Below are 57,671 nucleotides of genomic sequence, written 5' to 3' on the forward strand. Positions count from 1 at the left end.
GGCTTCGAAGACCAGCCGCTCAAAGTTTGACGGCGCCTGCACGTCCATCGAGACGGAGGCGGTTTCAACCGCCTGACGGCGCACATAGCGACCATTATTGATGGCCTGATTGAGGGCGTCGTTGCGGTTCACGGCGGCGTGCAGATGGCCGACATTACCGCCGATCTGGCGCGCCACCCAGCCGGCAAAGGCGTCGCCGAAATTACCGGTCGGCACCACAAATTCCGGCTTGGCCAGGCCCGAATGGGCCGCAGCGGCCAGATAGTAGGGGACCTGCCCCAACAGGCGGCCCCAGTTGATCGAATTGACCGAAGAGATCAGGCCCTGTGCCTTCAAAGACGGCTCAGACAGCAGCGCCTTGACGATCTTCTGGCAGTCGTCGAAATCACCCTTCACGCCAACATTCAGCACGTTATCGGCCTGAACCGTTGTCATCTGAAGGCGCTGCACCGGTGAGACGCGGCCCAGCGGATGGAATACGATCAGTTTGACGTGCTCAGACCCCGCAAAGGCACGCACGGCGGCGGCACCCGTATCACCTGAGGTGGCGGTCACCAGGGTGAGCTTTTCGCCACGTTGCGACAGGGCCGCATCGGTCAGCGGGGCCATCATCTGCATGGCCATGTCTTTGAAAGCGTGGGTCGGGCCGTGGTACAGTTCGAGCAGATAAAGATCGTCTTCCAGTCGCGTGAGCGGCACGGCCCCATCGCGCAGAAAGGCGGCTTCAGTGCGGTGGGCCGCCGCCATGACCGCCTCCGGACCAAGTACACCAACACCGAAGGTTAGTAAAAGTTGGGCAGTTAGATCGCCGTACCCCCCCATCGCTGCGGCATGCAGATCAAAGCCTGTTTCATCGTGGGGCCAAGTTTCCGGTACATAGAGTCCGCCATCGGGTGCCAGACCGTCGAGCAGGGCGCCCGCAAAGCTGCGTTGATCTTTGAAACCGCGCGTGCCGATATAGTTCATTTTGTTACCATTTCTTAAAAGCATTCAAACCCTTCTTGCTTCGCGAAGGGATTGTCCGCTAATAGGCGCAAGGGTATCGCCCGCGATAAAACACTCGCGGCGGGCCTATCATTTTCAGACGCCTGAGAAAAGACTTTCCATGACGGTCGCGGCCATAAAATCGGACTTTCCGGCGCATATTGCGCAGGCGAAGCGCGTGACGCTGAAGGTCGGCTCGGCCCTGATCGTCAATCCGCAAACAGGGGCCGCTAATACGCTGTGGATGCGCGGTCTGGCCGAAGACGTGGCGCGGCTGCGTAAGGCCGGTGTGGAGGTAATGATCGTCTCTTCCGGGGCAGGCGCCTTGGGGCGGCGTTATCTGGGGCTCACCACGCGCCAATTACCGCTCGATCGTAAGCAGGCGGCGGCGGCCGCCGGGCAGCCGATCCTGATGCGCGCCTGGGACGAGGTCTTTTCGGAACACGGCATCAAGGTCGCACAGGTCCTGCTGACGCGCGAGGACACTGAACGCCGCCGGCGGTGGCTCAATGCCCGCGAAACGGCGGACACCCTGCTCAAGCTGGGCGTCGTGCCGATCGTCAATGAGAACGACACCGTGGCGACCGAAGAAATACGCTATGGCGACAATGACCGGCTGGCGGCGCGGGCGGCCATGCTGGTGCGGTCTGAAGCGCTGGTGCTGTTGTCGGATATTGACGGGCTTTACACCGCCGATCCGCGCAATAATCCCTCAGCGGAACATATTGCTGTAGTCGAAACCATCACGCCGGACATCGAAGCCATGGCCGGGGGAGCCAATGCCGCTGCCGGTGTTGGCACGGGCGGCATGGCGACCAAGATCGCCGCCGCGCGCATCGCCGGGGCGGCGGGCTGTTCGACCACCATCATGAATGGTCAGGCCCTGCGGCCGCTGTCGGCGCTGAGTCAGGGCGCACGCTACACCCTGTTTGCCGCGCAAGGCTCATCGGTGGCGGCTTATAAGGCGTGGATCGCCGGGACCGTGGTGCCGGCAGGTCAAATCCATATCGACGCCGGAGCCGCCAAAGCGCTATCGTCCGGCAAATCGCTACTGCCGTCGGGCATCAGTTCGGTCGCAGGCCTGTTTGACAAGGGCGATAGCGTGTCCGTCCTGCACGATGGGCGCGAACTGGCGCGCGGTATCGCGGCCTATAGCTCGGACGACATTGCTGCCATCAAGGGCCGGGTGAGCCGCGACATCGAAGGCGTTTTAGGCTATACGTCGGGGGATGAGGTCATACATCGTGACGATCTGGTGATGGTGTGATGGGGGTGGGGATGTCAGAAGTTCATGTCCTAGGATTGATAGTCGTTATTCTTTTGCTGTCTCTGCAAAGCCTTTTCTGGTGGCGAAAGTCTTCCACGCGTCCACATCCAATCTCGGTTACGGTGACAGCCGATGGCTTTGAGACGTCCATGCTGGGTGAAAAGGAAGACGGCGTATTGGGGCTGGCTTTCAAATGGGCGGACGTTGAAAAGGTAACACTTGAAGCAAGCGTTAAGGCTAAGGGCCCTTGGAAGGATAAGCGGTTCTATCATGTGTATTGCAGGCAGGGGGCACTGATTAAACGCTCCGGGCTGCATCCTGTGAACGCTCCGCAAAAGATAACCCTGCCATCGGGTGCAAGGGGAGTGACCTACTGGCTTGATGCTTTAATGCAACTGCCCGCTTTTGATGCGCAGTCACATGAACGAATTTTGACGGCGGCGGATGATGCGACCGCGGTAATCTACAGCGTGACCCAGTAAGTTCACACAGGATAAAGCAATGGACACTTCCGCCAATGTCGCCCTCTCGCAACTGATGACCGATCTGGCCGCCAAGGCCAAGGCGGGGGCTGAGGCGCTGCGTCTGGCGGGGCCGCAGGCGCGCACGCAACTGATCCTCAGCGCAGCCAAGCACATACGCGCGCAGCGGGACGCCATTCTGAGCGCCAATGCGGCCGATGTCGAAGCGGCCTCACAGAAGGGTCTGTCCAGCGCCATGGTCGAGCGTCTGGTGCTCAACCCGGATCGCGTCGAAGCCATGGCCAAAGGCCTTGAGGAAGTAGCGGCCCTGCCCGACCCCGTGGGTAAGGAACTGGCGCGCTGGGAGCGCCCGAACGGGCTCGATATTGCCCGCGTCTCCACCCCCATCGGCGTTATCGGCATCATCTATGAATCGCGTCCGAACGTGACTGCCGATGCGGCGGCCCTGTGTATTCGCTCATCCAACGGGGCCATTTTGCGCACCGGGTCCGAAGCGCTGAACTCGGCCAAAGCTATCTTCGTCGCCTTTGAACAGGCATTCGCCGAGGCCGATCTGCCCGCCGCTGTGCAACTGGTGCCAACCGCTGACCGGGACGCTGTGGGCCTGTTGCTGGGCGGTCTGAATGAGGCGGTCAATCTGATCATCCCGCGCGGTGGTAAGTCACTGGTGGCGCGCGTGCAGGCCGAAGCGCGCGTACCGGTTCTGGCCCACCTCGAAGGGCTGAACCACACCTATGTCCACTCTGCTGCAGATGCGGACAAGGCTGTCTCTATCGTGCTGAATGCCAAGATGCGCCGCGTTTCGGTGTGCGGCGCGACCGAAACCCTGCTGATCGACAAGGCGGTGGCCGAAACCCTGTTGCCGCGTATCGCTCTGGCTCTGATCGAAAAAGGCTGCGAACTGCGCGGTGACGAAGCGGCGCGCGCTGTTCAGCCGATGACGGCGGCGACCGAGGACGACTGGCGCACCGAATATCTCGACAAGATACTGGCCGTGCGCGTGGTCAATGGTCTTGGTGAAGCGGTCGCGCATATCCGCACCTATGGCACCGAGCACACCGAGGCCATCATCACCGAAGACCCGGAAGCCGCCGAAGCTTTCCTCAACGAAGTCGATTCCGCCATCGTCATCTGGAACGCTTCGACGCAGTTTGCCGATGGGGGGGAATTCGGACTGGGGGCGGAAATCGGCATCGCTACCGGCCGGATGCACGCGCGCGGACCCGTCGGGGCCGAGCAACTGACCACCTTCAAATACGTGGTGCGCGGCAGCGGCCAGACCCGGCCCTAAAAAACCATCCGGCTTTTTAACCAGCCTGTCACGCCTCTGTCTTCAAATCAGCTTAGGTCCTGCCCATAAAAACCGGGGTGGAGACCTTTGATGGATAACAGGTTGTTAACGCACGCCGGGGTCTTATGGTCGCCACAATATCAGGAGCCGACATATATGGCGGCGCAACCCCGCAAGCGCATCTTTCTACCTCTGGTTCTGGGCCTTCTGGTCCTGATCGCGCTTGCCCTGATGGCGCCGGGCGCGCAGTGGCTGGTGTGGGTGGCGGTGGGCATCCTGGCCGTCAGCCTGCTGGTCACCTATAGCGAGTTACAACGCCACAAAAACACCGTCGTGCCCGATGTGGTGCCGGTTCCGGAGCGCGTGCGCGTGCAACCGGAAGGGCCGAGCTTTCAGGAGGTGCTGCGCGCCATTCCCGATCCGGTGATGATCGTGTCGGGCATTGAGCCCAATGACATTGCTGGCCGCTGGATCGTCTTTGCCAATACGGCGGCCGTCGAAGCCTTCGGTATCGCCAAGGAGGGTGGTCTGCTCGTCTCCTCGCTGCGTTATCCCGAAGTGCTGGAGGCCGTCGATGAGGCTCTGTTCGGCAATATCGAGCGCGACACGGTTTTTGAGACCTCCGGCGCTCAGGACAAGTTCTGGCGTGCCTGGACCTCGCCCCTGCCGGTGACCGAAGGCGGGCTGCGCCGTCTGGCCCTCCTGGTTATCCGCGACGAGACCGATATCCGCCGCATCGAGCGGATGCGCGCCGATTTCCTCGCCAATGCTTCGCACGAACTGCGCACGCCTCTGGCGTCGCTGACCGGATTTATCGAAACCCTGCGCGGTCACGCCAAGGATGATCTGAAGGCGCGGGACAAGTTCCTGAATATCATGGCGTCGCAGGCCGACCGCATGGGGCGTCTGATACAGGACCTTCTGTCTCTTAGCCGCATCGAGATGAACGAACACGTACCGCCGTCCGGGGAAGCGGACATTTCGTTGTGCGCTCGTGACGTGATGGATAGCCTCAGCATTCTGGCGCAGGAAAAGGGCGTCTCTCTTTCCCTCAGCGGGCCGCCACCGGGCCAGTACTTCCTGACCGCCGACCGCGATCAGGTGTTGCAGGTCGTGCAAAACCTTTCGGATAATGCGTTGAAATACGCTCCGGCCGGTTCGACCATAGACATCGAAATTTTCAATGACTGCACCCTCGAAGAGGCCTTTGGCGCGCGTGATCCGGCGGCGGCCAAGCTGGTGCTGCTCAGACCCGATCAGCGCGGGGCCTGGTACACGGTGGTGCGCGTCACCGACCGCGGGCCGGGGATTCGTCGCGAGTTTTTGCCGCGACTGGCTGAGCGCTTCTATCGCGTTGAGGGCCAGAAGTCGGGCGACCGTCTGGGCACAGGGCTGGGTCTGGCCATCGTCAAGCACATTATCAATCGCCACCGCGGGGCCCTTGGGGTCGAATCCGTCGCCAAACCCTCGGCTCTGGCGGACAAAGACCTTCTGCCCTATGGCGGGCTGGATGTCGCCCCGACAGGACCGGTTGAGACCTATACCAGCTTCACCGCCTGCTTCCCTCAGCCCGGTCGCTATAAGGAAAGCCCGACGGTTGGGTTTGTGAACGCGCGCTAAGCGAAAAATGACAGTTTTGCCGCTGTGGGCGGCATGGTGTAATAAGCTTGTCACAAATTCAACATATGGGCTTTCGGTAAGGAACCTTGCGTCATGAACAATCACATCGTCAGAACCTACGGCGAAGAACTCGACCAGCTCAGCGCGGAAGTGATGCTGATGGGCGGGCTTGCCGAAGCGCAGGTCGCCGACGCGGTCGAAGCCGTGGCGCGCCGTGATGTGGCCTTGGCGCAAAGCGTTATTGAACGGGACCGTAAGCTCGATGAGCTGGAGCGTGACGTCGAACGCAAGTGCATCCGTCTGATCGCCCTGCGTCAGCCGATGGCGGCAGACCTGCGCAAGACGGTGGCGGCGATGAAGATTGCCACCTCGCTGGAGCGCACGGGTGATCTGGCCAAAAACATCGCCAAGCGCTCGCTGGTGATTGCCGAGGCCGAACCGATGTCGCCGCTGACGCGCTCGATTGAACGTATGGGCAAGCTGGTGTCGTCGCGCCTGCGCGATGTGCTGGATGCCTATAAGTCCGGCAAGCTCGACATGGCCATGGCTGTGTGGTCGTCGGACACTGAGGTGGATGAGCACTATAACGCGCTGTTCCGCGAGCTTCTGACCTACATGATGGGTGATCCGCGCACCATTTCGGCCTGCACCCACATCCTGTTTATGGCCAAGAATCTGGAGCGGATCGGCGATCACGCGACCAATATGGCCGAACACATCCATTACGAAATCACGGGCGAAGACTATGTCGATGATCGCCCGAAAATGTCCACCCTATAGGGGCCATCAGGAACTGTCATGAGCGTAAAACCCTACATCATTATCGCCGAAGACGAAGACGCCCTGTCCACGCTTCTGCAATATAACCTCGAAAAAGAGGGCTATGAGGTAGGGGTTGCCATTGATGGTGACGAAGCCCTCATGATGATCAATGAGCGTCAGCCGGACCTTCTGGTCTGCGACTGGATGATGCCGAAGGTGTCGGGCATCGAAGTGACGCGCCGCCTGCGCGCCCAGACCGAGACGCGCAACCTGCCCATCGTCATGCTCACAGCGCGTTCGGAAGAAACCGACCGCATCCGGGGCCTCGATACGGGCGCCGACGACTATGTGATCAAGCCGTTTTCGATGGTCGAACTGGTGGCACGCATCCGCGCTGTCCTGCGTCGTATCCGTCCGGGTCTGTCGGAAGACCGCGTCATCTTCGGCGAAATCGTCATCGACCGCCTGTCGCACCGCGTGCAGCGTTCGGGCCGCGACGTGCATCTGGGGCCGACGGAATATAAGCTGCTCGACTACCTGATGCAGCACCCCAAGCGCGTCTTCAGCCGTGAACAACTGCTTGATGCCGTGTGGGGCAATGACGTCTATGTCGAAGCCCGCACGGTCGATGTGCATATCGGTCGTCTGCGCAAGGCGCTCAATGCCGATACCGACTATGATCCGATCCGCACCGTGCGTTCCGCCGGTTATTCGCTGGATATGCAGGGCTGATTAACCGCCTTTGGTCGCGGTTGCTTCACCGATCCGTGTTATGAAAAGGCATGGATGCACAAAGCCTTGATGATGTGGATGAGGTGATCCGCTTCGGTGGACCCATGCCGGTCTTTATCCGCTGGATACTGACAGGCGTTGGCCTGTTTGCCTGTGTGATGGTGGTGCTTGAGCTGGGGCGGGGTCTTTGGCCTCTGTCGGTGCTCAGTCTGTTCTTCGGTTTCATTATAGCTGGTGGTCTTTCGGTCGGGCTGGCCTTTGTGGTGTTTGGCGCCCTGTCTCCGGATGAACTATGGGAGATCCGTCCGGGGTGTTTCACCCTGACCGTGACGCGCGGGCGGCACCGCTTGCAGCGGCACTTTACCCCCGATGACTTTGAGGACCTGACGGTGGTGCGTGACGACAGCGGGGATGGTCCCGATACCTGGCATCTGCTGGCGCGTGTACGACTCGACAGCCCGAACCTGATCCTGCCTCAGCAGGAGCCTGTCTTTGCCGGGTTACGCTGGCTTGAGCTTTTTTCGGCACCCCTGAAAGGGCCGCACGCCCGGCCTGTCTTTCACGACCGCCTGCGCTCTCCTGCTCTGACCACAGAGGCCGCGGCGCAGAAGGCGCTGGCGTGCTTCCTGAGTGAATCAAAACGATTGCAGTAGCGCGATCGCTATGACTGCCGGTATGGTGTGTGAAACGCACATCTGAGGGCCGTATGGATACGCCGCAAACCTTTACGCCGGCCGAGCGCCGGGTCACGGTCATCGCGCTGATGATCGTCTTTCTGCTGTCGGCGCTGGATCAGACCATCGTCTCCACGGCCATGCCGCGCATTGTGGCGCATCTGTCCGGGCTTGATCTCTACGCCTGGGTGACGACGGCCTATCTTCTGGCCTCGACCGTCATGGTGCCAATCTATGGCAAGCTGTCGGACATCTACGGTCGCAAACCGATCCTGGTCATCGGCGTCGTGATCTTCATTGTCGGCTCAGGCCTGTGCGGTATGGCCGGAGAATTTGGCGACCTGCCCGTACTGGGCGGCGGCATGGTGCAACTGATCGTGTTTCGGGCCATTCAGGGGCTGGGGGGTGCCGCGCTGATGACCTCGGCCTTTGCGGTGATCGCTGACCTCTACCCGCCGCGTGAACGCGCCAAGCTGGGCGGGTTGTTCGGCGCGACCTTCGGTATCGCCAGCGTGGTAGGCCCGCTGATCGGGGGATTCTTTACCGATATGGGCACGGTCCACCTGTTCGGCCTGCCCATAGCGGGCTGGCGCTGGGTCTTCTATATCAACCTGCCGCTGGCCGGGTTGGCCCTGTTCATGATTCTGGTCAAGACGCCCAAGTTGCTGCATCGCACGGGGGGCAAGATCGACTTTGCCGGTGCCATTCTGTTGCTGGCGACCTTCCTGCCCTTCCTGTTGGGCCTAAGTCTGGGCGGTACAGACGGCTGGACCTCGCCGCTGGTGCTGGGCCTGTTTATCGGTGCGGCCATTGCCCTGATCGCCTTTCTGGCCGTTGAGGCCAGGGTTGAAAACCCGATCCTGTCCCTGTCCTTGTTCCGTAACCGCACCTTCGCCAGCGCCAATCTGGCTTCGGTTCTGATCTTCATGGCCTTTATGGGTCTGGTTTCCTTCCTGCCGCTGCTGATGCAACTGGCGCTGGGGCTGTCGGCCACGACTTCGGGACTGGCGCTTATGCCGCTGACCGTAGGCCTGATTGCCTCGGCCACCCTGTCCGGTCTTCTGGTGCACCGGTTCGGCAAGTACCGTCTGATCATGCTGGGTGGGGCGGCCCTGACGGCCCTTGGGGCCCTGTGCCTGGCGACGCTTCCCAACACCGCCGGGGTGTGGGACGTGGTGTGGCGTGTCGCCCTGATCGGGATTGGTCTGGGGCCGGCGCAAAGCCTGTTCAATCTGGCGGTTCAGAACGCCGTCGAACAGCGCGAGCTGGGTGTAGCGACCAGCGCCGGTCAGTTCTTTCGTCAGATCGGCTCGACCATTGGGGTGGCGGTCTTCGGTGCGGTCCTGACGCACAATCTGATGGTCATGGCCCCTAAGGCCAGCGCGGCGCATGAGCAGGTCCTGTCGCTGGCCGAACTTGAACGCATGGCGCTGGCCAGTCAGACAGAAACGTCTGTTCAAGGGGCGGGCGCACGGGCACCGCTGGATCCGGTGGTGCGTGATACGATCTCGGATGCCATCAAAGGCGTGATGTTTGCAGGGTTTCTGGTGTCGATTCTGGGGCTTTTGGCCACCGCCCTGATCCCCGAACTGCCGCTCAAATCCTTCCGTGACCCGGAGCCTTTGGGGGAAGCCCCCGGTGAGCCACCCAGAGACGCTTCAAGAGAACCGTCACCGGAATAATTCGGGTGCGATGCCTTGCGCCGATTGCCTTCGCTTCCCATCCTGAGTAGGAAGACGATACAGAAAAAAGGTTGAGCAGATCATGGCCTTAAGCCCCCACATTATCGATGGTTCCGACGCCACCTTTGTGACCGAGGTGCTCGAAGCCTCGCAGACCGTGCCGGTCATCGTCGATTTCTGGGCGACATGGTGCGGGCCGTGCCGGCAACTGGGCCCGGCACTGGAAAAGGTCGTCACTGAGGCCAATGGCAAGGTGAAGCTGGTCAAGATCGACGTGGACAAGAACCCGGTCATTGCCGGTCAGTTGCGCGTGCAGTCCATTCCCACCGTCTATGCCTTTGTGGGCGGGCGACCCGTTGATGGCTTTATGGGCGCCAAACCGGAATCGGAGCTGAAGGCCTTCATCGAAAAGTTGGGCGTCGGTGGTGACGATGGTGCGCCGTCGATCGACGACGCGCTGGCGCTGGCGGCGCAATCGCTGGAGCAGGGGGATCTGGGCGGCGCGATGGAGGCCTATTCCTTCGTACTGGATCAGGACCCGCAAAACCTGAAAGCCATCGCCGGTGTGGCGAAGATGTACATGAAGGTCGGACAACCGGAACAGGCTAGGGCTGTGCTCGATCAGGCCCCGGCGGATGCCAAGGATGCCGATATTCAGGGGCTGCGGGCCGCGCTCGAACTGGCGGACGGTGCGCCAACGGAACTGGAGGGGCTGCGCGCGCGTCTGGCCGCCGACCCCGCCGATCACGCGGCGCGCTACGATCTGGCGCGCGGTCTGGCGGGGCAGGGCGAACTGCCTGCGGCAATTGATGAACTTCTGGCCATCATCAAGGCCGAACCCGACTGGGAAAACCAGAAGGCGCGCGAGTACCTGTTCAAGATTTTCGCGGCTGCGGGGCAGATGTCTGACATCACCAAGGCCGGGCGTCGCAAACTGTCGTCGCTGCTGTTCAGCTAGAACCATTCGTCAGCTCAGTTGAGCTGGCGAATGGCTCTAAGTTTTTGTTTGATCGCGCAATTTTTCCGAAAAGTGGTGCCCACTTTATCGGATTGCGCTCTAGAAGGGAAGCGCATGTCTGAGATCGAAATCGAAACCCCGACCAGCGACTCGCCTGTGCCCGATACATCCGAAATCGACCCGCGTCTGCTCGAAGCGCTGGTCTGTCCGGTCACGCGCCGTCCGCTGACCTACGACAAGGCCGCGCAGGAACTGCTGTCGCCAACCGCCGGTCTGGCTTTCCCGATCCGTTCCGGCGTGCCGATTATGCTGGTCGATCAGGCACGGCGTTTCGAGCCCCAAAAGGCTTAAGTTTCTGTTTTTTGACATGAAGGCCTTGTGAGGCAGACGTGTCTGTCTCTGTCAACGGGCGCGCCAGACGCGGTTCCGTAGGCGGTTCGGCATAGTCCAGCAGGGACTGCGATTGCTCCTCGAAGCGGTCTGACATCGACGCCTCCTTTCAATCTCAGACCGACCCTGACAGCGGTGAGCTAAGTTTTCACTATGCCATCAGGTTTATTGCATAAAGCCGATGTCGGAAATTTGCGATTTAAATAAAAATTGCTTATATGGCCGTCATGTTACCGACCCTGCGCCAGCTCCAGTACCTCAGGCTGCTCAATGAGCACAAAAGTTTCGTCGCCGCCGCCGAAGCCGCCTTTGTGTCGCAACCGGCCCTGTCTTCCGGCATTGCCGAGCTTGAAAAAGCGCTGGGGGTGCGCCTGATCGACCGCTCGCGCGGACAGGTCATTATGACCGCCATCGGTGAGGACGTCCTGCGCCGCGCCGAGGACATACTGGCGCGCACCGAAGATCTGGTCGAGGCCGCCAAGGGGGCCAATCGGCCGCTGGCCGGGCGGTTCCGTCTGGGCGTCATTCCGACCATCGCGCCGTTTCTGTTGCCGCAGGCCCTTTTGAAGCTGCGTCAGGAGTTTCCGCAGTTGCGGCTGTTCCTGCGCGAAGATCAGACCTCTCGTCTGATCGCCTCGCTGAAAAGCGGCAGTCTCGATGCGGCGGTCATCGCCCTGCCGTATGATTTGAGCGGGCTCGACCACGCCTTTATCTGCAAAGATGAGATACTGGCGGTCATGCCGAAGGACCATCCCCTGTCGCAGCAAACCGAGGTCGAGCCCGAGGCATTGAAATCGGCCGAGCTGATCCTGCTCGAAGACGGGCACTGTCTGCGCGATCATGCGCTTGCGGCCTGCCAATGGAATGCGCCGGGCGCGAGTGATGTCAATCAGGCGCTCAATGGCGGTTTTGCGGCCACCTCGCTCAATACGCTGGTGCAGATGGTCGATGCGGGGCTCGGCGTCTCGCTCCTGCCCGAAATGGCGGTGGAGTCCGGCCTGGTCGAACGCTCGTCTGTGGCCATCCGCCACCTGCGTTCGGATCACGCCTATCGCGATATTGTGGTGATCTGGCGCGCCGGGTCCTCGCGTTCAGCCGAGGCACGTCTTCTGGCTGGTGTAATCGGTAAAACCTAAACCGGTTCGCCGCGCAACAGCTTCGGCAGGTCGCCGGTCGCGCCGCCGGCATCTTCCATGAAGAAGCGTCGCGCCGGGGCGATATTGTTGACAATGCCCATGCCCAGATCGCGCAGCGTCCGCACCAGCGGATTGTTGTTCGAGAACAGGTGCACGAAGGCGTCCATGATCATCGAGGTCGAGACGTTTTCAAAGCGCCGCCATTGGGCGTAGCGTTCCAGCACCAACTCCGAACCGAGGTCTTCGCCCAGCCGTGCGGCTTCGATGACCACCTCGGCAAAGGCCGCGGCGTCCTTCAGGCCCAGATTGAGCCCCTGACCGGCAATGGGGTGGATGCCATGCGCCGCGTCCCCCAGAAGGGCGATACGCCCGCGATACATGTGCTCAGCCAGCGCCATCGACAGCGGATAGATGAATTTCGGCCCGTTCAGTTCGACCTCACCCAGAAAATCACCGAAGCGCTGCATCAGGTGGGCGTGGAACAGCTCGGGGCGTACCTCCAATAGCGCCTTGGCCTTGGCATGGCTTTCCGACCAGACGAGGCAGGCGCGATTATCGGTCAGCGGCAGTATGGCGAAGGGGCCTGACGACAGGAAATACTCATACGCCACGTGGTTATGCGGGTATTGCATCTTCACCGTCGCCACAACGGCGCTTTGGCCATAGTCGCGGCGGATGGTGCGGATGCCCGCATGTTCGCGCAGGCCTGATTTACGCCCTTCGGCCGCCACCGCGACGGGGGCGGACAGGGTCTCACCCGTGCTGAGGGTCAGGTGGATGCGGGTGGCGGTTTCCTCGATCCCCGTGACACTGGCCGGGCAGATGACGCGGATACCGGCCTTTTGCACGGCTTCATACAAGACCGCGCGGATATGGCGGTTTTCCAGCATATAGCCCAGAGGTTCGTTGCCCGAACGGTCGGAGATTTCGCCTGCGTTGAAATGCAGGAAGAAGGGAGACGGTCGCTGCGTCGAAGCCCCCGGCAGGTGGGCGTCGGTGACCATGATCTCATCCATGCGACAGGCGAGGGGCTCCAGCGATGCACCCACACCCAGGGCCTGCCATTGGCGGAAGCAGGAATAGGCGATGGCCGAGGCCCTACCGTCAAAGCTCGGTTCTACCTGCTCAGACAGGGGTTGCCGCTCGACCAGTACCGGTTTCAGCCCGCCCTTGGCCAGAGCCAGAGCCGCGGTCATACCAGCCATACCGGCCCCAACGATGATAAGATCAGCCTGCGTGTTCATGGTCTCAGTCTAGCCTTTGTCAAAGAGGGCTGCATTACAATTATTTCAGTAGCGACCCCATGCCGCAATTCTTTATGGTTGATACGCACAGGGGAGAATTTCCGATGATGACACGCCGGCAGATGCAATCGCTGATGAGCGCTTTTGGCCTGATGGTGGGAACGCGCGCACTGGCGGCCGACAGCCCGTTCCATGGACGCTGGACAGGCGTGCTGGCGGCAGGGGCGGTACGCCTGACCTTGCGGCTGGAGATCGACGCCAAGGGAGCGACCCTGTTCAGTGTCGATCAGGGCAATGCGCGCATTCCGGCCTCCCGCGTCGCCATTGAGGACGAGCGGATCAAGCTGGCCTTTGCCGCGATCAAGGCGACCTTCGAAGGGGTGCTTACGGACGATCACCATATCGACGGCACCTTTACGCAGGGCGCCCCCCTGCCGCTGCGCTTCACCCGCGGCGAGGTGGCCGAAGCGACACCAGAGCCCGTCTATCCGCCGCTGACGCGCGAACTGCTGAACGACAAGCGACTGGCGGCCTATACGCCCGGTATGGCGGCCGCATGGTCACGTGGCACGCAAACTGAAATCTTCGCCGCCGGAGCCCGCTCCAGCGAAGACGAGATCGCCGTGCAGATGGAAGACCAATGGCATTGGGGCTCGATCACCAAGTCGATGACGGCGACCTTGTGCGCGCGTCTGGTCGATGCCGCTGCGATCAAATGGACCACCAAAGTAGGCGAAGTGCTGGACGAGCGCGGCAGTCCCGTTCCGGCGGCCTATCGCGACGCCACCCTGCTGCATCTGCTGAGCCATCGTGCGGGGCTTCAGCCCAATCTCGACGGCATCAACGCGGTCTTCTACAGCCGTGACCCCCTGCCTGACCCGCGGGCGGAGCGGCGCAAATGGGCGCTGGCGGCATTGAAACAGAAGCCGGTTGGCCCGGTTGGCGCGCAAAACGTCTATGCCAATAATGGCTATATCATCGCGGGGGCCATGCTGGAGCAACTGAGCGGCAAAAGCTGGGAAACCCTCATCCAGACAGAGCTGTTCACGCCGCTTGGCATCACCAGTGCGGGCTTTGGCGCTCCGGGGCGTCCGGGTCAGATGGATCAGCCTCTGGGCCACGCCGTCAATGGCCATAAGCGCAAACCCATGCCGGTCGGGCCGGGCCTGCCCACTGACAATCCCGTGGCTCTGGGCCCGGCGGGACGGGTGCATATGTCGATGGCGGACATGCTGCTCTATCTGCGCGCCCACCGGGATCGTCCGGCCAGCTTGCTTAAGCCTGAGAGCTGGGACGCGCTGCACACACCGCACTTCGGCGATGAGTATGCGCTGGGCTGGGTGGTGCGTCCGGATGGCGCCCTGTGGCACAACGGATCAAACACGATGTGGTACGGCGAGGTGCTGGTCGATGCGAAGGCGGGCACGGTGGCTGCGGCCTGCGCCAATGACGCCGCGCCGGACACCATGACCGCCGTAGGCTCGGTCCTGATGTCGGCGCGCGCGGCGGCTGGATCATTATGAAGATAATGATCCAGCTTTTGTTTAGCCCCTCGCCGGGCGGTGGCTGCGCCACCTTGGCCGCCGCCTCAATGGCGGCTTGAGCGGAATGATCCCGAAGAGATCATTCCGCTATAGTGTTTACGGTTGAATGCCGATCAGTTGAATCTTGAAGACCAGCACGCTGTTGGGCGGGATGGGTCCGGCCCCGGTCTCGCCGTAGGCGAGTTGGGCCGGGACATAGAGTTCCCAGGTTTCGCCCGTCTTCATCTGAGGCACGGCGATCTTCCACGCTTCGACCAGACCATCGAGCGGCATGGCCGCGGGGACACCCCGGTCATAGCTGGAATCAAATACGGTGCCGTCGATTAGGCGGCCTTCGTAATGGATTTTCACCGTGTCGCGCACGGTGGGCTTGGGCGCATTGGGATCGGTCGCCGGGGTGATGACCTTATACAGCAGCCCCTTGGGCAGCTTCTGCACGCCAGGTTCCTTGGCCTTTTCCGCCAGGAAGGTTTCGCCCGCCTTGATATTGGCCTCTGCCGCCGCTTCGGCGGCCGGGTCGGTGCGGTTACAGGCCGTAAGCGAGACGGCCGACGCCAGCACCAAAGAAAGACAGACCGGTCTTATCCAATTCGAAACCATTGCGTATCCTCTATTCCATTCTCAGCGCATAGCCCGTGGCGCGCAGGCCATCGGCGATTTCATGGGCGTGGCGGGCGTCCTGCGTTTCCACCAGTATGTCGAACTCAGCCCCCTTGGCGGGCACGTCGAGCACCAGACGATTGTGCGCCACATCGACGATGTTACCGCCCTTGCGCGAAATAACATCGGCCATCAGCGACAACATGCCCGGCCGATCGTCGCCCAGAATACGATAGGTGACCAGCCGCTTTTCGCGCACCAGCTCGCGTTGCAGCACCGAGGCCAGCAGGCGCATGTCGATATTGCCGCCACACAGGATCAGGCCGACCTTTTGCCCTTCGAACTTTTCCGGATAGCGCATGACGGCGGCCAGACCCGCGGCACCGGCCCCTTCGGCCACGGTCTTTTCGACATTGACGAAGGCGGCGATGGCGCGCTCAAAATCGGCCTCATCAATGACCAGCACATCATCGATCAGTGGATTGGCGACGGCAAAGCTCAGTTCGCCCACATCGCGCACAGCAATGCCTTCGGCGATGGTCGAACCGCCCGTCGGCATGTTCAGGCCGCGCCGCTTGGCCGCGAATGAGGGGTACATGGCCGCTTCGACGCCGATGATCTTGATCCAGGGTTTCAGCGCCTTGGCCGCCGTCGCCATACCGGCGATCAGCCCGCCGCCGCCGATCGGCACCAGTAGCACGTCGAGGTCCGGCACAGCCTCCAGCATTTCGATGGCCAGCGTCCCCTGTCCGGCCATCACGTCGTAATCGTTGAACGGGTGCACATAGACGGCGCTGGCGTCCCGGCACAGGGTCTGCGCATGGGCCGAAGCATCGTCATAGGTCGCGCCTTCGATGACCACGCGCGCCCCATAGGCTTGAGTCTTCTGTACTTTCACAAAGGGGGTGCCGTGCGGCATGACGATGGTGGCGGGGATGCCGAGCCGCTGGGCATGGTAGGCGATGCCCTGAGCGTGATTGCCGGCCGAGGCCGCATAGACGCCGCGCGCGCGTTCCTCAGCGCTGAGCGTCGCCAGCTTATTGAGCGCGCCGCGTTCCTTGAAGGCCGAGGTATATTGCTGGTTCTCGTACTTGATCCACAACTGGCTGCGCGTCAGCGCGCTCAGCTTCTGCGAAAAGGCGCAGGGGGTTTCGACGATATGACCCTTTAACCGACCGGCGGCGGCTTGGATCGTTTCTAGATTGAGGCTCATGACGGACACACACGATGACAGGTGTGTTCCCATATCAGACCCATCCCCCGGAACCCAAGTCAAAAAGGGGGTTATGGCTGGGTAAATGCCGTTATAAGTTTCAAATGAGACTATTATTTCAAATCTGAAGATCGTCAGTGTCGCATATTATCAAATTTACGCGCATTTGCTGAAATGAGGTGTGTTGGTTTTTCCAAAAAGCGCCTATATCGGCTCATAGCGTTCATCGCGTGAGGCAAAAATGGCAAATTCCGGCAAAAACTTTTATTCGCCCGCTTCGCATGGTTTTGTGCGGATCGCCTGTGCGACGCCCGATGTGCACATTGCCGACCCCAGGGCGAACCTGTCCGAGCACGTGCAACTGGCGCACAAGGCTGATGCAGCCGGGGCGGATGTCGTCCTGTTTCCCGAATTAAGCCTGACCGGCTACACGCTTGAGGACCTCTTCCTGCAACAGACGCTTCAGGACGCGGCGAAGGCGGCTCTGGAGGCCCTGATTGCCGCCTCGCAAGACTGGCGCGCCATTGTCGTCTGTGGGGTGCCGTTGTGGATCGAAGGCGCGCTGTATAATTGCGCGGCGGTGATTCAGGGAGGCGCGCTGCTGGGGCTGGTGCCCAAGACCTTTCTGCCCAACTATCGTGAGTTTTATGAGAAGCGCTGGTTCGCCAGCGGTCACGCGCTGAATACCCGACTCGAAATCGGCGGTGTGACGGTGCCGGTGACCAGCCATCAGGTGTTTCAGGCGCGCGGTGATGCGGGTTTCACACTGGGCGTCGAAATCTGCGAGGACATGTGGTCACCGGACACGCCTTCGACGCGGTTGGCGTTGGCCGGGGCGACGGTGATCGTCAACCTGTCGGCTTCGCCTGTGACGGTGGGTAAGTCGCGGGTACGCAAGCGTATCTGCGAGGCAACCTCTGAGCGCCTGATGTGCGCCTATGCCTTCAGCGCATCCGGGCCTGGGGAATCGACCACTGACCTCGCCTGGGATGGGCAATCACTGGTTTATGAGTTGGGGACGCTGTTGGCCGAAGGGGAACGCTTCGCCAGCGATACCCTGACTTTCGCCGATGTCGATGTGGAGCGCATTGCACAGGAGCGCCTGCGCACGGCGACCTTCGGTGATGCGCAGCGGATCAGTGCGACGGGATCGGTACAAACCTGTCTGTTCGATCATAAGCCGCATACCCTGACTGACTTTTATCGCACGGTGGATCGCTTTCCTTACGTGCCTAATGACCGCGACCGTCTGGACGAAGACTGTTTCGAGGCCTTCAATATACAGGTGCACGGTCTGATGCGTCGCATTGAGAGCACGCAATCGGAAAGCGTCGTCATCGGCGTGTCGGGCGGGCTCGACTCCACCCATGCCCTGATCGTGGCATGCAAGGCCTTTGACCGTCTGGGGCGGCCGCGCTCGCGAATTCGGGGCTACACTATGCCGGGCTTCGGTACGACGTCGGGCTCGAAATCCGACGCACATAAGCTGATGCGCGCCCTTGGCGTCACGGCCGAAGAAATCGACATTCGACCCGCCTCAAAACGTATGCTGATGGATATTGGTCACCCCTATGGTCAGGGTGAGCTTGTCTATGATGTGGTGTTTGAAAACGTACAGGCCGGCTTGCGTACCGACTTCCTGTTCCGGCTGGCCGGTCAGCATCGCGGGTTTGTTGTGGGCACAGGGGACTTATCCGAGTTGGCGCTCGGCTGGTGCACCTATGGTGTGGGTGACCATATGAGCCACTACAATGTCAATTGTGGTGCGCCTAAGACCCTGATTCAGCACCTGATCCGCTGGGCCGCGCGCACCGAGTTTGATGCAAAGGCCGCGCGTGTGCTGCGCTCGGTCTTGGAGCGTGAGATTTCGCCGGAACTGGTGCCGGTCCAGAATGGTCAGGCTCAGCGCACCGAAGACAAGGTCGGCCCCTATCCGCTACAGGACTTCACCCTCTACTATCTGACGCGCTATGGCCTGAAGCCCTCCAAGATCGCCTTCCTCCAGTATCAGGCGTGGAAGGATGGGGCCGCCGGCGACTGGCCACCCGACTATCCGCAAGCCGACCGCCGCGCCTATGGCATCGCGGAGATACGCACGTGGATGGAGGTCTTCCTGTTCCGCTTTTTCACGATTTCGCAATTCAAGCGCTCGGCCGTGCCCAATGGTCCGAAACTGATCTCCGGCGGGGCTCTGAGCCCGCGGGGTGACTGGCGCGCCCCATCGGATTCCACCGCTACCCTGTGGCTGGAGGAGTTGAGGGCGAACGTGCCCTCCGAATAGTTTGCATCGAACGCACTCTGTATATATAATGCGTATATCCAAGAGGCTGTTATGACCCAGACCACGCTGTTCCAGTCCAACCGCACACAGGCCGTCCGTTTGCCGAAGGATGTCGCCTTTCCGGAGGGCGTTCGCGAAGTCACCATCCTGCGTGAAGGCCAGCGTCGGATTATCGTACCCGCCAATGCCGTCTGGGACGATTTCTTTGCGGCGAAAGGCATAGAGTTGTCGGAACGCGAGCAGCCATCGCTTCAAACGCGCGAAAGCTTTTGATGCTGCGTTATATGCTCGATACCAATCTGTGTATCCGCGTGCTGCGTGATCGACCCGCGGCCTTGCGCGAGCGTTTCAATGCCGAAGCCGCGGGCATGTGTCTCTCGACCATCGTTCTGAACGAGCTTTTGTATGGGGCGGCGAAATCTGCCCGTCCGCTGGACCATCGTCAGGCGGTGGAAAATTTCGCCAGCCGCCTCGACGTTCTGCCGTTTGATGCCGTTGCCGCTGATCATGCCGCAGATATCCGTGCGGTTCTGGAACGGCAGGGGCGCATGATCGGCGGGTATGATGTGCTGATCGCCGGTCACGCCCGCAGTCGCGGCCTGATCGTGGTCACGGGCAATCTGGGTGAGTTTCGCCGGGTTGACGGACTGCGCTGTGAAGACTGGCTCGCGGATTAGATTCCGAACAGGCGCTCGCGTTCGGCCAGATTGCGCACCGAGATATTCATATCGGTGACCAGACCATTGGCGATGGAATAGACCCAGCCGTGGATGGACAGGGGCTGGCCTTCGCGCCAAGCATGGAGGATGATCGGGTTGGTGGCGACATTGCGCACCTGAGCGATCACGTTCAGCTCGCACAGACGATCGACGCGCGATTCCTGATTATCGCAGGCCTCCAGCTCATGCCGGTGCTCGTGAGCGACGTCGCGGATCGGGGACAGCCAGTGGTCGATCAGGCCGTGATCGGTGGATTCAATCGCCGCCCGCACCCCTCCGCAGCCATAATGGCCGACGACCAGTACGTGTTTGATTTTCAGGACATTGACCGCGTATTGCAGGACGCTGAGATAGTTGGCGTCCTGTTGCGGGGCCAGATTGGCGACATTGCGGTGCACGAACAGTTCGCCCGGATCGAGATCGACGATTTCATTGGCCGGCACACGCGAGTCGGAACAGCCGATCCACAGATATTCGGGATGCTGCTGACGCACCAGACGCGAGAAGAAGTCCGGATCGACGCGGGTTTTTTCGCGCGACCAGCGGCGGTTATTCTCGATCAGGTTCTCAACCATGCCAGCCTCTTTCATATGATTTTGGGCGGCTTAAACGGCAGTTGTGCCGTTGGGTCAATACTTTTTATTTTTTCAGCCCTGGCCGACAAATGGGGCAACGAACAGCCAGATGGCTTTCAGCCCGGCATCAAGCTTCTGACCCGCCCCGGCAAAGGAACCGGTGTAGAAATAAAGGATCAGGACCAGAGCCCCCATCAGGCCCAGAACGGTTTCCAGCGCGGCAATCAGCCATTTCAGCGGCTCGATACGTGTCGTTGCCTTATAGGTGTCCTGCATGTCACGCCTCCCCGCCCGAATGGTTAATACCATTAATCAGGGAAAGGAAACTGACAAGTCTTTTTGTGTTGGCTATGGTCGTGCCAATGGAGAGGCAGACATGACGAAAAGCGCATCTTTACGACTGGCTGTGGGGCGGTTTCATCCGCTATCGGATGACCATGTACGGGCGCTTGAAGACTGGCGCGGTGAGGGCAATCTGATCGTCGTTGTCGTTGGTGCCCATATGCCGCGTTCCAGCCGCTATCCGTTTACGGCGGAAGAACAGGTTGTCATGTTGCAATCAGTGGGGTTTGAAGCCGTGGCCATCGAAGACGCGCTGTTGCCGGCAGAGCGGGTGGTGCAATTGACGGCTATCGGCGAAAACGCACCTCTCCTGTCTTTCGATGCGGGTTATGGCGATGAATTGCAGGGTCTTTGGGTGAGTGAGTTAACTCTTGCCGATCCTGAAATATCACAGAAGACAGCGGTCCAGCGTGCCGCATGGCTGAACGGAGACACCTTCATCGATGTCGGTGAGCAGGTTCGTCGGGTGATGGACAGGGTGCTGGATGCCGACACCTACCGCGCCCTGGCGGAGGAACACGCCTATATCGAAGCCTATCACCAAAGCTGGTCCGTCGCCCCCTATCCGCCGGTGCATGTGACGGTCGATGCGCTGATCCGCAAAGATGATCGTGTCCTTCTGATAAAGCGCGGCGGACTGCCGGGGCGCGGACAGTGGGCCTTACCCGGCGGCTTTCTCGACCCACATGAAACCGTGTTTGCCGCGGCCTTGCGCGAGTTACAAGAGGAGACGGGTCTGTCTTTGTCAGAGAGGCAAGCTCTTCAGCGCCTTAAAGGCCAGCGCGTCTTTGATCAACCGGAACGTAGCGCGCGCGGCCGCACCATCAGCCATGTGTTTTATTTTGATCTCAGCGGCATGGATTTGCCCGCACTCGAAGCCGGAGACGATGCGGCAGCACTGAAATGGACCGGCGTAGACTGCGCTTTGAAAATGCGCGCCCACATGTTCGAGGACCATTATCTGATGTTGCATCATTTCCTCTCCACAGACGCCTGAGGTGAAGCGCTGATTTGCGGTGAAGCTTAGACAGCGCGTGTGTACACTATTATTGATTCGTAAGGTGTCAGGAGGCGGTTGAGATGTATGGCCGGTTGACGGTGATTTGCGGCCCGATGTTTGCCGGCAAGACGACCGAGCTTTTGAAGCGCATCCTGTGGGCGCGTAACGGCGAAGGCAAGGATGTGCTGGTCGTCAAGACGGCGTTCGATGTGCGCTATTCGCGCACCGAGGTGATTACACATGATGGTCTGGCGGCTGAAGCTGTGGTCCTTCACGCCTTTTCCGATATCGAGCCACGCTTTCGTGAAGCCCATCTGGTGTGCTTCGATGAAGTGCAGTTCTTTCAGGATATGGACCGTGATGTTGTTGAAGTCGTGAAATGCCTGTTGGAATCGGGCACAGATGTGGTGGCGGCCGGGCTCGATACCAACTGGAAGGGTGAGGCTTTTGCGGTTACCGGGTTGCTGATGGCCATGGCCGATGAGGTCGTGAAACTGCGCTCGCATTGCGCCGTCTGTGGGCAACCGGCTCATAAAACCTTCAAAAAGGTTGAAGACGAGGCAGAGATACAACTGGGGCATAATGATATTTATGAGCCCAGGTGCAATCGGCACTGGTTCTCTGAGTTGCAACAGATAGCCAGACGTGAGGCGCTGATAACGCCGAACAAAGCGGAGGTTTGAGCCCATGAACGATATCCGGCCTGAAGACATTGCTGCGGCTCAGGCGCGGATTACAGGGCAGGTGCACCGAACGCCCCTGATTCAGTCGGATACCTTAAACAAAGCCTTGGGACACCGTGTTGTCTTCAAAGCAGAAAACCTGCAAAAAATTGGGGCTTTCAAGCTACGGGGCGCGACTAACACGCTGTGGACTTTGAAAGAACAGAACGCCCTGTCCGATCAGGTGTGTGCCTTTTCCTCCGGAAACCACGCACAGGCCGTGGCCTATGCCGCCCGCGCCTTGGGGGTCAAGGCCACCATATTTATTCCTAAACAGGCATCGGGTCTCAAAATTGCCGCCACCCGTGCCTGCGGGGCGGAGGTGGTGGTGACCGAAACGCGTCAGGCCGCCGAAGCCGCTGTTGCCGACTATATCGAGCGCGGTGCCACCTTCGTCCATCCCTATGACAATCCGCACGTCATTGCGGGGCAGGGCACGGCCTGTCTGGAAGCCCTCCAGGACGGCGTTGAGGCCGATGCCGTCTTTGCGCCGTGTGGAGGCGGTGGGTTGATGTCGGGGACATGGCTGGCCACCCGACTGGCGCGGCCGCAGGCGAAGGTTTTTGCCTGTGAGCCCTCGATGGCCAATGACGCCCACAGGTCGGTGCAAAGCGGAGAGATTGTACGTTTGACCGAGACGCCCATGACTATAGCGGACGGTGTGCGGACACTGGCCGTGTCGGAGCGTACCCTGTTTTATCTGCGTCAGATTGATGGGTTTTTCGAAGTCGATGAGTCCGACATCATCCGCTGGACACAGTGGTTGACGCACCTGCTAAAGCTGACCATCGAGCCTACCTCAGCCATGTGTATGGCCGGGGTGGCACAGTGGTTAAAAACCCAACCGGCTCCGCGCACGGTTTTGGTCATACTGTCGGGTGGCAATATCGGCGCGGATACACACAGACAAACATGGGCTGAGGATCGGCTTTTGACTCTCCCCTGGTAAGTCTCTACGAAGGACATCACATCCTTATATCCTGATGCCGGTTTTAGCCACATTTGGCCGTAACAGAGTGCCCATCGAAGGAGATGTCATGGCCGCGAATATAGACCCTGTTACCCGACTTGTTGTCATGACGTTTGGGGCGCCGGGCGTCGCCCTTCTGTTCGCCGCAGCCATCCTGCTCTTTGCCATAGGTTTGATCGTCTATTCCGGTTTCAAGGCCTACAGGCCCCTGTTGAATGAAATCCGCGACCGCTGGAATCTGCTGACAGGTCTGGCGGGACCCGGTGCGCGTCAGGCCTTTCTCGATCAGTTTGCCAAAATAGATACACGCTTTTCCGGTACGGCCCGTGATGGGCACGCTTCGGCCGCGCTGGTCTTGGGCTGGGCCAATTATCGCAGCCTGCTGGTCGATAGCGAAGGCGAAGGCTTTGTGACCTCCATTCGAGCGGCGGAAGCCTTTGACCGCCTTGATGAGCCCGCGCGCGCGCTTGAATGGTGGGCGAATATTCTGGTGGCTGTGGGCCTGGTAGTGACCTTTCTCGGCATCGTCGCGGCCCTGTCTGAGGCGACCTCGGCCATGCGTACAGGCAATGGCGGCGGCGCCATGCAATCCGCTCTTATGGGGCTTCTGGCTATTGCTGCGACCAAATTCTGGACCTCGATTGCGGGGGTACTGGCCTCGATCATACTGCGTGTTGTCGCGCGCTTCCGCCGACAGGCGATCGAGACCGCTGAGGCCGGTTTGTTTGTGGCACTGGACGGCTGTGTTGGCTTTATGCCCCCCGAAAAGGTCTCACCGGAACAGCTCAAGAGCCTGAAACGGCTTGAAGCCGCACTTGTGCGTCCGGGGGTCTGAACATGCGGTTTCGGCATCGGCGCGCCCGCGAACTGGAGGAAGGCGAAAGCTATTACGTCTCCATGACCGATCTGATGGTCGGGGTGTTGTTCATCTTCATCATCATGCTGGCCTATTTCGCCCTGCATTTTAGGGATACGACCGAAGAACTGATCAGCGCCAAGGACGCTCAGACGACGGCGCTGATGCAAGTCGCCACCGATCTGCGCGCGCGTCAGGCCGAGATAGAGGTAGATAACAGAAACAGAATTGTCTGTCTGAAAGACACGGACCTACTGGAAGCGGGTGCGACAGGGGATCGACGCTGCTTTGCCTATTCCGCCGTAACGCCTGGCCGCAATACGGATGAGACTACGCAAAGAATCGCCGCCGCTCAGGCTCTGTTCGCCTCATCGCTCAATGGCGATATTGGCTCGGCGGTGCCATCGGCCAGTGTCAATCTGTCGGATGGTTCGACAAGTTTCGACGCGGATCGCCTCTTCACTACGGGCACAGCTACCCTGACCGATGAGGGCCGGACGGCGGTTGCGGAACTGGCGCGCGGTCTGGCCGCCCGGCTCCCGTGCATGGCCTATGGGGTGAGTGTCTCAAATTGTCCGGAAACCCCGAAAATGAACCTTGTGACGATTGTAGCCTACGCCAACATCAATGCCGCGATCACAGAAGGCCGGGCCGCGCAGGCCCTGTCTCTGGAACGGTCAGTCGTGTTTCATCAGGCATTGCTAACAGCGCAGCCTGTCCTGGGTCAGTTAAAAAACCAACCGCAGGGCGGCGAACCTTTGTTGCGTTTGGTGTCGGTGAGCCAGTCTTCGAGCAGCGCACCGTCAGGTGGCTCAGGCAAGACCCTGGCGATCCGTTTCGAAATGGCGGCCCCCGCCCAAAAATAAAAGGAATTGCGCTTGAGCCAGACCCACGGCTTCCGTTATCTGTGTCAGGCCTATTTTGATTATTTTTTTTAAGGATAGAATATGAGCGATACGGCGAAGGCGCTAACCGAAGCGAAGGCGCGGCTGAAAGACTGGCTGTTTAACGCGGCCCTGCCGATCTGGCGCGATACGGGCGTCGATAAGGCCAAGGGCGGTGTCTTTGAAACCCTCGCGCTTGATGGGACTCCGGCCGATGTCAACCGCCGCACGCGCGTGGCCGCCCGTCAGGTCTATTCCTATGCGCTGGCCAGACAGATGAGCTACGCGGGTGACGTCGATACGGTCATTGACGCGGGGCTGAACTGGCTGAGCGGTCCGGCGGCCGCACCCGGTGGTTTGGTCTATGCCGTTCTGACGCCGCAGGGCGAGGTCGTGAAGGCCGAGTTCGACTTCTACGACCACGCCTTTGCGCTGCTGGCCTATGCTTCGGCCTTTAGGGTGCGCCCGCACGACAAGAGCCTTGAACAAAAGGCCATCGCCATCCGCGATACGCTGATGACCACCTACAAGCACCCGGTGCGGGGCTTTGAAGAAGCCAATCCGCGCACCCTGCCGCTGAAAACCAATCCGCATATGCACATGTTCGAGGCCTCACTGGCCTGGATCGAAGCCGGTGGTGACGGCGTTTGGAAAGAGATTGCGGGCGAAATCGCGCAGCTTTGCCTCGACAAGTTCCTGCACCCGGAAAATGGCTCGCTTCGCGAATATTTCGACGGCGACTGGAACCCGCTGGAAGGCGAGATGGGCCGCATCATCGAGCCGGGCCATCAGTTTGAATGGGCGTGGTTGCTGGTGCGCTGGGCGGCTATCAGTGGCGATGATAAGTTTATTGCGCCCGCCAAGCGACTGGTCGAAATCGCGGAAGACTTCGGCACGGATCATGAGCGCAACGCGACGGTGTTCGAGCTGTGGGACGATTTTTCAGTCAAGGACAACAAGGCGCGCTTGTGGGCCCAGACTGAGCGTATGAAGGCCTATGTCGCCTTGCAGTCCATCGCGGCCACACCGGAAGAAAAGGCGGGCTATGTCGAAAAGCTGATCAAGGGCACCGAAGGTCTTGAACTCTATTTCGATGCACCGGTGCGCGGGCTTTATCGCGACAAGATGAACCCGGATGGCAGCTTCGTACAGGAGCCCGCTCCGGCCTCAACCCTTTATCACATCATCTGCGCCATCGACGAAACCTTCCGCGTTGAAATGTGAGACTTAAGAGACGGCTTACGGGCTTGAGTGTGCGCTCACGCCGCTCTAAAAGCTCGTAAGCTTGTCTGGAGTTGTTGCATGTCCGAAACCCCGCTTATCCTGCTCACCTTGATTGCGCTGAAGGCCGGGGCGAAGATTATGGATATCTATAAGGCGGGCTTTTCTGTCGATACCAAGTCGGATGCCTCGCCCGTAACGGAGGCCGATGGAGCGGCCGAAGCGATCATTCTGGCTGAACTGGCAAAGCTTGCGCCGGAGATTCCTGTCGTTGCCGAAGAGGCCGTGTCCAAAGGTGAAGTTCCTGAGACAGACAAGGTCTTCTATCTGGTCGATCCGCTGGATGGCACGCGCGAATTTATCTCCCGCAATGGCGAATTCACGGTCAATATCGCCCTGATCGAAGAAGGCGCGCCGGTGGCCGGCGTCGTCTATGCCCCGGCTCTGGGGGAAATCTTCTGGGGCGCGCAGGGTAAGGGCGCCTTCCGGGCCACTGTCCAGGCTGGCGTCATTGGCACGCAGCAGGCCATTCGTGTGCGCCAGGCCCCAACCGCTGTGACTGCCATCGGCAGCCGTTCGCATGGCAGCGAAGAGACCAGTGCGTGGCTGAGGCAATATGTGGTCAATGATTTTGTGGCGGCGGGATCGTCTCTGAAATTCTGTCGCGTGGCCGAAGGCACGGCCGATCTTTATCCCCGTCATGGTCGCACCATGGAATGGGATACGGCAGCCGGCGATGCCGTCTTGCGCGCGGCCGGTGGTCTGGTCACCACGTTGGATGGGCAGCCACTCACCTACGGCAAACGCGCGCGTGCGGATGCAACCGATTTTGCTAATCCCTACTTCATTGCCTATGGGGATACGGGACTTAAAAAGATTAGTTAGGCTGAATCGTGCCGCCACGCTTTTACGTTTGTCCGCGTAAGTCTTCCTTCGTAAAAGCCGGACAAGAGAACGGACCGCGTGGTCCGCGAAAAGAGTGTGGCAAGGCATGTCGATTACCCCTGACCGGTTGACTCACCTGCGGCGACTGGAAGCCGAGTCGATCCATATCATGCGCGAAGTGGCAGCGGAGTTTAAAAACCCCGTCATGCTCTATTCGATCGGCAAGGATTCGTCGGTCATGCTGCATCTGGCGCTGAAGGCCTTTTATCCCTCAAAGCCACCATTCCCCCTGATGCACATCGACACGACGTGGAAGTTCCGGGAGATGATCAAATTCCGTGACGATACGGCGGCGCGGCTCGGTTTGACCCTGCTCAAGCACACCAATGCCGACGGCGTGCGCGATAACGTCAATCCGTTTGACTACGGCAGCTCGGTCTACACCGGTATCATGAAGACCGATGCGCTCAAGCAGGCCCTGACGGCGCATGGTTTCGATGCGGCCTTCGGCGGCGCGCGGCGCGATGAAGAAAAGTCGCGGGCCAAGGAACGTATCTTCTCCTTCCGCACGCAGAACCACGGCTGGGATCCCAAGAACCAGCGGCCGGAACTGTGGAACCTCTACAATGCCCGCATCAAGCCGGGTGAGTCGATCCGAGTCTTCCCGCTGTCCAACTGGACCGAACTCGACATCTGGCAATATATCCTTGTCGAGAATATCCCGATCGTGCCGTTGTATTTCTCGGCCCCGCGTCCGGTGGTGCGCCGTGGCGGCCAGTGGATCATGGTTGATGATGAGCGCCTGCCGCTCGAACCCGGTGAAACCCCTGAAATCCGCAATGTCCGCTTCCGCACGCTGGGTTGCTATCCGCTGACAGCGGCTATCGAATCCGAAGCCACAACGCTGGAAGAGATCGTGGCGGAAATGTTGGTGGCTCGGACCTCTGAGCGATCGGGGCGCCTGATCGACCACGATGAAGCCGGCTCGATGGAAAAGAAGAAGCGTGAGGGCTATTTCTGATGAACGCTCTGGACAAGATCGACACCGCGGCCTTCACCGACTATCTGGCGGCGCATGAGAAAAAGAGCCTGCTGCGCTTTCTGACCTGCGGCAGCGTTGATGACGGCAAATCGACCCTGATCGGTCGTCTGCTCTACGACACCAAGCTGATCTTTGAGGACCAGTTGGCGGGTCTGGAAAAAGACTCCAAACGCTTCGGCACGGTGGGTGAGGAGATTGATCTGGCGCTGCTGGTCGATGGGCTTCAGGCCGAGCGCGAACAAGGCATCACCATCGACGTGGCCTATCGCTTCTTCACCACCGAAAAGCGCAAGTTCATCGTCGCCGATACGCCGGGTCATGAGCAATATACGCGCAACATGGCCACAGGGGCGTCCAATTCCGACCTCGCCGTGATCCTGATTGATGCGCGCAAGGGTATATTGACCCAGACGCGCCGGCATTCGTTCATCGTCTCGCTTCTGGGCATCAAGCACGTCGTGCTGGCGGTCAACAAGATCGACCTGATGGATTATTCTCAAGCGGTCTATGAGCAGATCACAGCGGACTATCGCGCCTTTGCCGCTGATTTCGGCTTTGAGACGCTGGTGTCGATTCCTCTGTCGGCGCGCTTTGGCGACAATGTGCTGGATCGCAGCGAAAACCTCGGCTGGTATGAGGGCCCGACGCTCGTGGAGCATCTTGAAACCGTTGAGATCAACCGCGACGAGACGCAGAAACCCTTCCGGCTGCCGGTGCAGTGGGTCAACCGCCCAGACCTGAACTTCCGAGGGTTTTCCGGCACCATCGCGTCGGGCATGGTGCGTCCGGGCGATCAGGTCGTGGTGGCCAGTTCCGGCAAGACCTCGCGCGTCAAGGCCATCGTGACCTATGACGGCGAATTGCCAGAGGCCGGGGCCGATGAAGCCGTCACCCTGACGCTCGAAGACGAGATCGACATTTCGCGCGGTGATATCCTGGCCGCCCCGCAAGCCCGCCCGGAGGTGTGCGAGCAGTTTCAGGCCAGCCTGATCTGGATGAACGAAGACGAGCTACTGCCGGGACGCCCCTATTTGCTCAAGATCGGCGCGCGCACGGTCACGGCAACCGTCACCGACATCCGCCACAAGACCGACGTCAATTCGTTTGAAAAGCTGGCGGCGAAGACGCTGAAGCTCAATGAAGTTGCGACCGTCAACATCGCGGCGCAGTCGCCCATCGCCTTCGATCCGTATGCGGACAATCGGGCGACGGGGGCCTTTATCCTGATTGACCGTATCTCGAATCTGACCCTCGGGGCAGGGTTGATCGACCACGCCCTGCGTCGCGCCAGCAATGTGCACTGGCAGGCGCTGGAGGTTTCCAAAGAGGCGCGGGCGGGCATCAAGCGGCAGAAGCCAGCGGTTCTGTGGTTCACCGGCCTGTCGGGCGCGGGCAAATCGACCATCGCCAATCTGGTCGAAAAGAAGCTGCTCAGTCTTGGCTATCACACGACCCTGCTGGATGGCGACAATGTGCGCCACGGGCTGAACAAGGATCTGGGCTTCTCGGACGCCGACCGCGTGGAAAACATCCGCCGCGTGGCCGAGGTTTCCAAACTGATGACCGAGGCCGGTCTGATTACGCTCGTCTCCTTCATCTCGCCTTTCCGCGCTGAGCGTCAGATGGCGCGTGAACTGCTGCAAGAGGGCGAGTTCGTCGAAATCCACGTCGCCACACCGCTGGAGATTGCCGAAGCTCGCGACGTCAAGGGTCTGTATAAAAAGGCACGCGCTGGACAGATCCCTAACTTCACCGGTATCGATAGCCCCTATGAGGCCCCGGAAAATCCGGAAATCGTGGTGGCGAAAAACGGTGAGGCGCCCGAGGTCGAGGCCGAACGCATCTTCCAGTGGCTGTTTGAAAACGGCTATCTGCCGTTGGAGCCGACCTACGTCATCTGATGGCGGCGGCGACTTGTAATCGGCGGCCAATAGCCCCATGTCTGTGCGCCTAAGCGGCGGGTTGAATTGCTGCGCGTTATGCACTAGACCGCAACTGTCTCTGGAGTACAGCCATGTCCGAATTGCGAGCCAATCCCGTCGTCGAACTTGCCTCTGCCAAGTTCGGCAATCACCTGCCGATCTCGGTCATTGCCGGGCCCTGCCAATTGGAAAGCCGCGAGCACGCGCTGGAAGTGGCGTCGGCGCTAAAAGAAATCTCCGAGCGTCTCGGCTTTGGCATCATCTTCAAGACCTCGTTTGATAAGGCCAACCGTACCTCGGCTAAGGCGGCGCGCGGTATCGGCCTTAAGGACGCTCTGCCCATCTTTGCGGAAATCCGTGAGAGCCTTGGTCTTGCCGTCCTCACCGACGTGCACGAGTCGCAACAATGCGCCCCGGTGGCCGAAGCCGTCGATGTGCTGCAAATCCCGGCCTTCCTCTGCCGTCAGACGGACCTGCTGCTGGCGGCCGCTGCCACGGGCCGCGCCATCAATGTCAAGAAGGGGCAGTTCCTCGCCCCCTGGGACATGAAGAATGTGCTCGACAAGATCGTACTGGGTGGCAATCCGAACGTGCTCCTGTGTGATCGCGGCACCAGCTTTGGCTACAACACGCTGGTGTCGGACTTCCGCGGCCTCCCGATCATGGCCTCGACCGGGGCGCCCGTGATCTTTGATGCCACCCACTCGGTGCAGCAGCCCGGCGGTCTGGGCGGCTCCTCTGGCGGTCAGCGCGAATTCGTGCCGGTGCTGGCGCGCGCGGCGGTCGCCGTCGGTGTCGCCGGCCTGTTTATCGAAACCCATCCGGACCCGGATAATGCGCCCTCCGACGGCCCGAATATGGTGCCGTTGGCGTCGTTCGAAGGCCTGATGCGCGACCTGATGGCCATTGATCAGGTGGCTAAGGCCATCACGGCGCGGGACTCCGCCCACTAAGATGAAGCCGGTCATCCTCATCCCGGCGCGCATGGCCTCGACCCGACTGCCGAACAAGCCGTTGGCAGACCTCAATGGCGAACCGATGATCGTGGCCGTGTGGCGACGCGCCATCGAGGCTGATCTGGCCCCCGTCTGGGTCGCCACGGACACGCCGGACATCGCCGAGGCCATCCGCGCCGTTGGCGGCAACGCCGTGATGACGAAGCCTGAGCACCCGTCGGGCTCGGATCGTATCTATGAGGCTATCACCCGCATCGACCCTGATCGTCAGTACGACATCCTGCTCAATGTGCAGGGCGACCTGCCGACCGTGGTCCCGGAGACCATCCGCGCGGTGTTTGAGCCGCTGAAAGACGCTGAAGTGGATATCGCCACGCCCGTAGCCGAAATCCACACGGATCAAGAGCGCAATGCCTCATCCGTGGTCAAGATGGTAGGGACGCCGATTGCGCCGGGACGCTTCCGCGCCCTCTACTTTACCCGTGCCACTGCACCATGGGGCGAGGGGCCCCTCTATCATCATATCGGCCTTTATGGCTGGCGGCGTTCGGCTTTGGAGCGTTTCGTGACATTGGCCCCGTCGCCGCTGGAACAGCGCGAAAAGCTGGAGCAGTTGCGCGCGCTTGAACACGGTATGCGCATAGACGCTGTCGAGGTGGCCGAGGTACCGCTGGGGGTGGATACCCTAGCCGATCTGGAAGAGGCGCGCCGTCGCCTTAGAGAGCAATAAACATGGTTCTTGAAACCGCCCTTGAGGCCACCTCTGCCCTTCAGGCCGCACAGCAGACCGTCGAGATAGAAACCGCCGGCCTGAGCGCTTTGCGTGAGGCGCTGGATGGTGAACTGGGGCAGCGTTTCGAGGCCGCCATCGACACCATACTGAAGGCGCAGGCGCAAGGTGGGCGGATCATCGTCACCGGTATGGGTAAGTCCGGTCATATCGGGCGCAAGATCGCCGCCTCGCTGGCTTCGACAGGGGCCCTGTCGCACTTTGTGCATCCGGCGGAGGCCAGCCACGGCGACCTCGGCATGGTCGGCAATAATGACGTGGTGCTGGCCCTGTCGTGGTCGGGCGAAGCGCCGGAACTGGCCGACATCATCGCCTATACGCGCCGCTTTGAGGTGCCGCTGATCGCGATTACGTCGGGTGCCAAAAGCGCGCTGGGCTCTGCGGCCGATATCGCGCTGGTCTTGCCGAAGATGGCCGAGGCCTGCCCCAATGGTCTCGCGCCGACCACCTCTACCACCATGCAACTGGCTATGGGCGACTGCATTACCGTGGCGCTTCTCTCGATGCGTAAGTTCACAGCGCAGGATTTCCGACAGTATCATCCGGGTGGCAAGCTGGGGTCACGCCTGCTCAAGGTGCGCGACCTGATGCACAGCGGCGAGGCCATGCCACTGGTGGGCGAGGAGACCCCTCTGTCTCAGGCCATTGTCGAGATGTCCTCAAAGCGCTACGGCATGACCGGCGTGGTGGATGCGGAGGGCCACCTGACCGGTATTGTCACCGACGGTGACCTGCGCCGCGCCTTCAGTGAAGGCTTCACTGATCGGGCCGTTTCAGAGATGATGACAAAAGCCCCGCGCGTAACCACGCCGGACACGCTGGCCTCACAGCTTCTGGCGGAAATGAACGCACGCAACATTACCGGAATGTTTGCGGTTGAAAACGACCGCCCTGTCGGCGTCATCCACCTTCACGAAATCCTGCGGGCCGGGGTGGCTTAACAAATGGTACTCAAATTTCTATTTTAAAATAACTTTCCAAGACTATGTAAGCAGCATAAAACCGCGCGCATATCTCTGTTATGTGGGCGGCCAAGAAATACAGTAGCGCGACGACCCGAGCCGCCGACCTCCACAGATAGCACATCGGGTGTGTGAACCGGCGTGCAAAAAGGGCTCTGACGCAATTTTGGTGCAAACGGGTTCAATAAACATCCACCAACCGCGCCTGAAGAAGATCGATCTTGGCGCGGCCGTACATCTGGCGCTTCACGAGCTTCAGTTTAGTGATCTGTCCCTCTGTCTGGCCGTTGGACCATGATGAGGAGATCGCCGCGCTAACTGCCGCCCGGTCCCTGGCTACGCCGTTAGCGAACGAGGTGATCAGGCTGGCTTTTGCTTGCTCGACCCAGGGGTCGAGTTCAGCCATGGCCTTTTTGCGGATCATGGTGTGGAATTTCGCAACAAGGTCGCGTGCTTCGACAAGTGACGGAACGCCGCCTTCGATAGCCGCGACGAGCAAGGTTTCCGCTTTCGACAAGGTATCTCGGCCCACTGTCATTAGCCTGGCAATGGTCCTCGCCGACGGAACACGCTGTAAGCTTTCAGCGTCGGCCTTTTCCGAACGTCGCCGCCTTGTCGCCCACTCGGTAACGACCCGCATTGAACCTTGGAAGCCTAAGGCTTTGAGACGTCGCCAAAGCTCGGCACCATTTCGATGGCCGGCCACCCATTGTTCATCCAGCCATGGCAAGTGTAGTTCAAGGGAGCTTTCACGAACGCGAAAAATGTCCGAACGTTGGCCCCGCAAGATTTTCCTGACCATACCGCGGCTATGACCGGTAACCCGGGAAATCTCTCGGATCGAAGCTCCGCTTTCCGACTGTTTAAGGATCGTGGCGTTGGTATCTTCACGTCGAAGGTAGCCTTCGTATTGGAGCCGTTCTGCGGAGGTGAGCAAGTCCGCATTGATTACAGTTGCGCCTATTGCCGCCCGGACCTGGCGCATAGATTTCCGCACGGCATCCCTGAATGCCTGGCTGGCATTCTCCATCAGATGCCAGCGATCCGCCACTTGTGTCGCTTGGGGTAGCGCCTTGGCCCCGGCCCCGCCGTAACCGCCGCCGCGATCCCTATTGCACTGACTCAAACGGATGGTACAGGTCGGCGCTCGATTTTGGCGAGTATTTCCTTGGCGGGCTTGGTCCAGACGAAGGGCTTTGGGTCTTGGTTATGTTCGGCGAGATATCGGTTGATGGCGGCCTGAAGGTCGATGACAGACTTGAAGACGCCGCGCCGAATGCGACGCCTTGTGAGAACGGAGAAGAAGTTCTCGACAGCATTGAGCCACGAGCCGGAGGTCGGAGTGAAGTGGAATACCCAGCGAGGATGGCGCGCGAGCCAATCCCTGACCTTGGGATGCTTGTGGGTGGCATAGTTGTCGAGGACGGCGTGTATGTTTTTACCGGCGGGGACCTCGCGCTCGACGGTGTTCAGGAAGCGGATGAACTCCTGGTGTGTATGCTTCTGCATGCAGCGGCCGATGACGACCCCGTCCAGCACGTTGAAAGCGGCGAACAGGGTTGTGGTCCCGTGGCGCTTGTAGTCGTGGGTCATGGTCCCGCACTTGCCGGGCTTGAGCGGTAGGCCAGGCTGGGTGCGGTCGAGCGCTTGGATCTGGGACTTCTCGTCGATGGACAGGACCAGAGCGTGGGCGGGGGGATGCATGTAGAGGCCGACGATATCTTCGACCTTCTCGGCGAAGGCAGGGTCCTTGGAACGCTTGAAAGTACGCAGTCGGTGGGGCTGAAGGTCGTGCGCTTCCCAGATGCGCTGAATGGTTCGAAGCGACAGGCCCGAAGCCTTGGCCATGGCTCGGCCGGTCCAGTGGGTGACTTCACCGGGCGGCTCCGAGCAAGTCATCGCCACGATCTTGGCCACGGTCACTAAGGGGACGGCTTGCCGGCCTGGCTTGCGGCTACCTTCGCGCAACAGCCGCTCCACGCCACCTTCGGCGTAATGTCGCTGCCAACGCCACACTGCGGGCCGACTGACTTCTGCCCGCCGCGAGACCTCCAGCGCCGTCAGCCGATCGGCCGAGTAAAGGACGATCTTGGCCCGCAGGATGTGCTTGAGCGGCCGGCTTCTGTCGGCGATAATCGCGGCCAGCCGCGCCTGGTCTTCAGCGGAAACGATAACGGATACGGTTTGGGACATGCAGCCAAACTCGCACACCCGAGCCGTCTTGTGAATCCTATGAATGTGTCAGTACACTAGCGACTATGGTAATTTGCGGTTGGCCACCTAGCCACGCCTAAGCCGTTGCCGGCTCTCTGTCGGGAAGAAGTCGGATTGGTCGCCGTCGTTCCAGGTCACAAATAATCGTCCCGTAGCGCTGATTGCGATGCCAAGCCCAGTCGTCAATGCCGATTACGCTTGGAGGTACAAATGCCTTTAGGCTTCGCCGTCGAACGACGCGCAGCAATGTATCATTGCTCACCGGAACCATCAAGCGCGAGGTAAAACTGGCGGCCGGTCGGCCTCCCAATGCCAAGCCGAGTTGGTGAACGACATAGTCGAGCCGAGCTGTCCGGCGTGCCCATGGGACCAGGACCGCACTATCGTACCGCTCGGTAAAGATGCGTCGCTTGCATGAGACGAAGTCGCACTGAAAGCGACGCGCCGAAACAAAAAGGCGCACCAGCCGCCCAGCCAGTGGTAAATCACCGACACGGCGACAATACCGGCTGCGGACACGTTCGGATAATGAACCGCAGCATGGACAAGCGCTGCCCCTGTTCGTCGCGCACCGTGACAATGGTGGCAGCACCTTCGGTCACCGCGTTAACGACCTCGAAGCCGGCGGGGACGAGGTTGGAAGGTTTGAGGGCGTTTTGCATGACGTTGATTCTCAGGTGAAACCAAAGCCAGCCGACGCCCTAACTGCATCAAATTTGAGTTAGAGCCCTTTTTGCACGCCGATCTACAAGCCTGAAAGCCGTCACCCTGACCGAGGCGCGCCCCGAATTGGGTTGATTTGTGCACCTTACCGGTGCCTGAATAGCGGTAAGGTAGCCAAAAACCGAGGCCTTTGGAAACCCAGACTCTCGACGCAAAGGCGTCAATCGGGCATTCTTATGGATGTTCATTCGGGCGCTCCCTGTAGAGGTTTGAAGTGTGGTAACAGTCATCAACCCTCGCAACCCCATGTGATAATGGGAAAAAGGGCTCAATGCGGCGCATCTGTGCCTCGCTCAACAGAAACAAATCACTCATCGCCACACACCTCCATGCGGCAAGTGAATCAGTCCGCCTCATTTTTTAATAGGTCCTGATACCAACCTGGGCAGACGATGACTCAAACGTGAGTTTGAAAATCCGCAAACAGTGATTCCCTTGTGCCCGGAGGTATCGGGCATGTTGAAGCTTCGAACAGATTATGATGGCGCGTCATTGCGTGCCTTGGCGCGGGGAAGCGGGGATGCGAAGCAAATTCGACGCTTGCTGGCGTTGGCGTCCATATACGACGGTAGCCGGCGCATGGACGCGGCGAAGATGGCTGATGTCACCGTACAGATCATTCGGGATTGGGTTGAGCGGTTCAATGAGCATGGCCCTGACGGGCTTTTGAACCGGAAAGCGAAAGGAGCGAGCCCCAAGCTGAATGCCGAGCAGCGAGAGGCATTGGTTCGGATGGTTGAAAGTGGTCCCATTCCCGCCATCCATGGCGTTGTTCGGTGGCGTCTCATCGATCTGGCCGGTTGGGTTTATGACGAATATGGTATCGCTGTCTGTGAGACAACGCTTGGCCGTCTTTTGAAGGGCCTGGGCTACCGCAAGCTGTCCGCGCGCCCCAAACATCACGGGCAGAATGAATACGCTCTCGAAGATTTTAAAAAAACTCCCGACGCAAATCGCGGAAATCCGATCACACCTACCGAAAGGCACACAAATCGAGTTGTGGTTTCAGGATGAGGCCCGCATCGGGCAGAAGAACAAGATCACTCGAAGGTGGGCCAAGCGGGGCACGCGACCATCGGCTCCAAAAGACCAACGCACGAAATGGGCCTATATCTTCGGTGCGATTTGTCCGCGTAAAGGAAAGGCCGCTGGTATCGTTATGCCCTTCTGCGACAGCTTTGCCATGAAGCAGCATCTCGACGAAATCAGCGCCTGCGTGGACAAGGGATGTCATGCTGTCCTCATCCTTGATCGAGCCGGCTGGCATACCTCTCAGAAGCTCGAAATTCCATCGAACATCACGCTGTTACCATTACCTGCCAAAGCGCCAGAGCTTAACCCACAGGAAAACGTCTGGCAGTTCATGCGCGACAACTGGCTGTCCAACCGCATCTTCACTTCCTATGACGACATCGTCGACCACTGCTGTGCGGCATGGAACAAGCTTGTCGAACAACCTTGGCGCATCATGTCATGTCCCTCGGATTGCGGGAATGGACACAAGAGTACTAATCAATGCAGGTTGGTATGAGCCTGGGAACCATTCAGTTAATGATGACATCCATTTTGTATGGTGTATGAATTGGATATTGTGAAATGCAGAGAAGTAAAAAATGATATTGCCACCCACGTACCTATCTGTACGGAACGGATTGATAACTCCCCTTACACGGCTATCAGATCAGCGCCGTGCGGAACTAAACCTTCAACCTAACGCAGAATGGGAAGGAGGGGTGTACGATGACACAGGGCGTTTTGTAGGCCTGTCGTCGTTAATGCGCGGCGTCACTTTTCCCATCACCTTTGGAGCTGATTACGAAGGAGCGGCTGAAAAGGTGCCTGGAACTGTCTTTTATGCTGGGTTTTTATATCACGATCATTTCGGCCATTTTTTAACCGAGTCGCTATCGCGGTTTTGGTATTTGTTTTATTCTGGCGAAAAAATTAGACCGGTATTTAATACTATTCCAGGAATTCGCGAGTTGTCCGATATGAATAAGTTCTTTCTAAATAAATTAGGTGTAAATTCAGAGGATGTCTTACTTATTGATCGCCCTTTACGTTTTGAAAACGTGATTGTTCCTAGGGCCGGTTTTGAACTTGGGAATCCAAACTATGTTTTAGAACAGTTGAACGTTTTTAAACATATTTCGTCTGCACAATTAAATGCATTTGACGGATTAGATAAAAGTGCACCTGTTTATGTTTCAAGAACAAAATTTAATAACAGAAAAATCCATGGTGAGCAATATTTAGAAGGTGTTTTAAAATATAACGGATGGAATATTGTTCATCCAGAAATGCATTCATTATCAGATCAAATATCTATATTTAACTCATCGAATATATACTGCGGGGTATTGGGGAGTGCTATGCACAATTTACTTTTTTCTAATGAGGGAAAGCGGCCGATATATATAGAGCGTACGCGAGGAACGCCGCACACACTTATGGCCTTTAAATGTGCTGATGAAATGCTGGGGCACAATTCACTTTACATAGACGCAAGTAATAATCTTCTGCCAACGTATGGCCAGCGCGGACCTTTTCTAATTGATCCAGAAAAGGTTTTGCGAGAATTGCGAAATATTGGATTAATTAATTCTTCCTACCCTCCCTTCAATTACAATGAAGTCGAACGTCAATATAGAGAAGATTGGGAAACCTACACCTGAGATATTATTTTTTTGATTTATGGATAGTTGTACAGATGGTTGGCGATTTGGGCTTCAAACCTTATCAGTGTATTGATTTATCTTTCGAGCACTGATTCTGGACACTCGCAAAAACCATTGGCGTTTGGCGGGATAGGATGACTCACTGGGTTTCTAGTGTACTGACACATTCATAGGATTCACAAGACGGCTCGGGTGTGCGAGTTTGGCTGCATGTCCCAAACCGTATCCGTTATCGTTTCCGCTGAAGACCAGGCGCGGCTGGCCGCGATTATCGCCGACAGAAGCCGGCCGCTCAAGCACATCCTGCGGGCCAAGATCGTCCTTTACTCGGCCGATCGGCTGACGGCGCTGGAGGTCTCGCGGCGGGCAGAAGTCAGTCGGCCCGCAGTGTGGCGTTGGCAGCGACATTACGCCGAAGGTGGCGTGGAGCGGCTGTTGCGCGAAGGTAGCCGCAAGCCAGGCCGGCAAGCCGTCCCCTTAGTGACCGTGGCCAAGATCGTGGCGATGACTTGCTCGGAGCCGCCCGGTGAAGTCACCCACTGGACCGGCCGAGCCATGGCCAAGGCTTCGGGCCTGTCGCTTCGAACCATTCAGCGCATCTGGGAAGCGCACGACCTTCAGCCCCACCGACTGCATACTTTCAAGCGTTCCAAGGACCCTGCCTTCGCCGAGAAGGTCGAATGTAGACCGGCGTGCAAAAAGGGCTCTGACGCAATTTTGGTGCAAACGGGTTCAATAAACATCCACCAACCGCGCCTGAAGAAGATCGATCTTGGCGCGGCCGTACATCTGGCGCTTCACGAGCTTCAGTTTAGTGATCTGTCCCTCTGTCTGGCCGTTGGACCATGATGAGGAGATCGCCGCGCTAACTGCCGCCCGGTCCCTGGCTACGCCGTTAGCGAACGAGGTGATCAGGCTGGCTTTTGCTTGCTCGACCCAGGGGTCGAGTTCAGCCATGGCCTTTTTGCGGATCATGGTGTGGAATTTCGCAACAAGGTCGCGTGCTTCGACAAGTGACGGAACGCCGCCTTCGATAGCCGCGACGAGCAAGGTTTCCGCTTTCGACAAGGTATCTCGGCCCACTGTCATTAGCCTGGCAATGGTCCTCGCCGACGGAACACGCTGTAAGCTTTCAGCGTCGGCCTTTTCCGAACGTCGCCGCCTTGTCGCCCACTCGGTAACGACCCGCATTGAACCTTGGAAGCCTAAGGCTTTGAGACGTCGCCAAAGCTCGGCACCATTTCGATGGCCGGCCACCCATTGTTCATCCAGCCATGGCAAGTGTAGTTCAAGGGAGCTTTCACGAACGCGAAAAATGTCCGAACGTTGGCCCCGCAAGATTTTCCTGACCATACCGCGGCTATGACCGGTAACCCGGGAAATCTCCCGGATCGAAGCTCCGCTTTCCGACTGTTTAAGGATCGTGGCGTTGGTATCTTCACGTCGAAGGTAGCCTTCGTATTGGAGCCGTTCAGCCGAGGTGAGCAAGTCCGCATTGATTACAGTTGCGCCTATTGCCGCCCGGACCTGGCGCATAGATTTCCGCACGGCATCCCTGAATGCCTGGCTGGCATTCTCCATCAGATGCCAGCGATCCGCCACTTGTGTCGCTTGGGGTAGCGCCTTGGCCACGGCCCCGCCGTAACCGCCGCCGCGATCCCGGGCGACAATGGTAATTTGCGGTTGGCCACCGAGCCACGCCTCAGCCGTTGCCGGCTCTCTGTCGGGAAGAAGTCGGATTGGTCGCCGTCGTTCCAGGTCACAAATAATCGTCCCGTAGCGCTGATTGCGACGCCAAGCCCAGTCGTCAATGCCGATTACGCTTGGAGGTGCAAATGCCTTTCCGCTTCGCCGTCGAACGACGCGCAGCAATGTATCGTTGCTCACCGGAACCATCAGGCGCGAGGCAAAACTGGCGGCCGGGCGGCCTCCCAATGCCAAGCCGAGTTGGTGAACGACATAGTCGAGCCGAGCTGTCCGGCGTGCCCATGGGACCAGGATCGCACTATCGTACCGCTCGGTAAAGATGCGTCGCTTGCATGAGACGAAGTCGCACTGAAAGCGACGCGCCGAAACAAGAAGGCGCACCGGCCGCCCAGCCAGTGGCAAATCACCGACACGGCGACAATACCGGCTGCGGACACGTTCGGATAATGAACCGCAGCATGGACAAGCGCTGCCCCTGTTCGTCGCGCGCACCGTGACAACGGTGGCAGCACCGTCGGTCACCGCGTTAACGACCTCGAAGCCGGCGGGGACGAGGTTGGAAGGTTTGAGGGCGTTTTGCATGACGTTGATTCTCAGGTGAAACCAAAGCCAGCCGACGCCCTAACTGCATCAAAATTGAGTCAGAGCCCCTTTTCCACGCCGGTTGACACCGCCGAAACACCGCCGCATCCGAACAGCGTGTTATGCCGCCATCAATTCATGAGGTTTTTGCGGGTGTCCAGCTTGCTCTGCAATCAGCGCGTCTTTTTCTTTATCCGAAAGAGGACGAAGCGGAGGACGAATCATGACCCCATGGATTCAGAACCCGATTCATCGCGCAACCCAAAATCCGCCAACCACGTGAGCAATTACAAAAATAGAGGAGATTACATGGAAAAAGTATATGCCATTATTCCAGTAAAGGAAAAATCAAATCGTATAAAAAGGAAAAATTTTATCGATTTTTATAAAGGGCTGTCGTTGTTGGAGATAAAAATTCAACAATGTATTTCTTCGGGTGTATTTTCGGATGTTTTTGTTTCAAGTGATGCCGAAGAAGCTGAATTAATTTCAAAAAAGTACAATATAAAATTTATAAAGCGCGATCCCTACTTTTGCGACCCACTCACACCCTGGGGTGAGGTCATAAAAGGTGTTGCCCTCAGCGTTCCTGCGGAAGATGACGCGTTTCTGATGTGGCTGCATGTCACCAATCCACTTTTCAAAAACTTTAACGGATTGATTGAAGCGTTAAAGAATAATCCGGGTTACGACTCTTGCAGTACAGTAACAGAACACCACCACTTCATGCTTAATTCGGACTATTTACCCATAAACCACAAATGGGGGCCGTGGCACACGTACACACAAGGTACCAAGCCTGTCTACCAGTTGAACCTTGCCGCCAGCCTCATACGCAAACGCACCATGGCCGAAAATCGTTATATCCTCGGGGATATGCCATATTTCCACTCGATATCCTTTACCGAAGGACTGGATATAGATACGCACGAAGAGTTTCTAATCGCTCAACTTCTTTACAACCAATTGATGAACCCAAGATCAACCCTAACGAGTTAGCTGTTGATCGTTACGAGGGAGGTCACGGGCTTTTCGTCCAACACATCGCCTCCTCGCTTGCGCAGGTCGATGAGAATGTCCTCGACCGTTGGCACGCGCGGCGGGAAGGCAAACGACATATCTTCCGAGGTCAGGGAAAGGTTCGGACTGAAGGCCGGGCACCGGCGCATCGACTGGCCGTAGCGGGTCTTGATCGTCTGGATTTCACGCTGCTCACGCGCCTTCTTTTCAGGTGAATCCTCCGCACCGCGCGAGGCCGATTCGTGGTGGTACATCTCGGCATAAGGCGTGTAGATATTGCGGTAACCGGCATCCCGGACCCTGAGACAGAAATCCACGTCATTGAAGGCCACGGCAAGCCCCTCATCAAGGCCGCCTACGGCGTTGTAGGTCTCCTTACGAATAAGCAGAACCGCCGCGGTCACCGCGCTCAGGGACTGATGCAGAGACGCGCGATTCGCATAGCCCGTTTCTCCGCGCTTGATATGTTTGTGCATATGGCCAGCGACGTCGAAGAAGCCAATCAACACCCCACCATGCTGCAAGGTGTCGTCGGGATACCATAGGCGCGCCCCCACACAGCCGACATCCGGCTGCTGGGCGAAGGACACCATTTCTTCCAGCCAGTCTGGCGTCAGGATTTCGATATCGTTGTTCATCAGGCAGACATAGCTGCCCTTAGCCTGGGCTACGCCCTTGTTGTTCAACTGTGAGAAATTGAACGGACGCTCATCACGAATGACCCGGACCCTTTTGTCGGCCTTGACCTCTTCAAAATAGGCAAAGGTTTCGGGCTCAACCGATCCGTTATCAATGATGATAACTTCGTAATTGGTGTAGCTTGTCTTTTCCAGCAAAGAGCCCAGACAAAACCGCAGCAATTCGGCCTTGTCGCGTGTGGGTATCAGTATGCTCACCTTGGGCAGACGCTTAGGCAGGGCATAGCGCACGCGATTATAGCCTTCAAGCTCCGGCGCCTTCATAACCTCCGCCGATTTGCGTAAGCGCTTCAGATGCCGGTTGACCGTAGCGACCTGCGCCTCTCGATAGACTGCGCGCCCTCGCACATGGTTGAGAACACGCGGTATATGAACAAAGGCGTCCCCTCCCCTTTGCTCATAAACTCTCAGGGCCAGGTCATAAAGCGCATCGTCGCCCGCCTCCGGATCAATGCCACCCACGGCTTCGATCAGATCGCGGCGATAAACGGTAAACCCACCCAGCATATTATGGGTCAAAAACAGCTCGTAATTGAAGTCCGGCTTGAAATAGGGATCTTTGCGCATGTCTTCTGTGTCCATGCGATCTTCATCCGCATAGAAGACCTGAGCCTGCGGTCTTTCATGCAGACCATAAGCCACCCACACCAAGGCGGCCGGATCGAGTATGTCGCAAGACCGCATGAAGGCGACATGGTCGGTTTTCGCCGCCTCCAGCAATTTGCTGTAACTTTCGGCCTCTGTGCCAGAGGTGTTGATCAGTGTGAAGCGCTTATCGCCTTTCAATTCCCCTTCGACGATGGATCGTGCGGCGGGGGTCACGGCCAGAATGGCTTCAAACGTCTCGTATATCTGGTCTTTGATGGCCTTAACCACACGTCGGATCAATTCCGGCGAGTCGCTGTCACTGATGGCCGCCACAACACTAAACTTTTGACTGAGCCCAAGCGTCAGGCGTAAGCCGTGCAGATTTTGCACCTTGCGGTCATTCAGCGTGTCGAACTGCCAGACCCAATCGCCATAGTTCCGATTGATCGGACGCTCCACACCGCCATGAATGTATAAAAACCTAGCCGCGCGGTTTTCATGGATGCCGAAACGGCAATAGTGGGTCCAGGCATCCATGCGCAACAAACCAGAGTCTTTGTGGTTGCGATAATACCAGTGTGAATCAAAAAAACGCGCTTTACGGCCTTCATCAATGCCATGCAGGAAAAAATGCTGTTCGAATGACCCGTCGTAACCGGCCACATCTGCGTTGTTTTCCAGATACCAAGCTTCATCAAAGACACGCCCGGAAATGTGAATATGTCGGCGACGCGCGTCAAAACCACTAGACAAGTAATCCTGCGCACGCACAAACATATGCTGCACAGCAAACAAAATCCGGCTCCAGAGTGAGCGGGGCACATCCTGTTTGGCAGGTTCGTCTGTGACCGCAACGTCCATAAGAATCTCCGCGCGCGAACGTATTCAGAAAATTGAAAATGGGCGCAAGGCCCAAATAATTTAAATATAATGCAGCTTTTTCAATAAGACAAAAACTACTCTAGGCGAAAACGGCTGACAATTTTAACATTTCTTCTTTTACAGCAGCCACATACTTCTGAATAGACAGCTCCTGTTCGTCATTTCGATTATGACCATGAAAAGCTTCATCATGATACCAGTTGTACTTAAGATCATGCTCGTTTTCACCACAACCTGCCTGCCCGCGGGCTTTTTTGATCTGATATTCTTCGAGTGTTTTGGTGTAGTAGTGATTGACCTGCGCCACAGTGGTATCAATATCTTTGGAAACGCCCCACTGCTCCATTTCCAGCGCCCGTCCCGATGAATAGACCTTGTCGCCGATAACGTCACACAGGTGCATATGCACAACCCCCCGTTGGCGCGCCGTCTTGATAAAGCTCTTCAGGTGCGCATTGACGCCAAAATCTTCGGGCGCAGCCCAGGTAAACCGCTCAATGACCGGACGGCCATCCGAACGCGGCATATGGGAGTCGCCAAAGATGCGCCAGTTGAAACAAATGGCGTCGATATTCCCATTGACCTCAAAAGAGGCCAAGAAGGCGTTCACATTAGGGTGCTGGTGAAGAACCAGAAACTCATCGGCATCGATGAACAGCATCCATTCGGCTTCAGAACGCTTCAGTGCATCCATATAGGCCGCAATCTGCGGGGAGCCATGCGCTCCATGCGGCCAAAAGCGATAGGTAATGATACCCGCCGCAGCCAGCTTTTCGAGCACTTCTGCAGACTGATCCGTAGAATTGTTATTATAAACAATAATCTGATCAAATCCCAACACCCGATGATAAGCGATCCATTCGAGAAGATAGGGGCCTTCATTCTTAGCGATCAGACATACTGCACTTTTGGCCGACAAGGTTGACCTCTTAAACAAACGCATCAGGGCTTCCCGTCAGACCGAGACTGTCCACATTCAGGGTGTATATAGATAGTATGAGTGCGTCTCTCAACCTAGCTTTCGCCCTTCTGCCCGTCCCGCGGTTATATAGTGAAAGAACGGGTTGACCCCCGCATGCCGAACATCCGGATAGGCATCCAGATAAGCCTTGGTATTAAACCATGTGCAGGGATTGCGCCCTTCATCGGCACCATGACGCACATAATGTTCAGCGGGGTCTATGCCGGCGTGGGCAACGTCAGGATAGGCTGATAAATAATAGTCCGCGTCGATTTCACGCCGTACGGTTTCAACGATCGGACCCACAACAATCTCTTGTTCCACGCTAACCGGCTCATCCGGGGATGGCAGGCGCCAGTTGAGTTTCTGACACAGCGCCGCCGCACTCATTGCTTCCGAAGGCCGACGACCTTCACGCGCGCCAATACTGAGAAAATGCCAGGCCATATCCACATAGGCATGGGCCACATCCGGATTTTGATACGCATAATAGACCGGATCAAAATCGCCGTCGTTTTTTAGTCTCTTTAGCGTGTAGCGAATGAAGTGCAATAGGGGATTAGCATCGACCCCCAGACCCTGCTCAGCCTTGTAGGCTGAGGTCGAAAAGCTCTCTGAGGGATCAAAGCCGCGCAAAGCCCCTTTGACGAGGTAATGACCGACCGGATCGAACCTCCCCAGTGTTTCGTCCTTCGCCTTGAGCTGCGCCTTGTAGAAATCGACATCGAACTGGCCGCTGGTCGCAATAAGTGTATGGTTTTGTTCGGTAAGAAGGCCGTGGCCCAACACCTTGCGCTTGATCCTGGAAAGCGCGAGTCTCATATTAGACGACAAGAGATACTCCTTGAGGCGGACAGCGCAGCACGGGCGCACGATCTAAAGACAACTTAAAATTCATTTCGCATTTTGTAAAAAGGTTTCAATATCATCACTGAGCATAAGCGGCAAATTGCGATTTATTTTCTCAACCGGCCAATTCCACCATTTCAGTTTCAACAGGCGCGCTCACGTTTTTTCGTCAAAGCGATAACGGATTAAAGGCGCCGTATTTCCACCGACGATCGCGTAAGGCGGCACATCCTTGGTTACGACACTGCCGGCCGCAATAACAGCCCCATCACCCACTATGACCCCGTAAGCGATAAACACCCCTGAGGCAATCCACACATCCGATCCGATCACCACATCCCCATTGGTCGCGTGATCCGGTTCTTCAGACGCACCGGGCCAGTCCTGCATCCAGTCATTCAGAGTCCAAAAGGGGCGAAGGTGATTCCCTAAGGCAATGGTTACACACGAGGCGCTATAGAGCAAAGCCCCCCTATCTTTAAAGTAAGCGTAAACACGCCCCCGTATTGCGGATCTAATGTTTTCGTGGATCAGTCACCGGTTTGATCTGGCTTAAAATTCCAAGGCATGAGTTCGTCGAGACGAGTGACAGTCCAGCCGTCTGCTATGCGCTGAAGGGTCTGTGTCAGCCAGGCCTGCGGATTGACCCCGTTCATCCTGGCCGTCTGGATAAGCGACGCGATGATAGCCCACGTCCGGCCACCGCCGTCTGAGCCCGCGAACAGGCTGTTCTTCCGCGTTATGGTCTGAGGCCTGATGGCGCGTTCGACGATATTGGAGTCCAGCTCGATACGCCCGTCATAAAGGAACCGCTCCAGCACCTTGCGACGAGGCAGGGCATAGTCGATAGCCTTTGCCAGGGATGATTTCTGAGAGATCTGCGACGAGGTCTTTTCCCAGAGCTGGAAGAGCTCCTCGACTATGGCCTTGGCATGCTTCAGGCGGTAGGCAGTCCGCGCTTCCGGCGACTGGCCACGCACTTTGTCTTCATGGTGCCAGAGTGCAGACATGATCTCAACCGTCTGGGTGGCTACGGCCGAGCTGTTGTTGGCATGCAGGTCATAAAACTTCCTGCGGACATGCGCCCAGCACCCGGCGAGCTGGATGCCCGCATTGGCATCCGGGGCCTTTTCAAGCTGGACACCCGCAAAAACCTCATAATTGGTAATTGCTCCCGTGGTTGGCGGATTTTGGGTTGCGCGATGAATCGGGTTCTGAATCCATGGGGTCATGATTCGTCCTCCGCTTCGTCCTCTTTCGGATAAAGAAAAAGACGCGCTGATTGCAGAGCAAGCTGATCTGCTGCGCCAGCAAGGGGCTATGATCGAGGAATTGGTCCGGCGGCTGAATGACCTTGAGCGGCGCGGCGGCAAGACGCGGAAGGCTTCGAAGAACTCGCATCAGCCGCCTTCAAGCGACGGCCCTGGTAAGCCGAACCGGCCGGGTGGCGGGGCTAAGAAGCCACGCCCATCGCGTCCGGGCGTTTCGCGCCGGCTGGCCGACGATCCTGATCGGATAGAGCGCGTGTATGCTTCTGAGTGTCGCCACTGCCATGCCGATGTGTCACGGCTTTCCCAGCACATTCGGTGTCGCTACGACCATATCGAGCTGCCGCCGATACGCCCCGTAGTTACGCGGGTCGAACTCATGGGCGGGCGTTGCGGATGCGGTCGGCGTTTCCGCGCTGCCCCGCCCGCCTCGATGCCCACCGGCTCACCGTTTGGTCCTGGAATCCGTTCGCTGGTCACCTATTTGCACCATTCTCACCATGTCAGTTTTGAGCGGCTGTCGCGCGTCATGGGAGAACTGTTCGGCCTGAAGATATCCGAAGGCGGTTTGACCAACATCTTCAAGGGCCTTGAAGGCAAGATGGCAACGGCTTGCGAGGCTATTGCCGCTCAACTGCGAACCGCCCGCGTCGTCGCGTCCGACGAAACCACGACGCGCGTCAGCGGTGTCACCCAATGGCAATGGAGCTTCACCTCGGACAAGGCGGTCCTTCATAAGATCGCGCCGAGCCGAGCCAAGTCCGTTCCGCAAGAAGTGATGGCGGGCCATTATCCGGACGTTTGGATCAGCGACCGCTATGCCGGTCAGCAGGAACTCGCCAAAAATCACCAGGTCTGTCTGGCCCACGTTCTTCGCGACGTACAATATGCCATCGACCGCGGCGACATGGTCTTTGCCCCGAAAATACGCGACCATCTGCGATGGTGTATCCGCGTTGGACATCGAAGCGGGGACCTGAAAGATGGAACCCTTCGCGCCTATGCAGCCAAGGCAGACGACAAACTCGATACAATCCTCGCCATTCCAACGGCCCATCCGGCCGGGGCCTCTCTGAAAAAGCAAATTAAGGCGTGGCGGACCAAGTTCTTTGTCTTCATGACCGATCCCAGGGTGCCACCCACCAACAATGTCTCCGAGCGAGAGATCAGACCGTCGGTCATCTTCCGAAAAGTGACAAACGGCTTCCGCTCACAATGGGGCGCCGACATACACGCGGGATATCGCTCAATCACAGGCACTGCACGCCTACGCGGCCTGATGCCTTACGCCGCGATCCGCGTCCTCGTCGACGGAAACTTCACCGTCGCGTAGCCTCGCACGCCAACCACGTGAGCAATTACCGCTCCACGCCACCTTCGGCGTAATGTCGCTGCCAACGCCACACTGCGGGCCGACTGACTTCTGCCCGCCGCGAGACCTCCAGCGCCGTCAGCCGATCGGCCGAGTAAAGGACGATCTTGGCCCGCAGGATGTGCTTGAGCGGCCGGCTTCTGTCGGCGATAATCGCGGCCAGCCGCGCCTGGTCTTCAGCGGAAACGATAACGGATACGGTTTGGGACATGCAGCCAAACTCGCACACCCGAGCCGTCTTGTGAATCCTATGAATGTGTCAGTACACTAGCGACCGCTGAGTTCAATACCATCCGCTTGCGCCTTCTGAAGATCGGGGCACGGATCAAAGAGACCGCACATCGCGTAAGGATTGCCTTCGCCGCGGCTTGCCCGGAGGCTTCGCTCTTGCGCCATATAATGGCGTCCCTCAAACCCGCCCGCATGAACGACGGGGCTATACCCCCGAAACCGCCGCCATCACCATCAACCCCATCGGAGAAAAATCAAACCCAGCGCGTGGCGGAAAACACGACGCGAACAAACGCGTCTGTGAAAAGGCCGACCTGAACGGAAGGGCGAACGCCGTTACGATGAATGATCCGGGTTAGGGCTTGCACGCCACACAGTAGTTTAATATTCTCATAAGACGGGATGGCTGTGTTTTGTCAAACGGGCTAATTATTTTTTACGGAAGCATGATGAAAAAGAATTTGAGTCGAAAGGGCAGGGGGCAATTAGTCCCTAATCTATCTGTCGGAAATGCCCAGTCCGTAACGGATAAAGAGCCCAGAATTGGTCCCGCCAGTGATGAGGCAAAACCCCAGACGGCTGCGCCGTTGGCGAACGCGCCGTCCGTAAATGGGCCTCAAGGTGCGCCAAAAGCGCTCAAGGTTGAGGCTTCTGCCAAGGTCCCCGCGATTGCTAAGCCGCCCCTTTCGGCCAAGGGCCATATAGAGAGGTCCCAAGTGCGCGGTAAAACAGAAGGTGTCCCAATCACATCCAAAACAACTACTGTGCCAGGTCGTGAAAAGCGTGATGGCAGAGTGGAAAATATAGAAAAAGGTGTTGTGAATTTAACAGAATCGACGTTAGTAAAGACAAGTGGTCTGGCTGTGAACTCGGTCGCCACTACGAACGCAAAGCGATCGGCGATCGTTAAGAGCAAGGCAGTGGCCGATGCGCCTGCGGTGGAGGTCAAGGCTGAGGCGTCGCCTAAGCCTGATGTTGCTAAACGCGAACAGCGCTTACCGATTGAGCGGCCTGGCAAGCCTGCAACGAACGGGCCTATTGCAGGCGTGCCTGAAACTGCGGATGTAACGCTCCCGCCTGTGGGCCATGATGCGAGTGTCTCCATTCGTACCATCTGCTATGTTTCAAATACCGGTCAGGTCGAACCATGGAACGATGGATCGACGCGATATCGGTGTTTTTACCCTGTCGAGTATCTTCGCCGTAACGGCTTTTATTCAGGTCTTATTGCACTCAGGGATGTCATAGGGAAAGAAGACATCCCTGAGGCTGACGCATATGTCTTTCATCGCCCTCACTATAGCGAAGGTTTTGTTAAGTTGATCCGAGGATTAAAGGCAAAAGGCGTCAAATTAATAGCGGATTATGATGATTTAATTTTTGGTGTTGATAACATTTTTTACTCCTCGCAATACGAGCAACGCTGGGACTCGGTCAGCTTGACGGGTCTTTTTAATGAAAACACCCGAGCTTTGAGGTTATTTGATGCGTTTACCGTCTCAACGCCTTTTTTGGCGGAGATGGTAAAAAAGTATCATCCTTCTGCCAAAGTTGTCGTTATCCGCAACGGATTTCCGAAAAAAGTCATTGATTTTACATGGCAATTGTTCAAAGCTAAAAACCCTACAGGGCACTCCATGGGGTATTTTCCAGGGACGCCCACCCATGACGCTGATTTCCTAACTTGGCATAGCAATTTTGCTGCTGCTCTTGAGCAGACGGATGTTCCCCTTAAAATTATAGGCCCATTGTCACATGATGTCGGTGCGGATTTGCCAAACGTCATTCGCCGACCTGGTGGTAGCTTCATGACGATGTTTGAAAAAATGACCGATGTTACGATTGCGACCGCGCCACTTAAGATAAATCCATTCAACGCCTCAAAAAGTAATATAAAATCTATAGAAGCTTTTTTGCTGGGATGTTACTCTTTGTCAACAAGCGCGAATGACGCTCAAATACTTGTGGATCAGGGGTTTGATATAAAGTTAACCCATCCTAATGACGACAACTTCGTCACAAAACTTAGAGAAATTTCAGAAAAGCCATATCTTTCGATACACAACGCAACTTTGGTTCGTGATCTGTACAGCCTTGAAAAGGTATGTGCGCCGTTGTTAGAAGTCTTCAAGTCATAAGGGTTTTGCTACGTGAAAAGAGTTGCGCTTGTAATTGATCCGTATTCCACACGCGGTGTCGCTTCGTTTCTGAGCTTGGTGGGATTGTTTTATGTTGATCTCGCAAAGGCCCTCGAAAGGGAAAAATGTGAGGTTTTTATTATAGGCACCTATCCAGCCTTGAACGATCTAAGGGCGCGACGCAGCGATTTCAACAGATACCTATCTGGAAGCCCATCAACATGGGAAACCTTCATTGACACCTTATCGGATTGGGATAACGAGGCCATCGAACGCTGGCGACGCGTTACTTCTGGTGCTGCGGATTGGACACAGACTTATAAGAACTGGTTTACCGACATAAAACTTTTCGAATATGATTTCGACTGCGCCATCTATTGGGGTAACAATGCCTCACTAATCAACGCGCTGACGGAATGTGGTGTGCAAACCCTGGCGCTGGAGTTGGGGCCGATGCGGTCACCTTTCCCCGAGGTTGTGGTTTATAGTCTTAATGCGTCGCCCGCGACCAGCGGGGCCTTTGCGCGTTCGGCCGATGACCTTCGCAACGATTTGTCTTCACCAGCATCAGACACTTATACGCTGCAACAGTCCCTTGAACAGTCGATGCGGAAAGATCTTTTCTTCGAGAATGTGGAGGGGATGTGGAACCAGAAAATTGCTGATCTTTTGGCCAGTCAAAACTGTTCGCGGCGCATTCTCTATGTAGCACAGCTCTGGGACGATACTAATGCGGCACAATGGGCAAGCAAAGAGTCGGAAATCCTTACACGACTTGTTGAACTTACTCGCCTTGCCGGGGCACAGCTGATTGTGAAGCCGCATCCTTCGACATCGGCAGTTTATGCGAACGAAGTTCACTGGGAAGAAACGCGCGCTATCTGGAACGATGCTGCTCACGTTATTGAACTTGATATCGATTTTCCTTGTGAGTTAAACCCGTATCTTCTGGCTTCGGTCCAAGGAGTCGTCGGGGGCAATTCCAGTGTCTTGTTTGAAGCCTTGTTGTTCGATAAGCCGGTCCATAATTTTGGAGGCGTTTACTACGCCCCAAGCGACGGGTTTCTCAGTTTGGAAGAGGTGGTAACCGGTAAGTTTGACGAGGCCGCATATACTCAAAAGGTTCAGGTAGCCCGTGAATGGTGCCTCTGGAACGCGACCGTGCCCAAGTCAGCCGTTGTTTCGGGTGAACTGGCTCGACAGATGCTTAGGCTCAACGACACTATCTCCATAGGTGGTTCGGCGAAGCCATGGTTCCATGCAACGAACAGCGACGCGCCTACATCCCGTATACCAACCTATAAATCCGGTGTGTTTTCAGGCCAAGAAGTTACTGAGCAGGGCACGATTTATTTGAGACTTTCTGATGGCCGATCTTTTAAAATCGTGAGTGACCACATTGTCGGTGTCCTTGATCGCTCGGACCAAGATGATAATGGCATCGTTATCGGCGGTTGGGCCTATCAAAAACGCAATCATTGCCCATCGCCATTTTTCATCGTGAACCTTTCGGCCGGGCGTTATTTTGTCGCGGAAAGCCTTGTTCAACGGCTTGATATAGCAAAAGCGTTTCATTCTGAAAGACTGAGATATTGCGGATTTCAGTTCAGACTGAGTTCTAAAGATATCGACTACACGCTTATCGGCCATAATGTATTCGCATATGTGGGTAACGGCCAGATTCAGCGCTTGTATAACGAGGTGATTTATTAGACCGAATACACCGAGGCCGAGGCCCTGCGCCTCATCGACGCGCTGTTTGCCGGGGTCGAGATGACCGGCTCGCCGCTGCCGACAATCAACAAGCTGGACACCCGCAAAAACCATTGGCGTTTGGCGGGATAGGATGATTCATTGGGTTTCTAGCGTCACTGGAGGAACGTCATGGACCCGAAGTCTCTGTTCAGCCTGAACGATCACCTTGAAGCCCTGAGCAAGGATGGCGACCCGCTTGAGGTTTTGCAGAAGGCGGTGGACTTCGAGTATTTCCGCGGGTGGCTGGTCGAAGGTCTTGGCTACGGTGATGGCAGCAAGGGCGGACGTCCGTCGTTCGATGCCGTTATGATGTTCAAGGCCCTGATCCTTCAGGCCCAACATAACCTCTCGGACGCGCGGATGGAGTTCATGATCCGGGACCGTCTCAGTTGGATGCGGTTCCTCGGCCTGTCGCTGGGTGATCGCACCCCAGATGAGAACACGATCCGGCATTTCCGTAATCGCATGACCGAGACGGGCACACTTCAGCGGGTGATGAAAGCCTTCGATTGGCAACTGCATAAGAAGGGCTACATCCCGATGTCGGGCCAGATTGTCGATGCCTCACTGGTGCCGGCACCGAAGCAGCGCAACAGCGAAAGTGAGCGGGACGCGATCAAATCTGGAAAGAGCGCGCAGGAGATCTGGCCGGATGAGCCAAACAAGGCCGCGCAAAAGGTCGAGCCATTGAGGCGCCACTGGTCTGAGCCCAGTGGCGAGGAGACGCGCGCTGGACGCTCACGGTGGGTGGTAGGTCCGCTACCGGGAGGACGGCACGCCCCTGCCGATGATTGCGGTGCCCGTCTTCGGCTATAAGTCCCGTATCAGCATCGACCGGCGTTTTGGCTTTATCCGGTCAATGGCCGTGACGTCGGCCACAGAGGCGGACGGACGTCTGCTGAAACGTGTGGTCACGACCGACAATACCAGTGGCGACGTCTGGGCCGACAGCGCGTACCGGTCACGCAGCAACGAGAAGTGGCTGTCGGACAAAATGCTGACGAGCCGTATCCACCGGCGCAAACCTAAAGGCAAAGTCATGCCAAAGGCGATAGCACGGGCCAATGCAGCCAAGTCCTCGGTCCGCGCCCACGTCGAGCATGTCTTTACGCATCAGAAGAACCGGTTGGGTCTGTTTATCCGCACCATCGGCCTCAAGCGCGCTGAGGCCAAACTCACCTTGGCCAATCTGGCCTATAACTTCAACCGGCTGATCTTCCATGAACGTAGGCGAGCCATGGGATGAGTCTGCCCGGTTTACGCAACAAATGGCCAAAACACGGCCCGAAACACCAATAAAAGTGCCAGACACGCGCATCCTGACCCGCCGAAACATCGCCGCATCCGAACAGCGTGTTATGCAGCCATCAATTCATGAGGTTTTTGCGGGTGTCCATCTGGGGTGCGATCACCCAGCGACAGGCCGAGGAACCGCATCCAACTGAGACGGTCCCGGATCATGAACTCCATCCGCGCGTCCGAGAGGTTATGTTGGGCCTGAAGGATCAGGGCCTTGAACATCATAACGGCATCGAACGACGGACGTCCGCCCTTGCTGCCATCACCGTAGCCAAGACCTTCGACCAGCCACCCGCGGAAATACTCGAAGTCCACCGCCTTCTGCAAAACCTCAAGCGGGTCGCCATCCTTGCTCAGGGCTTCAAGGTGATCGTTCAGGCTGAACAGAGACTTCGGGTCCATGACGTTCCTCCAGTGACGCTAGAAACCCAATGAATCATCCTATCCCGCCAAACGCCAATGGTTTTTGCGGGTGTCCAGCTGATCTGCTGCGCCAGCAAGGGGCTATGATCGAGGAATTGGTCCGGCGGCTGAATGACCTTGAGCGGCGCGGCGGCAAGACGCGGAAGGCTTCGAAGAACTCGCATCAGCCGCCTTCAAGCGACGGCCCTGGTAAGCCGAACCGGCCGGGTGGCGGGGCTAAGAAGCCACGCCCATCGCGTCCGGGCGTTTCGCGCCGGCTGGCCGACGATCCTGATCGGATAGAGCGCGTGTATGCTTCTGAGTGTCGCCACTGCCATGCCGATGTGTCACGGCTTTCCCAGCACATTCGGTGTCGCTACGACCATATCGAGCTGCCGCCGATACGCCCCGTAGTTACGCGGGTCGAACTCATGGGCGGGCGTTGCGGATGCGGTCGGCGTTTCCGCGCTGCCCCGCCCGCCTCGATGCCCACCGGCTCACCGTTTGGTCCTGGAATCCGTTCGCTGGTCACCTATTTGCACCATTCTCACCATGTCAGTTTTGAGCGGCTGTCGCGCGTCATGGGAGAACTGTTCGGCCTGAAGATATCCGAAGGCGGTTTGACCAACATCTTCAAGGGCCTTGAAGGCAAGATGGCAACGGCTTGCGAGGCTATTGCCGCTCAACTGCGAACCGCCCGCGTCGTCGCGTCCGACGAAACCACGACGCGCGTCAGCGGTGTCACCCAATGGCAATGGAGCTTCACCTCGGACAAGGCGGTCCTTCATAAGATCGCGCCGAGCCGAGCCAAGTCCGTTCCGCAAGAAGTGATGGCGGGCCATTATCCGGACGTTTGGATCAGCGACCGCTATGCCGGTCAGCAGGAACTCGCCAAAAATCACCAGGTCTGTCTGGCCCACGTTCTTCGCGACGTACAATATGCCATCGACCGCGGCGACATGGTCTTTGCCCCGAAAATACGCGACCATCTGCGATGGTGTATCCGCGTTGGACATCGAAGCGGGGACCTGAAAGATGGAACCCTTCGCGCCTATGCAGCCAAGGCAGACGACAAACTCGATACAATCCTCGCCATTCCAACGGCCCATCCGGCCGGGGCCTCTCTGAAAAAGCAAATTAAGGCGTGGCGGACCAAGTTCTTTGTCTTCATGACCGATCCCAGGGTGCCACCCACCAACAATGTCTCCGAGCGAGAGATCAGACCGTCGGTCATCTTCCGAAAAGTGACAAACGGCTTCCGCTCACAATGGGGCGCCGACATACACGCGGGATATCGCTCAATCACAGGCACTGCACGCCTACGCGGCCTGATGCCTTACGCCGCGATCCGCGTCCTCGTCGACGGAAACTTCACCGTCGCGTAGCCTCGCACGCCAACCACGTGAGCAATTACATCAAAAAAGCCCTGCGACGACGGGCCGTGGTCGAACCCGTCATCGGCCATCTCAAAGCCGGCCATCGCATGGGCCGAAACAACTACCTCGCACACCGCAGAGGCGACGCCATCAACGCCGTCCTCGCCGCTGCCGGATACAACTTCACCCTGCTCATCAAGTGGATCAGGCTTTTGTTCGCCTTCGTACTCCCAACCCTCATCTCATCGTTAAGGCGCAAACCAACCCTCCACGCCGCCTAAATCCGGTTCTTCACGGACGACTGCCTACCGCCTGAAGCATGCCAAGGCCATAGTCGAGGAGCTCTTCCAGCTCTGGGAAAAGACCTCGTCGCAGATCTCTCAGAAATCATCCCTGGCAAAGGCTATCGACTATGCCCTGCCTCGTCGCAAGGTGCTGGAGCGGTTCCTTTATGACGGGCGTATCGAGCTGGACTCCAATATCGTCGAACGCGCCATCAGGCCTCAGACCATAACGCGGAAGAACAGCCTGTTCGCGGGCTCAGACGGCGGTGGCCGGACGTGGGCTATCATCGCGTCGCTTATCCAGACGGCCAGGATGAACGGGGTCAATCCGCAGGCCTGGCTGACACAGACCCTTCAGCGCATAGCAGACGGCTGGACTGTCACTCGTCTCGACGAACTCATGCCTTGGAATTTTAAGCCAGATCAAACCGGTGACTGATCCACGAAAACATTAGATCCGCAATACGGGGGCGTGTTTACGCTTACGTTCAATCAGGCTTCAATGAGGTTCGCTCCATGACGCGCTATCGTCTGCGTCGCAAACCTCACAGAACCCTCCAGATTCAGTTAAATTTTATACCGCTCTAAATCCCACTGACGCTTCGCCTTTTAGCGCTTGTTCAAAACCTGTTTTCTTGGCATAGAACCAAAAGTTATGATGTTTGCCTTAACCTTTTCAACAGGTGTATTTTGATTTTTGAAACTTTCGACGTGCCGGGCGTAGCCCTTATCCGTCCCAAAAAAATTGGCGACTCCCGCGGCTTTTTTATGGAAGCTTTCAAGGATGCATGGTTCCGTGAGAACATCGAAGACGTGACATTTGTTCAGGACAATCAGTCCATGTCGGCTCAGGTTGGCACCATTCGTGGTCTTCACTATCAAAAGGACCCGGTACCGCAAGGCAAGCTGGTTCGCTGCCTCAAAGGATCCATCTTCGATGTGGCGGTGGACATTCGCAAGGGGTCGGCGACCTTTGGGAAGTGGGTGGGTGCCACCCTGACGGCTGAGGCCGACGAACAGCTATGGGTGCCAGAAGGCTTCGCGCACGGTTTCTGCACCCTCGAGCCAAACACCGAAGTTTTTTACAAGGTGACTAACCCGTACAGTGCTGCGCATGACGCCGGTGTGGCCTTTGACGATCCGGAAATTGGTATTGTTTGGCCGATTGATCTGTCTAAGGCTGTTTTGTCGGATAAGGACAAGGTTCAGCCCAAGTTGGCGACTCTCGCCTGATTAAATTGTTTTAATTGAGGATTTTAAAAATGCGTATTTTGGTGACCGGCGGTGCTGGTTTTATTGGTTCGGCTCTGGTTCGTTATCTGGTCTCTGAGGTTGGGGCGACGGTTCTCAATCTCGACAAGCTGACCTATGCGGGCAATCTGGCCTCTCTGGCGCCGATTGAAGGTGCCAATAACTATAGCTTCGTGCAGGCTGATATCTGTGATTACGCCAAGGTCGCGCAGACGATTGCCGATTTCAAGCCTGATCACATCATGCATCTGGCCGCCGAAAGCCACGTTGATCGTTCGATCACTGGCTCTAAAGACTTCGTCGAAACCAACGTGATGGGCACCTTCTCTATGTTGGAAGGCGCGCGTCATTACTGGAATTCGCTGACGGGCGAGGCGAAGGCCGCTTTCCGCTTCCTGCATGTTTCGACCGACGAGGTTTACGGTTCGCTGGGCGAAACCGGCCTGTTTGAAGAAACCACCCCTTATGACCCGTCCTCGCCTTATTCGGCGTCGAAGGCGGCTTCGGATCATCTGGCCAAGGCCTGGCACCGCACCTACGGCCTGCCGGTCGTGGTGTCGAACTGCTCGAACAACTATGGCCCGTACCACTTCCCGGAAAAGCTGATCCCGTTGAACATCATCAACGCGATGCAGGGCAAGGCGCTGACGGTGTACGGCGACGGTTCCAATATCCGTGACTGGCTCT

General features: G+C 57.8%; 50 protein-coding genes and 9 pseudogenes (2 of these 59 cut by a window edge). 41 read left to right on the top strand and 18 right to left on the bottom strand.

Going from position 1 to position 57,671, the window contains the following annotated elements:
* Positions 1-966, bottom strand: the 5' portion of a protein-coding gene (gene thrC / locus EM6_RS09740; protein WP_172961175.1) for a threonine synthase. The gene continues 438 nt to the left of window position 1, outside the view; the window shows 966 of its 1,404 coding nt (coding positions 1-966); the start codon lies at positions 964-966; the stop codon falls past the left edge of the window.
* A 139-nt stretch (positions 967-1,105) separates the two neighbouring features.
* Here thrC and proB point away from each other — a divergent pair, with 139 nt between their 5' ends.
* The 11 genes from proB (at position 1,106) to EM6_RS09795 (ending at position 11,978) form a co-directional block, all read left to right on the top strand.
* A complete protein-coding gene (proB, locus tag EM6_RS09745; protein ID WP_126422333.1) occupies positions 1,106-2,251 on the top strand; it encodes a glutamate 5-kinase in 1,146 nt (381 codons plus the stop codon).
* An 11-nt stretch (positions 2,252-2,262) separates the two neighbouring features.
* Complete coding sequence (locus EM6_RS09750; RefSeq protein ID WP_126422335.1) at positions 2,263-2,733, top strand: hypothetical protein; 471 nt, start codon at positions 2,263-2,265, stop codon at positions 2,731-2,733.
* A gap of 19 nt (positions 2,734-2,752) precedes the next feature.
* Positions 2,753-4,024, top strand: coding sequence for a glutamate-5-semialdehyde dehydrogenase (locus tag EM6_RS09755; protein ID WP_126422337.1), 1,272 nt, complete (start codon positions 2,753-2,755; stop codon positions 4,022-4,024).
* A gap of 156 nt (positions 4,025-4,180) precedes the next feature.
* Positions 4,181-5,644: a histidine kinase dimerization/phospho-acceptor domain-containing protein gene (locus EM6_RS09760; protein WP_126422339.1), complete on the top strand. Its 1,464-nt coding sequence runs from the start codon at positions 4,181-4,183 to the stop codon at positions 5,642-5,644.
* Positions 5,645-5,737: 93 nt separating this feature from the next.
* Entirely contained in the window at positions 5,738-6,424 is a 687-nt protein-coding gene (gene phoU / locus EM6_RS09765; RefSeq protein WP_126422341.1) for a phosphate signaling complex protein PhoU, read from the top strand.
* A gap of 18 nt (positions 6,425-6,442) precedes the next feature.
* Positions 6,443-7,138: a phosphate regulon transcriptional regulator PhoB gene (phoB, locus tag EM6_RS09770; RefSeq protein ID WP_126422343.1), complete on the top strand. Its 696-nt coding sequence runs from the start codon at positions 6,443-6,445 to the stop codon at positions 7,136-7,138.
* Between the two features lie 50 nt (positions 7,139-7,188).
* Positions 7,189-7,791, top strand: a complete 603-nt coding sequence (locus tag EM6_RS09775; protein ID WP_126422345.1) for a hypothetical protein — start codon at positions 7,189-7,191, stop codon at positions 7,789-7,791.
* 29 nt (positions 7,792-7,820) lie between these two features.
* Entirely contained in the window at positions 7,821-9,494 is a 1,674-nt protein-coding gene (locus tag EM6_RS09780; RefSeq protein WP_232037045.1) for an MDR family MFS transporter, read from the top strand.
* 82 nt (positions 9,495-9,576) lie between these two features.
* Positions 9,577-10,452, top strand: coding sequence for a thioredoxin (trxA, locus tag EM6_RS09785; protein WP_126422347.1), 876 nt, complete (start codon positions 9,577-9,579; stop codon positions 10,450-10,452).
* 114 nt (positions 10,453-10,566) lie between these two features.
* Positions 10,567-10,803: a Trm112 family protein gene (locus EM6_RS09790; RefSeq protein WP_172961177.1), complete on the top strand. Its 237-nt coding sequence runs from the start codon at positions 10,567-10,569 to the stop codon at positions 10,801-10,803.
* A 266-nt stretch (positions 10,804-11,069) separates the two neighbouring features.
* Positions 11,070-11,978, top strand: a complete 909-nt coding sequence (locus EM6_RS09795; protein ID WP_126423001.1) for a LysR substrate-binding domain-containing protein — start codon at positions 11,070-11,072, stop codon at positions 11,976-11,978.
* Here the strand turns inward: EM6_RS09795 and EM6_RS09800 are convergent.
* Positions 11,975-13,222 (bottom strand): UbiH/UbiF/VisC/COQ6 family ubiquinone biosynthesis hydroxylase, encoded by a 1,248-nt coding sequence (locus tag EM6_RS09800; protein WP_126422349.1) that lies wholly within the window; start codon positions 13,220-13,222, stop codon positions 11,975-11,977. The two genes, EM6_RS09795 and EM6_RS09800, sit on opposite strands and share 4 nt — an antisense overlap.
* A gap of 104 nt (positions 13,223-13,326) precedes the next feature.
* Here EM6_RS09800 and EM6_RS09805 point away from each other — a divergent pair, with 104 nt between their 5' ends.
* Positions 13,327-14,745 carry a serine hydrolase domain-containing protein gene (locus EM6_RS09805; RefSeq protein ID WP_126422351.1) on the top strand — a complete coding sequence of 473 codons (1,419 nt, stop codon included), beginning with the start codon at positions 13,327-13,329 and terminating at the stop codon, positions 14,743-14,745.
* 117 nt (positions 14,746-14,862) lie between these two features.
* Here EM6_RS09805 and EM6_RS09810 read toward each other — a convergent pair whose 3' ends face one another.
* Positions 14,863-15,366 (bottom strand): FKBP-type peptidyl-prolyl cis-trans isomerase, encoded by a 504-nt coding sequence (locus tag EM6_RS09810; RefSeq protein WP_126422353.1) that lies wholly within the window; start codon positions 15,364-15,366, stop codon positions 14,863-14,865.
* A 10-nt stretch (positions 15,367-15,376) separates the two neighbouring features.
* The gene (locus EM6_RS09815) at positions 15,377-16,579 is read right to left on the bottom strand and encodes a threonine ammonia-lyase (RefSeq protein ID WP_126422355.1); all 1,203 of its coding nucleotides are present in this window, start codon (positions 16,577-16,579) and stop codon (positions 15,377-15,379) included.
* A gap of 241 nt (positions 16,580-16,820) precedes the next feature.
* Between EM6_RS09815 and EM6_RS09820 the strand changes: the two genes are divergently transcribed.
* From EM6_RS09820 to vapC, 3 genes are read left to right on the top strand one after another with little or no spacing between them, the layout of a single operon-like run.
* The gene (locus EM6_RS09820) at positions 16,821-18,860 is read left to right on the top strand and encodes an NAD(+) synthase (protein WP_126422357.1); all 2,040 of its coding nucleotides are present in this window, start codon (positions 16,821-16,823) and stop codon (positions 18,858-18,860) included.
* Positions 18,861-18,911: 51 nt separating this feature from the next.
* On the top strand, positions 18,912-19,133 hold the full coding sequence (vapB, locus tag EM6_RS09825; protein WP_126422359.1) for a type II toxin-antitoxin system VapB family antitoxin: 222 nt from the start codon (positions 18,912-18,914) through the stop codon (positions 19,131-19,133).
* Positions 19,133-19,537, top strand: a complete 405-nt coding sequence (gene vapC, locus EM6_RS09830; RefSeq protein WP_126422361.1) for a type II toxin-antitoxin system tRNA(fMet)-specific endonuclease VapC — start codon at positions 19,133-19,135, stop codon at positions 19,535-19,537. The genes vapB and vapC overlap by 1 nt, the downstream gene beginning before the upstream one ends.
* On the opposite strand, the gene EM6_RS09835 is transcribed toward vapC, so the two are convergent.
* Positions 19,534-20,154, bottom strand: a complete 621-nt coding sequence (locus EM6_RS09835; RefSeq protein WP_126422363.1) for a carbonic anhydrase — start codon at positions 20,152-20,154, stop codon at positions 19,534-19,536. The two genes, vapC and EM6_RS09835, sit on opposite strands and share 4 nt — an antisense overlap.
* A 72-nt stretch (positions 20,155-20,226) precedes the next feature.
* Entirely contained in the window at positions 20,227-20,430 is a 204-nt protein-coding gene (locus tag EM6_RS09840; RefSeq protein ID WP_126422365.1) for a hypothetical protein, read from the bottom strand.
* On the opposite strand from EM6_RS09840, the gene EM6_RS09845 reads away from it, so the two are divergent.
* The 12 genes from EM6_RS09845 to EM6_RS09900 all read left to right on the top strand — a co-directional run bounded on the left by EM6_RS09845 (position 20,429) and on the right by EM6_RS09900 (position 32,685).
* Positions 20,429-21,493 (top strand): NUDIX domain-containing protein, encoded by a 1,065-nt coding sequence (locus EM6_RS09845; RefSeq protein WP_126422367.1) that lies wholly within the window; start codon positions 20,429-20,431, stop codon positions 21,491-21,493. The two genes, EM6_RS09840 and EM6_RS09845, sit on opposite strands and share 2 nt — an antisense overlap.
* Before the next feature lie 83 nt (positions 21,494-21,576).
* A complete protein-coding gene (locus EM6_RS09850) occupies positions 21,577-22,179 on the top strand; it encodes a thymidine kinase (RefSeq protein ID WP_126422369.1) in 603 nt (200 codons plus the stop codon).
* Between the two features lie 4 nt (positions 22,180-22,183).
* Complete coding sequence (locus EM6_RS09855) at positions 22,184-23,167, top strand: serine/threonine dehydratase (protein ID WP_126422371.1); 984 nt, start codon at positions 22,184-22,186, stop codon at positions 23,165-23,167.
* 88 nt (positions 23,168-23,255) lie between these two features.
* Positions 23,256-24,023 carry a hypothetical protein gene (locus EM6_RS09860; protein ID WP_126422373.1) on the top strand — a complete coding sequence of 256 codons (768 nt, stop codon included), beginning with the start codon at positions 23,256-23,258 and terminating at the stop codon, positions 24,021-24,023.
* A gap of 2 nt (positions 24,024-24,025) precedes the next feature.
* Positions 24,026-24,910, top strand: a complete 885-nt coding sequence (locus EM6_RS09865; RefSeq protein WP_126422374.1) for a hypothetical protein — start codon at positions 24,026-24,028, stop codon at positions 24,908-24,910.
* Between the two features lie 81 nt (positions 24,911-24,991).
* Positions 24,992-26,152 carry an AGE family epimerase/isomerase gene (locus EM6_RS09870; protein ID WP_126422376.1) on the top strand — a complete coding sequence of 387 codons (1,161 nt, stop codon included), beginning with the start codon at positions 24,992-24,994 and terminating at the stop codon, positions 26,150-26,152.
* A gap of 78 nt (positions 26,153-26,230) precedes the next feature.
* Positions 26,231-27,034 (top strand): 3'(2'),5'-bisphosphate nucleotidase CysQ, encoded by an 804-nt coding sequence (gene cysQ, locus EM6_RS09875; RefSeq protein WP_126422378.1) that lies wholly within the window; start codon positions 26,231-26,233, stop codon positions 27,032-27,034.
* Between the two features lie 106 nt (positions 27,035-27,140).
* Positions 27,141-28,055: a sulfate adenylyltransferase subunit CysD gene (gene cysD, locus EM6_RS09880; RefSeq protein WP_172961179.1), complete on the top strand. Its 915-nt coding sequence runs from the start codon at positions 27,141-27,143 to the stop codon at positions 28,053-28,055.
* The gene (cysN, locus tag EM6_RS09885; RefSeq protein ID WP_126422380.1) at positions 28,055-29,977 is read left to right on the top strand and encodes a sulfate adenylyltransferase subunit CysN; all 1,923 of its coding nucleotides are present in this window, start codon (positions 28,055-28,057) and stop codon (positions 29,975-29,977) included. The genes cysD and cysN overlap by 1 nt, the downstream gene beginning before the upstream one ends.
* 113 nt (positions 29,978-30,090) lie before the next feature.
* Positions 30,091-30,951: a 3-deoxy-8-phosphooctulonate synthase gene (kdsA, locus tag EM6_RS09890; RefSeq protein ID WP_126422382.1), complete on the top strand. Its 861-nt coding sequence runs from the start codon at positions 30,091-30,093 to the stop codon at positions 30,949-30,951.
* A gap of 1 nt (position 30,952) precedes the next feature.
* A complete protein-coding gene (locus tag EM6_RS09895) occupies positions 30,953-31,684 on the top strand; it encodes a 3-deoxy-manno-octulosonate cytidylyltransferase (protein ID WP_126422384.1) in 732 nt (243 codons plus the stop codon).
* 2 nt (positions 31,685-31,686) lie between these two features.
* Entirely contained in the window at positions 31,687-32,685 is a 999-nt protein-coding gene (locus EM6_RS09900) for a KpsF/GutQ family sugar-phosphate isomerase (RefSeq protein ID WP_126422386.1), read from the top strand.
* Between the two features lie 202 nt (positions 32,686-32,887).
* Here EM6_RS09900 and EM6_RS09905 read toward each other — a convergent pair.
* From EM6_RS09905 to EM6_RS17480, 4 genes and pseudogenes are all read right to left on the bottom strand, one after another.
* Positions 32,888-33,817: pseudogene (locus tag EM6_RS09905) on the bottom strand (transposase); the annotation flags it as partial.
* An 11-nt stretch (positions 33,818-33,828) separates the two neighbouring features.
* Entirely contained in the window at positions 33,829-34,899 is a 1,071-nt protein-coding gene (locus EM6_RS09910; protein ID WP_126422388.1) for an IS630 family transposase, read from the bottom strand.
* Positions 34,900-34,996: 97 nt separating this feature from the next.
* Positions 34,997-35,512, bottom strand: coding sequence for a transposase family protein (locus EM6_RS17750; RefSeq protein WP_197723573.1), 516 nt, complete (start codon positions 35,510-35,512; stop codon positions 34,997-34,999).
* Between the two features lie 356 nt (positions 35,513-35,868).
* Positions 35,869-35,958, bottom strand: a pseudogene (locus tag EM6_RS17480) (IS5/IS1182 family transposase); the annotation flags it as partial.
* A 141-nt stretch (positions 35,959-36,099) separates the two neighbouring features.
* On the opposite strand from EM6_RS17480, the gene EM6_RS09920 reads away from it, so the two are divergent.
* The 3 genes and pseudogenes from EM6_RS09920 to EM6_RS09930 all read left to right on the top strand — a co-directional run.
* Positions 36,100-37,174 (top strand): IS630 family transposase gene (locus tag EM6_RS09920; protein ID WP_420000732.1). Its coding sequence is split into 2 segments (ribosomal slippage): positions 36,100-36,584 and positions 36,583-37,174, totalling 1,077 coding nucleotides; the frame shifts between segments, so codons are not numbered across the junction.
* Positions 37,175-37,376: 202 nt separating this feature from the next.
* Positions 37,377-38,318, top strand: a complete 942-nt coding sequence (locus tag EM6_RS09925) for a glycosyltransferase family 61 protein (protein WP_172961181.1) — start codon at positions 37,377-37,379, stop codon at positions 38,316-38,318.
* A gap of 213 nt (positions 38,319-38,531) precedes the next feature.
* Positions 38,532-39,002: pseudogene (locus EM6_RS09930) on the top strand (helix-turn-helix domain-containing protein); the annotation flags it as partial.
* A gap of 51 nt (positions 39,003-39,053) precedes the next feature.
* Here EM6_RS09930 and EM6_RS09935 read toward each other — a convergent pair.
* Complete coding sequence (locus EM6_RS09935) at positions 39,054-40,610, bottom strand: ISL3 family transposase (protein ID WP_126422394.1); 1,557 nt, start codon at positions 40,608-40,610, stop codon at positions 39,054-39,056.
* Positions 40,611-40,841: 231 nt separating this feature from the next.
* Between EM6_RS09935 and EM6_RS09940 the strand changes: the two genes are divergently transcribed.
* Positions 40,842-41,609, top strand: coding sequence for a cytidylyltransferase domain-containing protein (locus EM6_RS09940; protein WP_172961183.1), 768 nt, complete (start codon positions 40,842-40,844; stop codon positions 41,607-41,609).
* On the opposite strand, the gene EM6_RS09945 is transcribed toward EM6_RS09940, so the two are convergent.
* The 5 genes and pseudogenes from EM6_RS09945 to tnpC (EM6_RS09965) form a co-directional block, all read right to left on the bottom strand.
* Positions 41,606-43,777 carry a glycosyltransferase family 2 protein gene (locus EM6_RS09945; RefSeq protein WP_126422398.1) on the bottom strand — a complete coding sequence of 724 codons (2,172 nt, stop codon included), beginning with the start codon at positions 43,775-43,777 and terminating at the stop codon, positions 41,606-41,608. The two genes, EM6_RS09940 and EM6_RS09945, sit on opposite strands and share 4 nt — an antisense overlap.
* A gap of 100 nt (positions 43,778-43,877) precedes the next feature.
* Positions 43,878-44,741 carry a glycosyltransferase family 2 protein gene (locus EM6_RS09950; RefSeq protein WP_126422400.1) on the bottom strand — a complete coding sequence of 288 codons (864 nt, stop codon included), beginning with the start codon at positions 44,739-44,741 and terminating at the stop codon, positions 43,878-43,880.
* Positions 44,742-44,807: 66 nt separating this feature from the next.
* Positions 44,808-45,593 carry a hypothetical protein gene (locus EM6_RS09955; RefSeq protein WP_126422402.1) on the bottom strand — a complete coding sequence of 262 codons (786 nt, stop codon included), beginning with the start codon at positions 45,591-45,593 and terminating at the stop codon, positions 44,808-44,810.
* Positions 45,594-45,764: 171 nt separating this feature from the next.
* Positions 45,765-45,998: a DapH/DapD/GlmU-related protein gene (locus EM6_RS17240; RefSeq protein ID WP_145987683.1), complete on the bottom strand. Its 234-nt coding sequence runs from the start codon at positions 45,996-45,998 to the stop codon at positions 45,765-45,767.
* Between the two features lie 140 nt (positions 45,999-46,138).
* A pseudogene (gene tnpC / locus EM6_RS09965) lies at positions 46,139-46,714 on the bottom strand (IS66 family transposase); the annotation flags it as partial.
* A 124-nt stretch (positions 46,715-46,838) separates the two neighbouring features.
* Between tnpC (EM6_RS09965) and tnpC (EM6_RS09970) the strand changes: the two are divergent.
* Entirely contained in the window at positions 46,839-48,209 is a 1,371-nt protein-coding gene (tnpC, locus tag EM6_RS09970; protein WP_126422403.1) for an IS66 family transposase, read from the top strand.
* A gap of 31 nt (positions 48,210-48,240) precedes the next feature.
* On the opposite strand, the pseudogene EM6_RS09975 reads toward tnpC (EM6_RS09970), so the two are convergent.
* A pseudogene (locus tag EM6_RS09975) lies at positions 48,241-48,459 on the bottom strand (helix-turn-helix domain-containing protein); the annotation flags it as partial.
* Between the two features lie 56 nt (positions 48,460-48,515).
* Here EM6_RS09975 and EM6_RS09980 point away from each other — a divergent pair.
* From EM6_RS09980 to EM6_RS10000, 4 genes and pseudogenes are all read left to right on the top strand, one after another.
* A pseudogene (locus EM6_RS09980) lies at positions 48,516-48,668 on the top strand (transposase); the annotation flags it as partial.
* Positions 48,669-48,925: 257 nt separating this feature from the next.
* Positions 48,926-50,617, top strand: a complete 1,692-nt coding sequence (locus tag EM6_RS09985; protein WP_126422407.1) for a glycosyltransferase — start codon at positions 48,926-48,928, stop codon at positions 50,615-50,617.
* 12 nt (positions 50,618-50,629) lie between these two features.
* Positions 50,630-52,330 carry a hypothetical protein gene (locus EM6_RS09990; RefSeq protein ID WP_126422409.1) on the top strand — a complete coding sequence of 567 codons (1,701 nt, stop codon included), beginning with the start codon at positions 50,630-50,632 and terminating at the stop codon, positions 52,328-52,330.
* Between the two features lie 171 nt (positions 52,331-52,501).
* Positions 52,502-53,618, top strand: a pseudogene (locus tag EM6_RS10000) (transposase).
* Positions 53,619-53,728: 110 nt separating this feature from the next.
* Here EM6_RS10000 and EM6_RS17755 read toward each other — a convergent pair.
* A complete protein-coding gene (locus tag EM6_RS17755) occupies positions 53,729-54,073 on the bottom strand; it encodes a transposase (RefSeq protein WP_197723574.1) in 345 nt (114 codons plus the stop codon).
* Positions 54,074-54,102: 29 nt separating this feature from the next.
* On the opposite strand from EM6_RS17755, the gene tnpC (EM6_RS10010) reads away from it, so the two are divergent.
* From tnpC (EM6_RS10010) to rfbB, 5 genes and pseudogenes are all read left to right on the top strand, one after another.
* Positions 54,103-55,458, top strand: coding sequence for an IS66 family transposase (tnpC, locus tag EM6_RS10010; protein WP_126422411.1), 1,356 nt, complete (start codon positions 54,103-54,105; stop codon positions 55,456-55,458).
* 29 nt (positions 55,459-55,487) lie between these two features.
* Positions 55,488-55,730 (top strand): annotated as a pseudogene (locus EM6_RS10015) (IS5/IS1182 family transposase); the annotation flags it as partial.
* Between the two features lie 46 nt (positions 55,731-55,776).
* Positions 55,777-56,172: pseudogene (locus EM6_RS10020) on the top strand (IS66 family transposase); the annotation flags it as partial.
* 251 nt (positions 56,173-56,423) lie between these two features.
* Positions 56,424-56,966, top strand: coding sequence for a dTDP-4-dehydrorhamnose 3,5-epimerase (gene rfbC / locus EM6_RS10025; RefSeq protein ID WP_126422413.1), 543 nt, complete (start codon positions 56,424-56,426; stop codon positions 56,964-56,966).
* Positions 56,967-56,995: 29 nt separating this feature from the next.
* A protein-coding gene (gene rfbB / locus EM6_RS10030; RefSeq protein WP_126422415.1) for a dTDP-glucose 4,6-dehydratase crosses the window boundary here: on the top strand, positions 56,996-57,671 show its 5' portion. Its footprint extends 374 nt past the window's final position; only the first 676 of its 1,050 coding nucleotides appear in the window; the start codon lies at positions 56,996-56,998; its stop codon lies beyond the right edge, outside the window.

Source organism: Asticcacaulis excentricus (assembly GCF_003966695.1).
Lineage (GTDB): Bacteria > Pseudomonadota > Alphaproteobacteria > Caulobacterales > Caulobacteraceae > Asticcacaulis > Asticcacaulis excentricus_A.

What these genes read in the sequence shown, in the direction of transcription:
- EM6_RS09950 (WP_126422400.1), bottom strand. Translation starts at nt 44,741, where the DNA reads ATGCGTTTGTTTAAGAGGTCAACCTTGTCGGCCAAAAGTGCAGTATGT.
- EM6_RS09870 (WP_126422376.1), top strand. Translation starts at nt 24,992, where the DNA reads ATGAGCGATACGGCGAAGGCGCTAACCGAAGCGAAGGCGCGGCTGAAA.
- vapB (WP_126422359.1), top strand. Translation starts at nt 18,912, where the DNA reads ATGACCCAGACCACGCTGTTCCAGTCCAACCGCACACAGGCCGTCCGT.
- EM6_RS09805 (WP_126422351.1), top strand. Translation starts at nt 13,327, where the DNA reads ATGATGACACGCCGGCAGATGCAATCGCTGATGAGCGCTTTTGGCCTG.
- EM6_RS17755 (WP_197723574.1), bottom strand. Translation starts at nt 54,073, where the DNA reads ATGGACCCGAAGTCTCTGTTCAGCCTGAACGATCACCTTGAAGCCCTG.
- EM6_RS09835 (WP_126422363.1), bottom strand. Translation starts at nt 20,154, where the DNA reads ATGGTTGAGAACCTGATCGAGAATAACCGCCGCTGGTCGCGCGAAAAA.
- phoB (WP_126422343.1), top strand. Translation starts at nt 6,443, where the DNA reads ATGAGCGTAAAACCCTACATCATTATCGCCGAAGACGAAGACGCCCTG.
- EM6_RS09790 (WP_172961177.1), top strand. Translation starts at nt 10,567, where the DNA reads ATGTCTGAGATCGAAATCGAAACCCCGACCAGCGACTCGCCTGTGCCC.
- EM6_RS09775 (WP_126422345.1), top strand. Translation starts at nt 7,189, where the DNA reads ATGGATGCACAAAGCCTTGATGATGTGGATGAGGTGATCCGCTTCGGT.
- EM6_RS09760 (WP_126422339.1), top strand. Translation starts at nt 4,181, where the DNA reads ATGGCGGCGCAACCCCGCAAGCGCATCTTTCTACCTCTGGTTCTGGGC.
- EM6_RS09755 (WP_126422337.1), top strand. Translation starts at nt 2,753, where the DNA reads ATGGACACTTCCGCCAATGTCGCCCTCTCGCAACTGATGACCGATCTG.
- cysN (WP_126422380.1), top strand. Translation starts at nt 28,055, where the DNA reads ATGAACGCTCTGGACAAGATCGACACCGCGGCCTTCACCGACTATCTG.
- EM6_RS09850 (WP_126422369.1), top strand. Translation starts at nt 21,577, where the DNA reads ATGTATGGCCGGTTGACGGTGATTTGCGGCCCGATGTTTGCCGGCAAG.
- EM6_RS09860 (WP_126422373.1), top strand. Translation starts at nt 23,256, where the DNA reads ATGGCCGCGAATATAGACCCTGTTACCCGACTTGTTGTCATGACGTTT.
- phoU (WP_126422341.1), top strand. Translation starts at nt 5,738, where the DNA reads ATGAACAATCACATCGTCAGAACCTACGGCGAAGAACTCGACCAGCTC.
- EM6_RS09895 (WP_126422384.1), top strand. Translation starts at nt 30,953, where the DNA reads ATGAAGCCGGTCATCCTCATCCCGGCGCGCATGGCCTCGACCCGACTG.
- EM6_RS17240 (WP_145987683.1), bottom strand. Translation starts at nt 45,998, where the DNA reads ATGCAGGACTGGCCCGGTGCGTCTGAAGAACCGGATCACGCGACCAAT.
- EM6_RS09900 (WP_126422386.1), top strand. Translation starts at nt 31,687, where the DNA reads ATGGTTCTTGAAACCGCCCTTGAGGCCACCTCTGCCCTTCAGGCCGCA.
- EM6_RS09820 (WP_126422357.1), top strand. Translation starts at nt 16,821, where the DNA reads ATGGCAAATTCCGGCAAAAACTTTTATTCGCCCGCTTCGCATGGTTTT.
- EM6_RS09855 (WP_126422371.1), top strand. Translation starts at nt 22,184, where the DNA reads ATGAACGATATCCGGCCTGAAGACATTGCTGCGGCTCAGGCGCGGATT.
- EM6_RS09940 (WP_172961183.1), top strand. Translation starts at nt 40,842, where the DNA reads ATGGATTCAGAACCCGATTCATCGCGCAACCCAAAATCCGCCAACCAC.
- cysD (WP_172961179.1), top strand. Translation starts at nt 27,141, where the DNA reads ATGTCGATTACCCCTGACCGGTTGACTCACCTGCGGCGACTGGAAGCC.
- EM6_RS09810 (WP_126422353.1), bottom strand. Translation starts at nt 15,366, where the DNA reads ATGGTTTCGAATTGGATAAGACCGGTCTGTCTTTCTTTGGTGCTGGCG.
- vapC (WP_126422361.1), top strand. Translation starts at nt 19,133, where the DNA reads ATGCTGCGTTATATGCTCGATACCAATCTGTGTATCCGCGTGCTGCGT.
- EM6_RS09910 (WP_126422388.1), bottom strand. Translation starts at nt 34,899, where the DNA reads ATGTCCCAAACCGTATCCGTTATCGTTTCCGCTGAAGACCAGGCGCGG.
- EM6_RS09985 (WP_126422407.1), top strand. Translation starts at nt 48,926, where the DNA reads ATGATGAAAAAGAATTTGAGTCGAAAGGGCAGGGGGCAATTAGTCCCT.
- EM6_RS09945 (WP_126422398.1), bottom strand. Translation starts at nt 43,777, where the DNA reads ATGGACGTTGCGGTCACAGACGAACCTGCCAAACAGGATGTGCCCCGC.
- proB (WP_126422333.1), top strand. Translation starts at nt 1,106, where the DNA reads ATGACGGTCGCGGCCATAAAATCGGACTTTCCGGCGCATATTGCGCAG.
- EM6_RS09845 (WP_126422367.1), top strand. Translation starts at nt 20,429, where the DNA reads ATGTCACGCCTCCCCGCCCGAATGGTTAATACCATTAATCAGGGAAAG.
- tnpC (WP_126422403.1), top strand. Translation starts at nt 46,839, where the DNA reads ATGATTCGTCCTCCGCTTCGTCCTCTTTCGGATAAAGAAAAAGACGCG.
- EM6_RS09865 (WP_126422374.1), top strand. Translation starts at nt 24,026, where the DNA reads ATGCGGTTTCGGCATCGGCGCGCCCGCGAACTGGAGGAAGGCGAAAGC.
- EM6_RS09815 (WP_126422355.1), bottom strand. Translation starts at nt 16,579, where the DNA reads ATGAGCCTCAATCTAGAAACGATCCAAGCCGCCGCCGGTCGGTTAAAG.
- trxA (WP_126422347.1), top strand. Translation starts at nt 9,577, where the DNA reads ATGGCCTTAAGCCCCCACATTATCGATGGTTCCGACGCCACCTTTGTG.
- kdsA (WP_126422382.1), top strand. Translation starts at nt 30,091, where the DNA reads ATGTCCGAATTGCGAGCCAATCCCGTCGTCGAACTTGCCTCTGCCAAG.
- cysQ (WP_126422378.1), top strand. Translation starts at nt 26,231, where the DNA reads ATGTCCGAAACCCCGCTTATCCTGCTCACCTTGATTGCGCTGAAGGCC.
- tnpC (WP_126422411.1), top strand. Translation starts at nt 54,103, where the DNA reads ATGAATCATCCTATCCCGCCAAACGCCAATGGTTTTTGCGGGTGTCCA.
- EM6_RS09750 (WP_126422335.1), top strand. Translation starts at nt 2,263, where the DNA reads ATGTCAGAAGTTCATGTCCTAGGATTGATAGTCGTTATTCTTTTGCTG.
- EM6_RS09795 (WP_126423001.1), top strand. Translation starts at nt 11,070, where the DNA reads ATGTTACCGACCCTGCGCCAGCTCCAGTACCTCAGGCTGCTCAATGAG.
- EM6_RS09800 (WP_126422349.1), bottom strand. Translation starts at nt 13,222, where the DNA reads ATGAACACGCAGGCTGATCTTATCATCGTTGGGGCCGGTATGGCTGGT.
- EM6_RS09840 (WP_126422365.1), bottom strand. Translation starts at nt 20,430, where the DNA reads ATGCAGGACACCTATAAGGCAACGACACGTATCGAGCCGCTGAAATGG.
- EM6_RS09935 (WP_126422394.1), bottom strand. Translation starts at nt 40,610, where the DNA reads ATGCAAAACGCCCTCAAACCTTCCAACCTCGTCCCCGCCGGCTTCGAG.